At 36.9% G+C, this 57671-nt stretch carries 37 protein-coding genes and 4 pseudogenes (1 of these 41 running past the window's edge); 16 read left to right on the forward strand and 25 right to left on the reverse strand.

Annotated features, from left to right (window positions below; all coding sequences use genetic code 11):
- From D5R40_RS02730 to D5R40_RS02745, 4 genes are all read right to left on the reverse strand, one after another.
- The coding region (locus tag D5R40_RS02730; RefSeq protein WP_124154196.1) for an AMP-binding protein at nt 1-1136 on the reverse strand (1136 nt) is incomplete at its 3' end.
- Nucleotides 1137-1318: 182 nt separating this feature from the next.
- Complete coding sequence (locus D5R40_RS02735) at nt 1319-2056, reverse strand: HEAT repeat domain-containing protein (protein ID WP_124143113.1); 738 nt, start codon at nt 2054-2056, stop codon at nt 1319-1321.
- Between the two features lie 720 nt (nt 2057-2776).
- Nucleotides 2777-3994, reverse strand: coding sequence for an acetate kinase (locus D5R40_RS02740; RefSeq protein WP_124154197.1), 1218 nt, complete (start codon nt 3992-3994; stop codon nt 2777-2779).
- 790 nt (nt 3995-4784) lie between these two features.
- Nucleotides 4785-5339 carry a histidine phosphatase family protein gene (locus D5R40_RS02745; RefSeq protein WP_240038762.1) on the reverse strand — a complete coding sequence of 185 codons (555 nt, stop codon included), beginning with the start codon at nt 5337-5339 and terminating at the stop codon, nt 4785-4787.
- A gap of 580 nt (nt 5340-5919) precedes the next feature.
- Here D5R40_RS02745 and malQ point away from each other — a divergent pair.
- On the forward strand, nt 5920-7425 hold the full coding sequence (gene malQ, locus D5R40_RS02750) for a 4-alpha-glucanotransferase (protein WP_124143111.1): 1506 nt from the start codon (nt 5920-5922) through the stop codon (nt 7423-7425).
- An 84-nt stretch (nt 7426-7509) separates the two neighbouring features.
- Here the strand turns inward: malQ and D5R40_RS02755 are convergent, their stop codons facing one another.
- The 3 genes from D5R40_RS02755 to D5R40_RS37295 form a co-directional block, all read right to left on the reverse strand.
- A complete protein-coding gene (locus D5R40_RS02755; RefSeq protein WP_339379656.1) occupies nt 7510-8223 on the reverse strand; it encodes an RNA-guided endonuclease InsQ/TnpB family protein in 714 nt (237 codons plus the stop codon).
- Nucleotides 8217-8543: a helix-turn-helix domain-containing protein gene (locus D5R40_RS41825; RefSeq protein ID WP_339379657.1), complete on the reverse strand. Its 327-nt coding sequence runs from the start codon at nt 8541-8543 to the stop codon at nt 8217-8219. The genes D5R40_RS02755 and D5R40_RS41825 overlap by 7 nt, the downstream gene beginning before the upstream one ends.
- 382 nt (nt 8544-8925) lie before the next feature.
- Nucleotides 8926-9087 (reverse strand): hypothetical protein, encoded by a 162-nt coding sequence (locus tag D5R40_RS37295; RefSeq protein WP_205127590.1) that lies wholly within the window; start codon nt 9085-9087, stop codon nt 8926-8928.
- 838 nt (nt 9088-9925) lie between these two features.
- Here D5R40_RS37295 and D5R40_RS02760 point away from each other — a divergent pair.
- The 4 genes from D5R40_RS02760 to D5R40_RS34430 all read left to right on the forward strand — a co-directional run bounded on the left by D5R40_RS02760 (nt 9926) and on the right by D5R40_RS34430 (nt 14218).
- Nucleotides 9926-11476, forward strand: a complete 1551-nt coding sequence (locus tag D5R40_RS02760; protein WP_161564910.1) for a trypsin-like serine protease — start codon at nt 9926-9928, stop codon at nt 11474-11476.
- 789 nt (nt 11477-12265) lie between these two features.
- Nucleotides 12266-12517, forward strand: coding sequence for a hypothetical protein (locus D5R40_RS02765; protein ID WP_124154199.1), 252 nt, complete (start codon nt 12266-12268; stop codon nt 12515-12517).
- A gap of 99 nt (nt 12518-12616) precedes the next feature.
- Nucleotides 12617-13162, forward strand: coding sequence for a trypsin-like serine protease (locus tag D5R40_RS02770; protein ID WP_282433600.1), 546 nt, complete (start codon nt 12617-12619; stop codon nt 13160-13162).
- Between the two features lie 438 nt (nt 13163-13600).
- Entirely contained in the window at nt 13601-14218 is a 618-nt protein-coding gene (locus D5R40_RS34430) for a PEP-CTERM sorting domain-containing protein (protein WP_161564911.1), read from the forward strand.
- Between the two features lie 456 nt (nt 14219-14674).
- On the opposite strand, the gene D5R40_RS02780 is transcribed toward D5R40_RS34430, so the two are convergent.
- From D5R40_RS02780 to D5R40_RS02790, 3 genes are all read right to left on the reverse strand, one after another.
- On the reverse strand, nt 14675-15844 hold the full coding sequence (locus D5R40_RS02780; protein WP_124143109.1) for a transaldolase: 1170 nt from the start codon (nt 15842-15844) through the stop codon (nt 14675-14677).
- 1441 nt (nt 15845-17285) lie between these two features.
- Complete coding sequence (locus D5R40_RS02785; protein WP_124143108.1) at nt 17286-17657, reverse strand: cyclic nucleotide-binding domain-containing protein; 372 nt, start codon at nt 17655-17657, stop codon at nt 17286-17288.
- 196 nt (nt 17658-17853) lie between these two features.
- The gene (locus D5R40_RS02790) at nt 17854-19488 is read right to left on the reverse strand and encodes an alpha-D-glucose phosphate-specific phosphoglucomutase (RefSeq protein ID WP_124143107.1); all 1635 of its coding nucleotides are present in this window, start codon (nt 19486-19488) and stop codon (nt 17854-17856) included.
- Nucleotides 19489-19899: 411 nt separating this feature from the next.
- On the opposite strand from D5R40_RS02790, the gene D5R40_RS02795 reads away from it, so the two are divergent.
- The 4 genes from D5R40_RS02795 to D5R40_RS02810 all read left to right on the forward strand — a co-directional run bounded on the left by D5R40_RS02795 (nt 19900) and on the right by D5R40_RS02810 (nt 28055).
- Nucleotides 19900-22749, forward strand: a complete 2850-nt coding sequence (locus D5R40_RS02795; RefSeq protein ID WP_124154202.1) for a DUF4347 domain-containing protein — start codon at nt 19900-19902, stop codon at nt 22747-22749.
- A 259-nt stretch (nt 22750-23008) separates the two neighbouring features.
- Nucleotides 23009-25735: a DUF4347 domain-containing protein gene (locus tag D5R40_RS02800; protein WP_124154203.1), complete on the forward strand. Its 2727-nt coding sequence runs from the start codon at nt 23009-23011 to the stop codon at nt 25733-25735.
- Nucleotides 25736-26676: 941 nt separating this feature from the next.
- Nucleotides 26677-27744, forward strand: coding sequence for an aldo/keto reductase (locus tag D5R40_RS02805; protein ID WP_124143103.1), 1068 nt, complete (start codon nt 26677-26679; stop codon nt 27742-27744).
- A 161-nt stretch (nt 27745-27905) separates the two neighbouring features.
- The gene (locus tag D5R40_RS02810) at nt 27906-28055 is read left to right on the forward strand and encodes a zinc ribbon domain-containing protein (RefSeq protein WP_375339360.1); all 150 of its coding nucleotides are present in this window, start codon (nt 27906-27908) and stop codon (nt 28053-28055) included.
- Nucleotides 28056-28832: 777 nt separating this feature from the next.
- Here D5R40_RS02810 and D5R40_RS02815 read toward each other — a convergent pair.
- Both D5R40_RS02815 and D5R40_RS02820 read right to left on the reverse strand, forming a co-directional pair.
- Nucleotides 28833-29291, reverse strand: a complete 459-nt coding sequence (locus D5R40_RS02815) for a hypothetical protein (protein ID WP_205127591.1) — start codon at nt 29289-29291, stop codon at nt 28833-28835.
- 154 nt (nt 29292-29445) lie between these two features.
- Complete coding sequence (locus D5R40_RS02820) at nt 29446-30453, reverse strand: PEP-CTERM sorting domain-containing protein (protein ID WP_161564912.1); 1008 nt, start codon at nt 30451-30453, stop codon at nt 29446-29448.
- A gap of 1207 nt (nt 30454-31660) precedes the next feature.
- Here D5R40_RS02820 and D5R40_RS02830 point away from each other — a divergent pair.
- Together D5R40_RS02830 and D5R40_RS02835 are read left to right on the forward strand one after the other, a co-directional pair.
- Nucleotides 31661-32350, forward strand: a complete 690-nt coding sequence (locus D5R40_RS02830) for a hypothetical protein (protein ID WP_124143101.1) — start codon at nt 31661-31663, stop codon at nt 32348-32350.
- Nucleotides 32351-32804: 454 nt separating this feature from the next.
- Entirely contained in the window at nt 32805-33788 is a 984-nt protein-coding gene (locus D5R40_RS02835) for an aldo/keto reductase (RefSeq protein ID WP_124143100.1), read from the forward strand.
- A 510-nt stretch (nt 33789-34298) separates the two neighbouring features.
- Here D5R40_RS02835 and D5R40_RS41830 read toward each other — a convergent pair.
- The 6 genes and pseudogenes from D5R40_RS41830 to D5R40_RS02865 all read right to left on the reverse strand — a co-directional run.
- Nucleotides 34299-34415: pseudogene (locus D5R40_RS41830) on the reverse strand (hypothetical protein); the annotation flags it as partial.
- Nucleotides 34416-34919: 504 nt separating this feature from the next.
- Nucleotides 34920-35708 (reverse strand): DUF3598 family protein, encoded by a 789-nt coding sequence (locus D5R40_RS02845; RefSeq protein ID WP_124154205.1) that lies wholly within the window; start codon nt 35706-35708, stop codon nt 34920-34922.
- Nucleotides 35709-36118: 410 nt separating this feature from the next.
- Complete coding sequence (locus tag D5R40_RS02850) at nt 36119-36604, reverse strand: DUF2752 domain-containing protein (RefSeq protein ID WP_124143098.1); 486 nt, start codon at nt 36602-36604, stop codon at nt 36119-36121.
- 130 nt (nt 36605-36734) lie between these two features.
- Nucleotides 36735-36929, reverse strand: coding sequence for a hypothetical protein (locus D5R40_RS02855; RefSeq protein ID WP_124143097.1), 195 nt, complete (start codon nt 36927-36929; stop codon nt 36735-36737).
- Between the two features lie 284 nt (nt 36930-37213).
- Nucleotides 37214-37669 carry a DUF5684 domain-containing protein gene (locus D5R40_RS02860; protein ID WP_205127215.1) on the reverse strand — a complete coding sequence of 152 codons (456 nt, stop codon included), beginning with the start codon at nt 37667-37669 and terminating at the stop codon, nt 37214-37216.
- A 426-nt stretch (nt 37670-38095) separates the two neighbouring features.
- Nucleotides 38096-38986, reverse strand: a complete 891-nt coding sequence (locus D5R40_RS02865) for an alpha/beta hydrolase (RefSeq protein WP_124154206.1) — start codon at nt 38984-38986, stop codon at nt 38096-38098.
- Between the two features lie 1245 nt (nt 38987-40231).
- Here D5R40_RS02865 and D5R40_RS02870 point away from each other — a divergent pair.
- From D5R40_RS02870 to D5R40_RS34435, 3 genes and pseudogenes are all read left to right on the forward strand, one after another.
- The gene (locus D5R40_RS02870) at nt 40232-41611 is read left to right on the forward strand and encodes an aminopeptidase P family protein (protein ID WP_124143095.1); all 1380 of its coding nucleotides are present in this window, start codon (nt 40232-40234) and stop codon (nt 41609-41611) included.
- Nucleotides 41612-41818: 207 nt separating this feature from the next.
- Nucleotides 41819-43621, forward strand: a pseudogene (locus D5R40_RS02875) (nSTAND1 domain-containing NTPase); the annotation flags it as partial.
- 267 nt (nt 43622-43888) lie between these two features.
- Complete coding sequence (locus tag D5R40_RS34435; protein WP_339379658.1) at nt 43889-45508, forward strand: WD40 domain-containing protein; 1620 nt, start codon at nt 43889-43891, stop codon at nt 45506-45508.
- A gap of 612 nt (nt 45509-46120) precedes the next feature.
- Here the strand turns inward: D5R40_RS34435 and D5R40_RS02885 are convergent.
- The 5 genes and pseudogenes from D5R40_RS02885 to D5R40_RS02900 all read right to left on the reverse strand — a co-directional run bounded on the left by D5R40_RS02885 (nt 46121) and on the right by D5R40_RS02900 (nt 50852).
- Nucleotides 46121-47443, reverse strand: a complete 1323-nt coding sequence (locus D5R40_RS02885; protein WP_124143093.1) for a pentapeptide repeat-containing protein — start codon at nt 47441-47443, stop codon at nt 46121-46123.
- 517 nt (nt 47444-47960) lie between these two features.
- Complete coding sequence (locus tag D5R40_RS02890) at nt 47961-48782, reverse strand: pentapeptide repeat-containing protein (protein ID WP_240038761.1); 822 nt, start codon at nt 48780-48782, stop codon at nt 47961-47963.
- 730 nt (nt 48783-49512) lie between these two features.
- Nucleotides 49513-50355: a pentapeptide repeat-containing protein gene (locus tag D5R40_RS02895; RefSeq protein WP_124154207.1), complete on the reverse strand. Its 843-nt coding sequence runs from the start codon at nt 50353-50355 to the stop codon at nt 49513-49515.
- Nucleotides 50356-50376: 21 nt separating this feature from the next.
- Nucleotides 50377-50571 (reverse strand): annotated as a pseudogene (locus D5R40_RS42360) (tetratricopeptide repeat protein); the annotation flags it as partial.
- Between the two features lie 71 nt (nt 50572-50642).
- Nucleotides 50643-50852: a tetratricopeptide repeat protein gene (locus D5R40_RS02900; RefSeq protein WP_124154208.1), complete on the reverse strand. Its 210-nt coding sequence runs from the start codon at nt 50850-50852 to the stop codon at nt 50643-50645.
- 1975 nt (nt 50853-52827) lie between these two features.
- On the opposite strand from D5R40_RS02900, the pseudogene D5R40_RS39005 reads away from it, so the two are divergent.
- Nucleotides 52828-53451 (forward strand): annotated as a pseudogene (locus D5R40_RS39005) (IS1 family transposase); the annotation flags it as partial.
- A gap of 417 nt (nt 53452-53868) precedes the next feature.
- Here the strand turns inward: D5R40_RS39005 and D5R40_RS02910 are convergent.
- Together D5R40_RS02910 and D5R40_RS02915 are read right to left on the reverse strand one after the other, a co-directional pair.
- Entirely contained in the window at nt 53869-55272 is a 1404-nt protein-coding gene (locus tag D5R40_RS02910) for a hypothetical protein (protein ID WP_124143090.1), read from the reverse strand.
- A 698-nt stretch (nt 55273-55970) separates the two neighbouring features.
- Nucleotides 55971-56726 (reverse strand): WecB/TagA/CpsF family glycosyltransferase, encoded by a 756-nt coding sequence (locus tag D5R40_RS02915; protein ID WP_124143089.1) that lies wholly within the window; start codon nt 56724-56726, stop codon nt 55971-55973.
- A gap of 231 nt (nt 56727-56957) precedes the next feature.
- On the opposite strand from D5R40_RS02915, the gene D5R40_RS02920 reads away from it, so the two are divergent.
- Nucleotides 56958-57671, forward strand: the 5' portion of a protein-coding gene (locus D5R40_RS02920) for a serine/threonine protein kinase (protein WP_124143088.1). Its footprint extends 681 nt past the window's final position; 714 of the gene's 1395 nt are visible here — the first part of the coding sequence; its start codon is at nt 56958-56960; its stop codon lies beyond the right edge, outside the window.

Raw genomic sequence — 57671 nt, forward strand, 5'->3', positions numbered from 1 at the left:
TCCCCATCAGCAGGTACATCCTGCATATCTTTGTCTACTACCCGCATTTGAGCAGAATAAATACAAGCAACTCCCTGTCTAGCTTTCAAACGAGCGCGTTCGGCAAGTGATAACTCATTCCATGGTGCTTGCCATTCGCAGATAGAATGAGGGCCATAAGTTTCAGTTAAACCGTAACCATGAATCAATTCAATTCCCAACTCTTCCATTTTCTGAATCAGAGTTGGAGAAGGTGGTGCACCTCCAGTAACAACTGTAACGGTATGGGAAAGTTGTAATTTATTGATTACTTGATGTTCCTTGGTAAGCATTATTAATATTGTGGGAGAAGCACAGAAGTTAGTCACTCCCTCATCCATGATTAATGAAATTACTGTACTGGGGTAAAATTTTCGGAGACAAACATGAGTACCACCGACAGCAATTACTCCCCAAGGAAAACACCAACCATTACAGTGAAACATGGGTAAAGTCCACAAATAGACACTGCGGTTATTCATGCCTAATTCTAATGCCATACCCAAAGCATTGAGGTAAGCTCCACGGTGAGTATATACCACTCCTTTGGGTTGACCACTGGTGCCACTGGTGTAGCTGATGGAAATTGCTTCGTTTTCGTCTGAAAGTGAGGAAGGTAGAGGGTCTGATGTACCTGTAGTTAAAAAAGTTTCATAATCTGTTCCTGGTAATTTTTCTCCTTTTGCTTCTATTTGACTGTCTACTATATTAATTATTTCTTCTACACTTTCCAACTCATCCCGCACCGATGCTACCAGGTGAGATAATTCTGTATCGACAAATACCAGACGCGCTCCACAATTATTCAGGATATAGCAAATATCTTTAGCAGCTAATCGAATATTGATAGCGACTAAAACTCCTCCTGCTAGAGGAACGCCAAAATGTGCTTCTAACATTGGTGGAATATTCGGGCAAAGGAAAGCTATGCGATCGCCTTTTTCTAACCCTCTGTTTTTTAAGGCGCTTGCCAATTGATTAACTCTGGTGGCAAACTGCGCATAAGTCCATCTAGAGGAGCGGTAAACTATGGCATCTTTGTCAGCAAATGCTCCCACACTGCGTTCTAGAAAACTTTGGGGAGTGAGAAATTGATAAGAAACTTTATGCTTTGACATTAAGGATACTCCTTCGTACTATTGAATAAGTAACACTTCAGTTATTAGTAATTGAAAAAGTCCCAATAACTTTTTTGCTAATTTGAACCTGCGTTAATGTTAATTATTCTGATGTTTAATTCTCCCCCACTCCCCCACTCCCTTACTCAAGATAATCGTTGAAAAGTTTTTGAGAAACGATATTATAATCCTTCCATTGCTAAATCTTCAATAACTTGCAGACCCCTGGGGTCTCCTACTCGTAACAAAGATGATTTAGCATCTTCCCGCACTCCCATATCTTGCTCCTCTTCTAATGCTTCAATTAAGGCATCAATGCCACCTGCATAGACCACATTAGAAGGTAATTCTCGACATAATTGACCAATGGCCCATGCACAATTACTTCTAACTGCTGGCATTGAGTCTCGTCGCAAACCTTCAATTAATGGTGGTATTGCCCCTACTACCACTTCATAACTTACTTTGGCCATCTGACCAAGGGAACTTGCTGCCCATAGACGCACCGCAGAAATATCTGTTCTGAGGACATCAACTAAAGGCTCCAAAGCACGGCGATCGCGACAATTTCCCAAGGCCCAAACCACTCCTTTACGGACATAGCCGTTAAAGTCCTTATTCAATTGTGTAATTAGAGGTTCTACTGCATCTGGGCTAGGATTACGGCCCAAAGCATAAGCAGCACTAACTCGTATTAATGGACAATCATCTTCTAATAATTTAATTAATGGAATAATAGCCCGTTTTTCTTGGAGTTCACAGAAAGCTCGCGCTGCAATCATCCTTTGGGAGGGTTCTGAAGAAGTTAGCAATGGCAACATTTCCTCCGGATCTGGTTTTGGGGGTTCTTCTCCTAAATGATCTAAAGGACTTTCTGCCATTGGCTGAATATTGAGTTGATTGAGGTCTTCATTGTCCATAACTGTAATTTTACCCAAGAATCCTAGTTTCAGGAGAATCTCCGTGCCTGACCGCCGGAGAGTATGTCAATGTACTAATGTACTTTAATTTAGTGACATCGCTATATAGAATAATATATTAATCAGAGTTGACTGTAGATTGAGATAGACAAGTTAATAAATTTCATAATTCTGTGCCACTTCACATAAAATTGGTATTATGTCTAACACCTAATACCAAGCGTGATAAATGTTTGTTACAAATGGTAGGGACGTTGCATGCAACGTCCCTACGAAAGAAGGAAGAGGGAAGACCGAAGTTGGGGTAAATATTGAAAAAAAGGGAAAAAAGATAGAGATAACTATCTCAAATGAACTGGAGCAGCTATTTTTAAGCATATCCGATCAATATCTACCTTTTTGTAGCATTCTTTTTTCACGCTTGGTATAAGACCTACCACCGCGCCACCTAATTCTGTATAGTGGCATGACACAGCTAAAACTGTGGATTAGATTTTTTCCTATAATTCTGTTTATGGCAAGGTTTGACCATTTTTTTCTAATACACCATTTAAGGTGTGTCACGCCAGTAACCTCACATATAAAAGTCGAAGGAAAGGTTAGGACATATCAAAAGCTTAAAACTCAGACAACGGAAGATTTTTCCTTCTTCCTTCTTCCCTCTTCCTTCTGCTATAAAATTGGTATAACTATTTATCAAATTTTTAGTCCAAATATTACCTAAGCTTGATTCATTTTCTGCCAACATTCACAAGCGATCGCCCAATCTTCTTCTGTGTGTACTACCAATATTCGTACTGTTGAATCTGAAGTAGAAATATCGGTATCTATCCCTGGTTTAATATTTTTTTCCTTATCTATTTTTAATCCTAAAAATTCAAAATTTTCACAAGTTTTTTCTCTGACAATTACTGAACGTTCTCCTATTCCAGCAGTAAATACTAAAACGTCCATACCACCAAGAGAAGCGAGCATTTTTCCAATACAACAATGAAGTTGATGAATATAAATATCGAATGCTAATTGGGCACGTTCATCTCCTTCTTGCATCGCTGTGGTTATATAACGCATATCTCCAGATTTTCCAGATATTCCTTTTAACCCTGATTCTTTGTTGAGAATTGTATTGAGTTTTTCCGTATCTAGACCATGTTCTCGCATTAAGTAAATGAGGATTGCCGGGTCAATTGAGCCACTACGAGTTCCCATCATTAATCCTTCTAATGGAGTAAATCCCATGGTAGTATTAATACTAATTCCATTACGAACTGCTGCTAAAGAAGCTCCATTACCTAAATGACAAGTAATTATCCGCAAAGATTCTAGTGGTTTTCCTAATATTTTTGCTGTTTTTTGAACACAATATTTATGACTTGTTCCATGAAATCCATAGCGCCGAATTCCTTTTTCAAACCATTCATAAGGGATGGGATAAACAGCAGCTTTTTTTGGCATTTTACTATGAAATGCTGTATCGAATACTGCTATTTGAGCCACATTTCCTAATGTTTTTTCAATGGCTTCAATTCCTTCTAAATGATTGGGATTATGAGTAGGTGCTAAAGGAATAAGATTTTTGATTGTTGCCTTGACTTTATCTGTAATAAATGTTGCTTCTGAATAATCTGAACCGCCATGAACTACTCGATGACCAACTACATCTATATCGGATAGTTTATCTATAACTTTAGTTTCTCCTTGCCTAAGAGTTTCTAACATTTTAGCAATGCTTTCTAGGCGTTTTTCTGGGTTAAGTTTTATCTTCTTTTCTATTCCATTTGCTGCAATTTCCATCAGACCATAATCATCATTAGCAGTCCAGTCAATTGCTGCTTCCCAAATTGGTTTTGGTGGATTTTCTGGTAACTTTTCCCCAGTAATTTCATACAAGCAACTTTTTTGAGAACTGGAGCCTGCGTTTAAAACTAAAATTTTCATAGTTAATAATTATATCATGTTCGGTTGAATAGTTATTCTTTGAAAGAAGGAAGTCAGAAGGCAGAAGGCAAAAGGAAAAAAAAGGTTCAAAGGGATAAAGTTTTTTATCACTAATTATCCGGGCATGATATTTTTTTTTTATTATACTTTTTAGTAATAATATATAAGTAACAATATTAACTGGCAAAAGTCAATTAGTTGATCTATATTTTTCCTGGAAAACTTAGAATTAGTTAGAATTAAAAAAGTTGATTTTCACCTATTCTCTATATTTAAATAAATACCTACTTTTTTATAGCAGAAGTAAGAGGGAATTTAGTTATATGAAATACAAAAAATTGTGCAAATATACGAATCTGCCAACCTCCCCATCTGACCATCTCCCCATCAATTTGTGGTAGGAAACATTAACGTATTTCATATTATCTACCAGAGAAGGAAAAATTTAGCGTTTTCTGAGTTTTTAGCTTTTAGTATGTCCTAATTTTTGCTTCGACTGCTACACCAAGAAACACAAAAGAAAGAGAGTAAAAAATCAACTTAAAATTCGATTCTCAAGGATACTCAATTATAGGAAAATTTTGTTTGATGTATAGATCTAGTGAAAAGGTATTCAACTATTCAAAAAACCTAGTTATCTCCTAATTATAAATATCCAATCATCAAAAATAAAATCAATTATCGTACATAAATCATCAATTATTTCCCCTCCTGGGAGGGGTTAGGGGTGAGTTCCCTACTCCCTACTCCCTACTCCCTCTTTTCTGGATATGTCTATTACCAAATTATCTTAAGTACCCTGTAAAGACCGTAATTTTTCGTCAAGATAACAACGGTCTGATAAACAATGTAGCAATGGACCATGATCACCCATTTCTAAAATACTTACTCCACCAACCAACATCGCAATGCGATCGCGATACCTGCCAATATCAATTCCTAATAAATCACAAAGCATAATTCTAATGGTTGCTTTATGAGACACAACTAATACATTACCTGTTTCATGGTTGTCTTGAATTTCTTGAATTACTTGAGAAGAGCGACGAGCAATATCTATACCTTTTTCTCCACCAGTAGGTCCATTCCAACCAGGATCTGTTAACCAACGAACATATTCATCATGGTAGTCGCGATTAACTGTTTCTGGAGTTTCTCCTTCCCATTTTCCGTAAGCAATTTCTTTCAAACCATCCCGTATTTGCATTTCTAATCCTACTGTATTACACAAAGGTTTTGCAGTAGCAATTGTTCTTTTCTTCGGGCTAACATAGGCGGCAGTCCAATTTAATGAGCTATGAGTTTTAGCAAATTGTTCTGCCATTTCTAACCATTCTGGAGTCAATTATGGGTCTAAAATACCACAGTAACCGCCAGTTTTACTGTATGTAGTCTCTCCATGTCGGATAAAATACAACTTCAAACTCATAGACCATATTCCTAATAATTTTTCTTTGATATACTAGCACTTTTACTAATTAAAGATTAAAAGTCAAAAGTTAGATAAATTAAGTAGTTAAAACCTGGTTAAAAACAGGTTAATTTTCGATAAAAATAATTGATTTTTTTTAAAAGGTTAATTGAAAATACTCTAAATATAAATATTCTATTTCTTAATTGAATGAAGTACAAAGTTGAAAATTTTAGGCAACAAAAAATCTGGGAGTATAATGTACCTCTGTGAAAATTAGAAGTCATATCTTGAATAGTTAAAATAATTAATAACCCTTATTAGAATTCTAAACGAATTATAAAATCTATAAATTTAGCCCAATAGATGGTAATTTAAAATTTCGTATCTGGTAATATCTTACAAAGCAGAAAGTCAAAGAAATTATAGTGTAGAAACTATTAATTTATCTAACTTTTGACTTTTGACTTTTAACTTTTGACTTTTAACTTTTGACTTTTGACTTATAAATACTATGACTTTTGAACGTGCAAGTGGCATCATACTACACCCTACAAGTTTACCCAGTAGATTCGGCATCGGGGATTTAGGCAAATCAGCTTATGAGTTTATTGATTTTCTGGCCAGAAGTGGACAAAAAATCTGGCAAGTATTACCTCTAGGCCCAACAGGTTATGAACATTCGCCCTATACCATGAATTTCAGCGCCTTTGCGGGAAATCCTCTGTTAATTAGTCTGGATATATTGGCAGAGAAAGGACTATTAAATCCTGATGAACTCACACCTCTACCATCAGAAAGTGACCCAGCATACGCTAGAGTCAACTTTGCAGAAGTTATTCCCCACAAAACTAAATATTTCCAGCAAGCTTACGATCGCTTCAAACAAGCTATCCCTCCAGAATACGAAATTTTTTCCCAACAACAATCATATTGGCTGGATGACTATGCTCTATTTATGGCTTTGCATGAGGCCAATCCAGATAAAACATGGAATCAATGGGAACCAGGTTTAGCTCGTCGAGAACCAGGTGCAGTAAAAATAGCAACAAGTCTATTACACGATAGTATTGAATATCATAAGTTCTTGCAATTTCAGTTTTTTGAACAATGGACAAAAGTCCGCAGATACTGCCACGGGAAAAATATCAAAATTATTGGTGACGTTTCGATTTATGTCTGTCATCATAGCGCAGAGGTTTGGAGTCACCCAGAAAACTTTGACCTTAACCCAGAAACTTTAGAACCCGCATGGAAAGCAGGAGTACCACCAGACTATTTTAGTGCAACGGGGCAGTTATGGGGAAATCCTGTCTATAACTGGGAAAACTTAATCAATACTAACTTTACTTGGTGGATCGAAAGATTTAGGGCAACTCTACAATATGTGGATGTTGTGCGCGTCGATCATTTCCGTGGTTTTGAAGCTTTCTGGCGAGTACCCGCAGGGGAAGATAATGCTATTAATGGCGAATGGGTAAAAGCACCAGGGTACAAATTATTTTCCAAATTACAGGAAGCTCTAGGAACTCTACCGATCTTGGCAGAAGACTTAGGAATTATTACTCCAGAAGTAGAAGCAATGCGCGATCGCTTTGAATTCCCGGGAATGCGAATATTATTGTTTGCTTTTGGTGGTGAGGCAGATCATCCCTACTTACCTCATAGTTATATTAACAACTGCATAGTCTATACGGGTACTCACGATAACGATACTACTGTCGGTTGGTGGTTACAAGCTCCTCAGGAAGTAAGACAGCACGTTGCTAAATATTTGGGTTATGCTAGTGATAGCGACATCCATGAAATCAGTTGGTCGCTCATGCGTTTAGCTTCTGCTTCCGTTGCTGATATGGCAATATTCCCTCTCCAAGATGTTCTTTCCTTAGATAACGGCGCTCGCATGAATGACCCTAGTGTTACTCCTGGTAACTGGCGCTGGCGCTATACCACTTCAGAGCTTTTGAGTCAAGAATTGAGCGATCGCTTACTACAAATTACTCAACTTTACAACCGATAATTAATGGAGAAGATAGTATAATATGTTACATCTTTTTTACTAACTAGATTTGACATCCTCCCCGGCCTAAAGGCACAGGGATTCCTACCGAGCCGTAGCTCCTCGGCAGGTTGACATCTCACAGGCTGCTGCTACTTTGGCAGTAGTCTTATGCTTGCCTCCATGTCCGTTTAATGTCTCGGATTGCCCACCCGCGACTAATATATTTATGGCTGCATTTTCGTCTCTATCATGTTTAGCTCCACAATTTAGACATTCCCACTCACGAATTGATAAATCTAATTTTCCACCTTTAAATCCACAACAACAGCAAGTTTGGGATGTGGGTTCCCAACGGCTAATCACTCTAAAATCACGACCGTATTTTTCTACTTTTCCTTCTAAAAATGTCCTAAATTGCCTCCAACCTAAATCAGAAATAGCTCTAGATAATTTCCGATTCTTAACCATTCCTGAAATATTCAAATCCTCTAAAACAATTGTTTGGTTTTCACAAATTATTTCAGTAGATAATTTATGTAGAAAATCTCTTCTTGTATCTTTCAGTTTGGCATGTTTGCGTAGCATTCCGTAGGAAAATTTAGCTATTTTTAGCCTAGCTTTTTCATATCGTTTAGAACCCCTAGTTTTTTTAGATAATGATTTACTTAGTTTTCGGTACTTCTTAATTCGTTTCTTTAGTGGTTTTGGTGCATCAATTTTTTGACCATTACTCAAAGTTGCAAAAGTTTTAATTCCTAAATCTATTCCAACTGAATTATCAGTTTTAGGTAGTACTTCTGGTAAAATTTCTACCACAAAACTACAGGTCTACCTTTTCTCTTACCTTGAGTTGATTTAAAAAAGTTTTGATAAGCCTGATTTAAATCGTTCAAAGATTGCTGTAGTGGTATAGCAGAAACCTCTGATAACCACTCTCTATCTTCAGTTTTTTTAGCTTGAGTAATAAACTGTTTTTGTAGCTGTGAGTTAATAGGTTTCTTCTCTCCAGATTTGTACTTTTCCTGACAGCAAGCTAGACTATCATTCCAGACAACACGGACACAACCAAATAGTTTTGCTAATCGGTGTTTTTGTCCCAATGTTGGATATATACGGTACTTAAATCTTGCTTTCATAAAATGACTTTTGAACTAACAATATGATCACATAACCTGTGGCAAAAATAAACTAAAAAGTCGCCCTTCTAGGGCGAGGCTTTAAACCCAATTTTTCGGTAAAAACAGAAAAAAAGATTATTATCTTTTCCCTTATTGGTTGAATACATTACCTGACAGAGAAGATCAATGGGGTTAGTGGGGTGAGAATTCCCATCGACCCTAATTCTCATTTCTACTGACTATTGACTACTAACTATTGACTACTGATTACTGACTACTAATTCAAAAATTTTTTGTCAGCAAAAAGTATGGGCGTTGGTGAAAAGAGGTATGATATGATGTCCGCACAAGAGGGTGATAGAACTCAGTGATCTTTACGCCACCAAAAAACTTTCTCCTTCTACTCGGGGTTTCTGATTCTTTCTTCTCTCCTGAGGAAGTCCGACTGACGTCCCCTCCTGGGAGGAGCAGGGGTGGGTTGACTCCTAAAGAATTTAAGATGAATATCATACAGGTGCTTTACCAACGCCAAAGTATGGTTTTTTTCTGCTTGATTAATCATCAATATTAACAGGCACGTTTCAGCATCATAGAAAATGGCGTTGGTAATTGGTAAGATGATTTTCTACTAGTGCAGGATGGCAGAAATAACTAACCAGTTACAAAATCCTAAAAGCCTTACCAATCAATACTTTTAACTGTCTTGAGTGTGTCTTACATTCTGAGGTCCCCTCAGAATTACACACTCGATGCATGACTTTTGACTTTTGACTTCCGCGTAGCGGCACTAGGGGTGATACCCATCACTTACTTTGGTAAAATATTTAGAGGTATCAGAAACAGACTACTGTTAAAGTTTTATCTCTTGATTTACCAACGCCTAGAAAATAGACTGCTCCTCCGTAGATACACAGAGAGTGCTACTTAACTACCTATGCAAGTTACAGCAGTTTTAATTTAGATAAAGCAAAGAGACCTTAGAGGTAGATTCCAGAAGGCATAGAGGAGAAATCATTTGCTTCACTCAAGTGAAAAGCACTATAAACTTATATGAAGTTTTGATGAAGCTATAATGAAACTTTGATGAAGAAATTTGATTTTTGTTCCTCTGTATATTCTCTATTTTATTAAAAACAAATCTTCAGGTTTTTATACATTTTAAGAATAATATAAAATCCATTACCCTACTTTGTTAGAATTGCTATACTATTAAGAAAAAGTCAATTGGGTTAGACAAACTTAGTCTGAGCTCGATGTCATTCATCATCTAGAGGAATTAGGCAATGGGTCTTCATTTATCAAAAAATAACAAACTAAAAGCAAAATTCAATCATTCCATACTCAAATCTTTTAAAATAAAAAAAACTAGCAAAATAGGGCTTAGTTGCATACTTGGTTTAGTGGCCAGCCAGAGCATTCAAACATCAGTACGAAGTATAGTAATAAATGATACTGCGGGGTCTGATACTGCTATAGAGATAGGTTCTCCTTTTACTGCTATCACTGACATTTTATTTTTCGATGAAGAAGATGGTTTTGTTAGTGAGTGTACTGGTTCGCTGATTGCAGAAAAGTATATACTCACAGCCCAACATTGTTTCAATCCTTTTGAATTTGGAGAGATTTTTCCTGAAGATGTGAGCGTTCGATTTAGCGATGAAAAGAACGACACCTTAACAAATATTGCAGTCAGTGACATCTCTTTTCTAGATGACACCTTCAGAGACTTAGATGGTACAGATATTGCTGTACTTGAACTTGAAGTGGCTGCTCCAGAAGACATCAAGCCTTTAAAATTATTTGGCTCCGATCCCCAACACCTGATTACAACCGATCCAAACGATCCAGCAATTATGGTTGGTTTTGGTTATATTGGTTTAGGCGATGAAGGGAGTAATTTTAATGAAGATAGTATGCGGTGGGGTGCTGAAAACTCTATCGATCTTGTTGGTAGTGTTTTCGATCCAGTTTTTGATGCTATCTTTGAATCAAACATTATTAACACTGATTATGATGATGGAACTGAAGAAAATAACAGTATTGGTAGTACAGATCCTTTAGACAATGAAGGAACTACTGCTGTTGGCGATAGTGGTGGCCCACTGCTAGTCAGAAATCCAGAAAATGATGAATACTTAATTGCCGGAGTGGTTACTGGTGGTTCCTCTGACTTCAGTACATTTGGAGATGTATCCTGGTGGACAGGAGTTACAGAACACCGTGAATTTATAGAATCATTTGGTGCTGAGTTTGTTGGTGATTTTGTCCCTGTTGTTCTCGAACCTACAGATGATATTCAGAATAGTAGTTTTGAAAAAGGTTTGACTGGTTGGAGTAGAAGAGGTTCTGCTGGTGTCACAAATAGCACTTTTCCTGTATCAACGTCACAGGGAGATTCTCAAGCATTAATAGTTAATGATGAATTTCTAGGGATTGCTAGTACTAATGAAATAGAAGAACTATTAGAGTTAGATCCAGGAGATTTGGATGCCGTATCAGGTAGTTTGATCGTTGCAGGTTCTGCTATCAAGCAAACTTTCCAAGCAAAAGCAGGAGATGTCCTAACTTTTGATTTCAACTTTTTGACAGATGATTTGACAGATGAATGGACACCTGATGATTTCTTAAACGATTTTTCTTTTGTCTCCCTTGCCAGTGATGTATTCAATAATCCTTTCATAGACTTATTAGCTGATACTTTCTCTGACTTCGTTGATTCTGATACTGCCTTCTTCAGCGAAACTGGGTATCAAAGTTATTCTTATGTGATTCCTGAAACTGGAACTTATACTCTAGGATTTGGAGTTGCAGATGCAGAAGAGATTGGAGGTTTGTCTGGACTTTTAGTTGATAATGTGAAACTGGCATCCACACCAGAACCCACTACAACAATAGGATTATTTGGTACTGTTTTTGCAACATTTTCTTTGCTCAAGCGTAAAAGAAAGTAATATGGTGTCCGGCAAGAGGAGAAGACGACAGTTTTTGAAGCGCTATGAAACGGACATGATATAATATGATGGCAATTAGCTATTAGTTTGTTACTTCCTCTGAAAATATCTCAGCTTTCAAGGTTAGTTAATCTACTTAACTTTTAGATACAAGTGCTATATTTCCAAATATTGGAACTAATATTAATCCCTACTCTTAAGATTAGTTGGAGTGGGGATAATTTTTATCAATTAGGGAACAGGGAATGAAGTCAGGAGTCAGGGGTCAGGGGTCAGAATAAATAGCGTCAATACCAATTTTTAGGTCATATCAAATCCGGTAGTATTGGTGTAATTAGATAATAAGAGTGTGGGGAGATGGGGATATGGGGAGATGGGGAGATAGGGAGATATAAAAAGATTTAGCAATAACTGAAGATGGAACATTTTTTTATACCGAATTAAGCGGATTTGATATAACAGCTAAAACCTAGTTCAATCAGAATCAAACCTAACCTCAAAAACTACACTCTGCAAGTTAAATTTATAAAGTTTTGATGAAGTTTTGATGAAGTTTTGATGAAGTTTTGATGAAGAATTTTTAATATTTTTCTCCTCTATATTTGCTGAAGCTCCTGTCCTTAGTATATTTACAGAATTTACACTAATATAATTTATCTTACTTAAGTAGTATTGTCATAGTGTAAGAAAATTGCTATCTTTCTTTATCAGAATAAATTACTAGGGTCAGACATATCTGCGTGTCATTCCCGTTGAAATAAAACTCAAAGAAATTAAAGGGACCAGGGAATGAGCATATACTTTTCTAACAATTTCAAACAACAAAAAATATTTAACCCTTCCATACTCAAATCTTGCAAAAATATTCAGATTAGCCAAATAGCTCTGCGTTGTGTACTTGGTCTAATAGCAAGTCAAAGTTTTCAATCACCCGTAAAAGGCATAGTAATAAATGATACAGCAGGAGCTAGTACTGCTATAGAACTAGGTGCTCCTTTGACGGCTGTAACTGACATTTTATCATTTTCTTTGTGGGTTTAATACCCCACCGTCTACACGGTGTTCAAAATTACTTGGGGTTAGAATCCCCATGTAATTTTCCTCCTGTCTCCTGTCTCCTGTCTCCTGTCTCCTTCTTCAATCAGAAATTCTGAAACAGGTGAATTTGTAAGTGGTTGTAGTGGTTCACTAATTGCAGATAATTATGTACTTACTGCCCAACATTGTTTTGATCCTATATTTGGAGAGGCTTTTCCTGAAGATGTGAGTGTTGGATTTTACGATGAAAACAACTCTTTCTTGACAGATATTTCAGTCAGTGAAATTTTATTCTTGGATGGAGATGAAAATTTCAATGCATTTTTAGATGGTACAGATCTTGCCATACTTGAACTTGCCGAAGCTGCTCCAACATCAATTACTCCTTTAAAATTATTTGGTTTCAACCCTGAGAACCTGATTGGAAGTGAGGCAACTATAGCTGGTTTTGGTTTCAATGGTTTAGGTAGTGTTGGCCATGAATTTACTGCAGATGGACTGCGTTGGGGTGCTGAAAATGTGATCGATCTAGTTGGTAGTATTTTTGATCCATTTTTTGATGCCGTCTTTACATCTAACATTATCAACCTTGACTTTGATGATGGAACTGATGATAATAACACCTTATCATTTTCTTTGTGGGTTTAATACCCCACCGTCTACACGGTGTTCAAAATTACTTGGGGTTAGAATCCCCATGTAATTTTCCTCCTGTCTCCTGTCTCCTGTCTCCTGTCTCCTTCTTCAATCAGTGTCGATAGTAGTTCTTCACCTCTAACAAATGAGGGAACTACTGCTCCTGCTGATAGTGGTAGTCCGCTTCTAGTAGAAGTAGATGATGAGTTATTAATTGCTGGTGTTCTTTCTGGTGGTTCTACTGAAACCAGCCAATTTGGTGATATATCTTGGTTTACTGGAATTACAGAACACCGCCTATTTATAGAAGAGAATGGTGGTCAATTTGTTGGTGATTTTATACCTCTACCACCCCCTCCTATTGAACCTCAACCTCCTGTATTTGGAATTAAGAATGGTGGTTTTGAAAATGGTTTAAATGACTGGAGTATACTTGGTGCTGCTACTATTGTGGATAGTGATTTTGGTATACCACCCTCAGATGGAGAGTCTAATGCGTTCATTTTGAACGATATAGTTGCTGTAGGTAATGATGAGATTGAAGAATTCTTAGGGTTGTCTGTTGGCAGTCTGGAAGATTTATCAGGTAGCATACCTTTTGAAGGTTCTGCTATCAAGCAAACTTTTTTGGCAAATGCTGGAGATGTTCTAACATTTGATTTCAACTTTTTGACAGATGAATGTACTCTATTGGATGTACAAAATGGTGTCTGTGAGCCTGAAGATATTTTTAATGACTTTTCTTTTGTCTCTCTTTCAGGTGATGAATTAGATAATTCTTTCTTAAAGATATTAGCTGATACTTCCTCTGATGTTGTTACTTCTGAAACTTTCTTCTTTGACGAAACAGGATATCAAAGTTTTTCTTATGAGATTTCTGAGACTGGAACTTATACTCTCGGGTTTGGAGTTGCAGATGCAGATAATGCTTTCGGTGATTCTGGACTTTTAGTTGATAATGTCCAGCTTACTGCCAGTGCTTCTACACCAGAACCTACTGCAACATTAGGATTATTTGCTACTGCTTTTGGAGTATTTTCTTTCCGAAAGAAGCGTCAAATAAAGTAATTCGGTTTGCAAATACCAGTTATAATTAGGCTCGTAGTTGGGCTTTAGCCCTAATTAATATAAGTATTTGACTTGCTCAAGCCCAACTACAAAGAAAAACTTGATTATAACTAATTCAGGACTTACGCATGAGGTAGGAAAAAATGGCATTAGAGATTGCTTCCCTGTCAGTCGCAATGACGAAAATAGGTTGTACTGCGTAAGTCCTATAATTATCAGAACTTGATATAAGTCCTACAGGACTTACGCAAAATGTAGAATTATACGCTATCTGTAGGGGTGATTAGCGTTTGCGAAGCATTCCGTAGGAAATCACCCCTACTAGATGTGGTGGTTATGCGTAAGTCCTGTCCTAATAATGTTACCGCCTTGCTCCCAATTAAATCAAGAAATGGGAGCAGGATACTCCCACTGGCCAACAATTAAATTGGCTAATTGCTAACTGCTATCTGAGGACTAAACCTTCGCCAATTGGAATACAGCTCCTAAACCAGATGCCATTTCCTCTGGAGAAATTTTACCATCCTGATTGATATCTAGAGCATCAAATACAGCATCAGTTCCTGCCCATTCTTCACGAGTGATGAAACCATCACCATCTAAGTCATAGATATGGAAAATATCTTCTGCTGCATGAGTGACTCCCTCTAGGCGAGTCAAGCGTTCTGCCAACAGATTTTCCAATGATTCTAATGCTTTAGAGAAACCTTTAATGCCTTCATCCAATTTTTGAGATGCCATCCGATTTTCAGCGTGCATCTTGTCAAAGGTTTCTTTGTCTAAGGCAATTTTTTCGGCATCAGACTCAGCTGCTTTCTCAACAGAAAGTTTCGTTGGTAGTTCCCCTGTAGTTGATTCTAGCTCACCCAACAAACCAGGTGAAATAGTCAACAAGTCGCAACCTGCTAATTCTGTGATTTCACCAATGTTGCGGAAACTAGCTCCCATGACTTCAGTCTTGTAACCAAATTTCTTGTAGTAGTTGTAGACTTGAGTCACAGATAATACACCGGGGTCTTCCGCAGGAGGATAAGAGTCTCGCCCAGTTTCTTTTTTGTACCAGTCTAAAATTCTACCTACAAAGGGAGAAATCAGAGTTGCGCCAGCTTCAGCACAAGCGATCGCCTGGTGCAGACCAAAGAGTAGGGTTAAGTTGCAGTGAATACCCTCTTTTTCTAATACTTCTGCTGCTTTGATACCTTCCCAGGTAGAAGCGATTTTAATCAATATGCGATCGCGAGAAACTCCTGCTGCTTCATATTGAGCGATTAAATCTCGTCCTTGAGCTATAGTTGATTCTGTATCGTAGGATAGTCGTGCGTCAACTTCTGTAGATACTCGCCCTGGAATAATCTGTAAAATCTTAAGTCCAAAAGCAACTGCCAGTCTCTTAAATGCTAAATTTGCCACATCAGAAGGAGTAGCATCTGTCCCCAACTCTTCCCTTGCCTTTTTCAAAGTTTCATCCACAATTTCCTGATACTGTGGCATCTGAGCTGCAGCAGTAATTAATGAGGGATTAGTAGTAGCATCCCGTGGTTGAAATTTTTCGATTGCTTGAATATCGCCTGTATCCGCAACAACGATGGTTACTTCTCGTAGTTGTTCGAGTAAATTCTTAGCCATTTATTTCTCCCTTTGAGAATAAGTTACTTACTTATGGTTTAGTCGATAATTTCCTAGCATTCAATATACTTTGAGATATTAGGACAAAGCTGTTTGCACTAATTTTCTACTGTATTTCCATACAAATCTTCATCCAATTCCATTTCTGATACCATACTTTGAGCATTAACTAATCTATCTGCAGCTGAAAAAACGTCATTTAGAGCACCAAAAAAAAGACATTTTTTTAGTAACTATTTTCATTTATTGAGTTACTTCTCTTTCTTCTTCAGTATTATCTGAAGTTCCTAGTTTACCTAATAATTTATCCCTACATTACTTCATAATAAGCTTGAGAACTTCCTCAAGTATTCATGCAGTTTAGTTACAAATTTGGAGACTGAGTAATCACCAATTTATTGTGGTTTTTTCTTGCTCATTAGGAGTATTTTTAGTTAATTACAACCTCAGTATTATATCAGAACAAATTTTTAATTCATTATGGAATGGATGAAATTATCGGCACGTTAGTTTTGTGTTTGACTTTATGGATAACTTACCAAATTAACTTCTGGATTTCTGTGCCTTAACATACACTATCAATTTGTCAAATATATTATTGTTATACCAAATTCAAAAAAGGTCGCTACAGTATTAATCTTAAGTGTGCATCTCAATTTTGAATAAAGCCAACAATTTATCATTTTTAGGCAACAGCTCATCTGGCAACAGGCAACAGGGAATATATAGGAAAAAAGTATTTTTGCAAATATGAGATGCACCCAATCTCAAGACCTCTAACAACAGAATAAAGCACTGTAACAGTATTTTTTGAAAATGGTATTAAGAGCATATAGTTAAACTGAAAAAGCTCGTCACCAATTTTTTTTTACACTTATCAAGTTGATAATAAATAGCTGATGTTATGTTCCCCCTCCGGGGGAGCTACGAATTGCGGATAATCAGTTATAATAAAACTTAAGGACTGATAGTACCGACAGTACCAAAGAAATACTGAAATTATCAATACCCCATCTCCAATATTTCCTGTGTATTCCTCTTTTCTTCCCCTCCTGGGAGGGGGAGGGGCGAGGGGTGGGTTGACTCCTGACTCCTGACTCCTCACAACAGTTATTTATAAGTATTAGATATCTGGTAAAAATCAAAAATAAAATCAATTCTTATCCTTGAAGAAGGAGACAGGAGACAGGAGACAGGAGACAGGAGGAAAATTACATGGGGATAGTCAACGACCTGCCGCTCCGCGTCTACGCTCCCCCAAGTAATGCGTGAACACCCCCGTTGACGGTGGGGTATTAAACCCACAAAAAAAATGATAAATTATCAATTATTCCCCTCCTGGGAGGGGGAGGGGCGAGGGGTGGGTTCCCTGTTCCCTGTTCCCTGTTCCCTGTTCCCTCTTTTCTGGAGATGTCTATTCAACCGAACATGATATTAATAACTAGATAGAATGCTTAAAGCGACGAAGACGATCGGAATAACTCCGAATTACAGACAGGGCAAATAAAGGTGTTTCTTGAACTACAAATAAAAAGCGTTCTTGGTCAAGATAAGCTAATTTACATTCTGTTTTAGCAATAGCAGTAGAAGCTCGAATATGTTCTTCGTGAACTAGCGCTCCTTCACCAAAAACATCACCTTTTTTAATCGTTTCCACAACTTGACCATTAACAAATAATTCGACTACTCCTTCAATAATTCCATACATTACATCAGCTTTTTGCCCATCTTCAAAAATTACATCTCCTGGTGCAAAAGTTTTTTGATCTAGATGTTTGTGAAATAACTCTACAGTTTTTGCTGGTTCTAACATAACTATGTATCTCCGTATGTAAATTATCTTGAAAACTAACAAAAACAGGACTTACGCATGAGGTACGAAAAACTAGGACTAGAGATTGCTTTTCGTTCCGGACTGCTGCGCAAACCCTGTCGGTCGCTTCGGACAAAAATACGTTGCAGGTGCGTAAATCCTAATTAAATCAACCTCTTGCCTCCTACCTAAAAAATTAGGTAATTACAGTGGGTTTTTCCCTACCTGTAAGATTTTTAATTTGAGCAATTTCGTCTGCTATACCAATCAAAGCAGATAATGCTGCTTGAGTATCTTCATCATGTTTGCTAGCATCTGGTTCATAACTTTCCACATATAACCGCAGAGTTGCACCTTGAGTACCTGTACCTGAAAGTCGGAACACAATGCGAGAACCATCAGTGAAACCAATACGAATACCCTGCTTTGCACTTACACTACCATCTACTGGGTCAGTATAGCTAAAATCATCAGCATATTTCACCTCATATTGACCATATTTCTTTCCTGGAAGAGAAGATAATAGGGAACGCAAATTTCCCATCAAAGTATTAGCTTTATCTGTTTCTACCCCTTCATAGTCATGGCGAGAATAATAATTGCGACCGTAAATTTTCCAGTGTTCCTTCACAATATCTTCTACAGACTCTTGCCGTGCTGCTAAAATATTCAACCAGAACAAAACTGCCCAAAGTCCGTCTTTTTCCCGCACATGATTAGACCCTGTACCAAAACTCTCCTCACCACAAAGAGTAGCTTTGTCCGCATCTAACAAATTACCAAAAAACTTCCAACCAGTTGGAGTTTCATAACAGTTAATACCCATTTTCTCTGCAACTCGATCTGGTGCTGCTGAAGTTGGCATTGAACGGGCAATACCAGCCAAACCAGAACTATATCCAGGAACCAATTTAGCATTAGCCGCCAATACTGCCAAACTATCGCTAGGAGTCACAAAGAAATTTTTACCTAAAATCATATTGCGATCGCCATCCCCATCAGAAGCAGCACCAAAGTCAGGAGCATTATCTCCGAACATGACCTCTACCAAGTCGTGAGCATATACCAAATTCGGGTCTGGATGTCCTCCACCAAAATCTTCTAGAGGTATACCATTTTGCACCGTACCTGCGGGAGCACCTAACCGTTGCTCAAAAATATCTTTAGCATAACCTCCAGTCACAGCGTGTAATGAGTCCATACACATCCGAAACTTACCAGACTTGAGTAGTTCTGATATTTTGCCAAAATCAAACAATGATTCCATCAACTCAGCATAGTCTGCCACAGAGTCAATAACTTCTACAGTCATTTCCCCTAACTGATGACTGCTCAATTGGTCTAAATTAATATCCGCAGCTTCCATTATTTTGTAGCTATCTATAACTTTACTGCGTTCATAAATGGCACTTGTCACTTTTTCCGGTGCAGGACCACCATTACTAATATTGTACTTAACACCAAAGTCCTCTTCAGGTCCACCTGGGTTATGACTAGCAGAAAGGATTATACCACCAAAGGCTTGATTTTTACGAATAATACAGGAAGCAGCAGGAGTAGAAAGAATACCACCCTGACCCACTAACATTCGACCCACCCCATTAGCAGCAGCCATTTTCAAAATTATTTGGATCGCCTGACGGTTGTAATAGCGACCATCACCACCAAGCACAAATGTTTGACCTTGAATGTTTTCTAGACTATCAAAGATAGACTGAATAAAGTTTTCTAGATAGCGGGGTTGTTTAAAGGTTGGCACTTTTTTGCGGAGTCCTGAAGTGCCTGGTTTTTGGTCACTAAAAGGTTGTGTTGCAACTGTCTGTATGTTCATAGTTTATCGTAATTTAACAACTTTCTACATTAGAGGAATTCCTGCCTAAGTCTGATATAGCAGTCGAAGGAAAGGCCGCGGACATATCAAAAATTTAAAACTCAGACAACGCAAGATTCTTCCCTCTTTCCTAAATAACTAATCGCCTTCTTCCTTCTTCCTTCTGCTATAATCTCTGATTTTTTTGTCAATTAATGCTTAAGTTGATATCAACTCTCATTGCATCATGGCCATTAATATTTTCATAATTCATCGTTTGACTGTTTCTGTTTTCACTTTTACACCAAATATGGCGCATTTGAATAATTAATTTTTTGGTGTTGAGCAAATGTGCTTATAGTTAACATCAGGTTAATAAAATAGAGAATTTTTGAGCTAGAAAAATCTAAACTTTTAATAAAGAAAAAGTAGATGGCAATGGACAATCTGTTATTGATTGAATTAATTAATACTCCTTTAAAATCCTCCACAATTATGAATTTAACTAAACTTTTATTCATCGACTCTAAGGTAGAAAATTACCGTCATTTAATTTCAGAGATTGACCTTGATACAAGAGTATTTATCCTACAACCCAATGGAAATGGTATAAACCAAATAGCCGAAAACTTAGGTAAATACCATCAGGTAGAGACAATTCATATTATTTCTCATGGTGCAAAAGGTAGTTTGTACTTGGGAAATAGTCTCCTGAATTTAGACAATATTCATCAATATGCTGAGAGTATTCAACAGTGGGGCAAATGTTTGTCTGGTGGTGGAGAAATATTGATTTATGGTTGTCAGGTAGGAAGTGGTAAAGAAGGTAAAGAATTTATCAGACAACTACATCAACTCACAGGAGCAAATATTGCTGCTTCCGAAACACTGACTGGAAATGTTAACAGAGGTGGTAACTGGAATTTAGAACTAATATTTGGTCAACTCAAGTCAGCATTGGCATTTACCCCAGAAGTGAGGGCGAGTTATGCAGGGGTGTTGGCAAATATTGTGGTAGATACTACTGATGATGTAGTAGATGATAGTGATGGTGTGACTTCTCTGCGGGAAGCAATTATTGAAGCTAATAGTACCCCGGAAGATGACACAATTCAACTGACTGCGGGAGAAAGATATAATCTAACTATCTCAGGAAGTGACGAAGATGCTGCTGCTACAGGAGATTTAGATATTATTGCTGGAGGTGGAGAAATAACAGTTATTTCAGAGGGAGAAGAACAAGCTGTTATTGATGCTGGGGGTATCGAAGGATTAGGTAACCGGGTGTTTCATGTTTTGGAAGATGCTGCCCTAGAGTTGGAAAATGTAGAAATCACTGGTGGGTTTGTAACTGGTAATTCAGGTGGTGGTATTTATAACTCAGGTACAGTTAGTATCAACAACAGCACTATTAGTGGAAATTTAGAAAATTTCTTGATTGATGGTGGTGGAGGTATCCACAACGCAGGTACAGCTAATATCAGCAACAGCACTATTAGTGATAACTCAGCATTTTATGGTGGAGGAATCTACAACACAGGTACAGCTACTATTAGCGACAGCGCTATTAGTGGAAATTTTAGCAATACTTCTGGTGGAGGCATTTTAAACCGCTATGGCATCGTCAGTATCAGTAACAGTAACATTAGTGGTAATTCAGCAGACTTTGACGGTGCAGGAATCTACTCGTTAGGTACAGCTACTATTAGCGACAGCACTATTAGTGGTAATTCAAATGGTGGAATCAATAACTCAGGTACAGCTATTATTAGCGACAGCACTATTAGTGGTAATTTAATGGGTGGAATTAACAACTCAGGCGCAGCTACTATTAGCGACAGCACTATTAGTGGTAATTCAAATGGTGGAATCAATAACTCAGGTACAGCTATTATTAGCGACAGCACTATTAGCAGCAATTCAACAGGAATCAACAACTCAGGTACAGCTAATATCAGCAACAGCACTATCAGTAATAACTCAAATCCTCGTGGTGGTGGTATCAGAAACTCTAATGGTACGATTAATATCACCGACAGCACTATTAGTGGTAATTCAACATTATTTTATGGTGGAGGTATTTACAACTTAGGTGCTACAGCTATTATCAACAACAGCACTATTAGTGGCAATTCAGCATCCTACGGTGGTGGAGGCGGTATCGGCAACCTTGGTGTAGCTAGCATTAGCAACAGTACCATTACTGGTAATGAAGCTCCTTCAGGCTTAGGGAGTGGTATTCTCCAAAAAGCAGCATATCTTTATAATGAGACTAACTACTCCTTCTTCACCTTTGACGCCAATGCCACTGTAACCTCTAGCATTATCTCTGGTAATGTTAACAGTGACGTTGACTCTGTAGAAAATAGCAACACCCTTACCAGTGAAGACCATAATCTAATTGGCACTGGTAACGCCATTGATAACTTCAATGGTGACAACGACCAAACAGGTGTCACAGACCCTCTACTTGCAGACCTAGCAGACAATGGTGGGCCCACATTCACCCATTTACCTCTCCCCAATAGTCCCGCCATTGATGCAGGTAGTAACCCCAATAACCTTGATACTGACCAACGAGGGGAACCACGATTTGTAGGCAGTGCAGTTGATATTGGTGCAGTGGAATTGCAAACCTCACAAATTACTGGTACTCCTCAAAGCGATCGCCTCAATGGTACAAATGAAAACAACACCATTAGAGGTCTGGCAGGTAATGACACTATTAACGGTCGTGGTGGTGATGACCAAATTATTGGTGGTCGAGGTAACGATCGCCTCTTTGGCAAAGACGGTAACGATACCCTCCAAGGTCGTCTAGGTAGCGATCGCCTCTTTGGTGGTAATGGTGACGATTCTCTCGTTGGTGGTCAAGGACGCGATCGCTTTAATGGTGGTACAGGTAACGACACCCTGACTGGTGGAGCAAGTATTGACCGTTTTATTTTCAATACCAATCAAGAATTTACCCCAGAAGATGTGGGAGTAGATACCATCACTGATTTTGTGCCAGAAAAAGATATAATTCTGCTGGACAAAAATACATTTACTGCTATTACCAGTGACTCAGGAACAGGTTTTAGTGTCAATGCTGAATTTGATATAGTTACCAGTGATGCAGAGGCAGAAACTTCAGAAGCATTTATTGTTTATAACAGCAACAACGGCAAATTGTTCTACAATGCTAACGGTACAGAAGCAGAATTTGGCAGTGGGGGTGAATTTGCTAATCTAACTAATATTGCATCTATTAGTGAGAATGATTTCTTCCTGAGAGGATAAAATGGTTGTAGTGCATTGTAATGGTCGTCCATTCTCTGGCAATGTTTGTTAGGAGAACAGTGGGAGTATCTTGCTCCCGTGCCAGGCATTCCTTTTTCCTGTATACCATTACTATGCAAGACTACTGATAAAATTAATCACTATGTGTAATTCTAAAAATATAAAATTTTCACAAAGCAGGAATTTGTTGCGCTCGCATCAGTGTTAGTGTTAGAATATTTATAATTTTTTTCTGGTACTTGAAAAACCCTATAAAATTATGAATCAAACCAAACTATTATTCATCGACTCCAAGGTAGAAAATTACAATCGCCTCATCTCACAGGTTGACCATCAGACAAAAACAGTTATCCTACAACCCAATCAAAATGGTATAGACCAAATATCTAAAGGTCTGGGTGAATGTTGTGATGTGGATACTGTTCATATTATTTCTCATGGCGCAAAAGGTAGTTTGTACTTGGGAAATAGTCTCCTGAATTTAGACAATATTCATCAATATGCTGAGAGTATTCAACAGTGGGGCAAATGTTTGTCTGGTGGTGGAGAAATATTGATTTATGGTTGTCAGGTAGGAAGTGGTAAAGAAGGTAAAGAATTTATCAGACAACTACATCAACTCACAGGAGCAAATATTGCTGCTTCCGAAACACTGACTGGAAATGTTAACAGAGGTGGTAACTGGAATTTAGAACTAATATTTGGTCAACTCAAGTCAGCATTGGCATTTACCCCAGAAGTGAGGGCGAGTTATGCAGGGGTGTTGGCAAATATTGTGGTAGATACTACTGATGATGTAGTAGATGATAGTGATGGTGTGACTTCTCTGCGGGAAGCAATTATTGAAGCTAATAGTACCCCGGAAGATGACACAATTCAACTGACTGCGGGAGAAAGATATAATCTAACTATCTCAGGAAGTGACGAAGATGCTGCTGCCACAGGAGATTTAGATATTGTTGCTGGTGGTGGAGAAATAACAGTTATTTCACAGGGAGATGAAAAAGCTGTTATTGATGCGGGGGGTATAGAAGGATTAGGCGATCGGGTGTTTCATGTTTTGTCAGATGCTGCCCTACAGTTGGAAAATGTAGAAATTACTGGTGGTTTTGCCAATGATTCTCCAGGAGGAGGTGCTCTCAATAACTACTCCGGTACAGTTAATATTAGCAATAGCACTATTAGTGGTAATTCAGCAGATATACTTGGTGGTGGTATCAACAATTTTTTTGGTACGCTCAATATCAGCAACAGTACGATCACTGGTAATTCTGTGGATGGTAATGGTGGTGGTATTGATAACTCTTTTGCTACACTCAATATCAGTAACAGTACGATCACTGGTAATTCGGGAACTAATGGTGGTGGTATCTTTAACCTAGCATCCACAGTTACTATCACTAATAGTACGATTAGTGATAATTCTGTGGATGGTAATGGTGGTGGTATCGACAACTTAGGTACAGCAAATATAACTAATAGCACTATTAGTGGCAACTCAGCAAATAGTGGTGGTGGGTTCCGAAACTCAGGTACAGCAAATATTAGCAATAGCAATATTAGTGGCAACTCAGCATATCTAAATGATGGAGGTGGTATCGACAACTTAGGTACAGCTAGTCTTACCAACAGTAATATTAGTGAAAATTCTGCTTATAACGGTGGTGGAATCAATAACTTAGGTACAGCTACTATCAACAACAGCACTCTTAGTGGCAATGTTACATTTTTAGCAGGTGGTGGCATCAGAAACTCAGGCACAACAAATGTCAGTAATAGCACTTTTAGTACCAATTCAGCTAATAGTGGTGGTGGTATCTATAACACAGGTACAACTAATGTTATCAACAGCACTTTTACCGAAGGCATATCTAACTATGGTGGTGGTATCTACAATGCTGGCACGACTAGCATCAGTAATAGTACAATTACTGCTAATGGGGGTCAACAAAATCAAGGAAGTGGCATTCTCACTAAAGCTCTTGATGAATTAGGATTTAACCCCACTACTATTGTAACTTCTACCATTGTCTCTGGTAATTTCAGCACTGATTTTGATTCTATAGGAACTAATAATACTATTATCAGTGGTGGCAATAATCTTATTGGTATAGGTAATGCTATCAATATCTTCAACGGTGACAATGACCAAACAGGTGTCACTGACCCTCTACTTGGAAACCTAGTTGACAACGGTGGCCAAACCTTAACCTTACCTTTACCCAATAGTCCTGCCATTGATGCAGGTAGTAATCCCAACTCACTTACCACCGATCAACGAGGTGAACCACGTTTTGTAGGCGAGGGGGTTGATATTGGTGCAGTAGAATTGCAAAACTCACCACAAATTACTGGTACTCCTAAAAGTGATATTCTCAATGGTACAAATGAAAACGATACTATTACAGGTCTAGCAGGTAATGACACCATAAATGGTCGTGGTGGTGATGACCAAATTATTGGTAGTCGAGGTAATGACTTCCTCTATGGAAAAGAGGGCAACGATACCCTACAAGGTCGTCTCGGTAGCGATCACCTCTTTGGTGGTAATGGTGACGACTCTCTCGTTGGTGGTCAAGGACGCGATCGCTTTAATGGTGGTGCGGGTAATGACACTCTCATTGGTGGAGCAAGTATTGACCATTTTATTTTCAATACAAATGATGAATTTGACTCAGACGATATTGGAATAGATGACATTACTGACTTTGTTCCAGGACAAGATATTATTCTCCTAGACAAAAGTACATTTACAGCTATTACCAGTGACTCAGGAACAGGTTTTAGTGTCAATGCTGAATTTGATATAGTTACCAGTGATGCAGAGGCAGAAACTTCAGAAGCATTTATTGTTTATAACAGCAACAACGGCAAATTGTTCTACAATGCTAACGGTACAGAAGCAGAATTTGGCAGTGGGGGTGAATTTGCTAATCTAACTAATATTGCATCTATTAGTAAAGATGATTTCTTGCTCAGAGGGTAATATCATGTTTGGTTGAATACTTACACTTTGGAGGAAGGAAGGCAGAAGGCAACCCACCCCTCGCCCCTCCCCCTCCCAGGAGGGGAAGGCAGAAGGGAAAGAAAGCTTCAAGGCCAGAAGTTTTTTTATAACTGATTATCCGCAATTCGTAGCTCCCCCGGAGGGGGAACATGATATATAGCAATGAGCGCTGGTATATTTACAAATTGCAGGAGTGGCCAAATAGCTAAAAATCTTATATTATTCCTTCGGAATGCTGCGCAAACGGCAATTTATTCCCCCAGATGAGCTGTTGCCAGATGAGCTGTTGCCTGCGCACAGGGCTATAAGCTAGTATAGACAAATTGATATCATATGGTATCGTTTGTGTAAAAACTTAGGAAATATCTACTTTCAAGTAAAAATTACGTCCATTGTGTTTAACTAGACCTTTGGTTTATGATGATGATGAAGCAGAATAATCAAGCAATATTATAGCGGTTTTCACAAAGGTAGACTACAGACAAAATATAAGTATGTTTTAATTTTAATAAGTTACAGACCTGACAGCTGTATTCTATATTAATGAAAACCGCTATAATTACCTCCTCTAGGTAGGTGATTAGCAAAAATAGCTGGTAGTCCTGCATGGTAATGGTGAGGATATATATTTTTTAATTTCTCCAACACTCCCGGTGCTTCCTTTACCATTACTATGCATCACCACCAAATAACTAATATCATGTCCGGATAATTAGTGATCAGAAAACTCTCTCCTTCAACTCCAGTTCTTCTTCTTCCTTCTTCTTTCTTCCCTCCTGACTCCTGAGGACTGACTCCTGAGGACTCCGTAGTTATTTATTTATCACTGTTCAACCGGACATGATATAACTATAAACTATCATAGATATTGTTTCATTAACTAATTTCACTCAGTTAATTATTTAGGAGTAGATGACAAGATGCAGTACAAATTATTAGGAAAAAGTGGACTCAGAGTATCCGAACTATGCTTGGGCACAATGACCTTTGGCGAAGACTGGGGTTGGGGTTCTTCTAAAGAAGAAAGCCAAAGAATTTATCAAGTCTTCCGTGAAGCAGGCGGTAATTTTATTGATACTGCCAACATTTACACCAACGGTACAAGTGAGAAATTTCTCGGTGAGTTTATTGCCTCGGAAAGAAATGCTGTTGTTTTAGCCACTAAATATACCAATGGTTTTGGCGATAATAATCCAAATGGTGGCGGAAACCAACGCAAAAATATGGTGCAGTCGGTAGAAGCTAGTCTCAAACGTCTTAATACTGACTATATCGATGTTTTATGGTTGCACGCTTGGGATTTTATGACTCCACCGGAAGAAGTAATGCGGGCATTTGACGATTTGGTTAGAGCAGGAAAAGTATTATATATTGGTATTTCCGATGCTCCTGCTTGGGTTGTTTCTCAATGCAATACCTTGGCTGAATTACGGGGTTGGACACAATTTATCGGTTTACAAATTGAGTATAGTCTGATTCAACGCACTCCAGAAAGGGAAATTTTGCCGATGGCGAAGACTTTGGATATTGGAGTAACTGCGTGGTCGCCTCTAGCTAGTGGTTGGTTGACTGGCAAATATACCAAAGCTAATACAGTAGAAGAAGAGCGCAGACTAGACAATGAAATGATGAAAGATTTTGTGAATCAGAGCGATCGTAATTTGAGTATTGCAAAAGAAGTAGATAAAGTTGCAGAAGAAATAGGAAAGAGTTCGTCACAAGTTGCTTTAAATTGGTTATTAAATAAGGGTGTAATTCCTATTATTGGAGCTAGAAAAGTTTCTCACATTGAAGATAATATTCAATGTGTGGATGTGAAATTATCAGCAGATCAAATTCAGCAACTTGAGAAAGTAAGTCAAATTGAACTTGGTTTTCCTCACGACTTCTTTAACGCAGATATGCCCAGAAACTTTGTTTACAATGGTACATTTGACAAAATTGACAATCATCGTTATTCACAATTAATGGATATCTCCAGAAAATAGGGAACAGCGAACAGGGAACAGGGAACATAGAACCCATTTGGGATTTATTTAAAAATATAGGGGGAGTGTGGGGAGTGTGGAGAGTGCGGGTAGAGTGGAGAGCATTGACTTAATCAAAGAATAACGATATAATACGTTACATTCGCCTACTATTAGACAGAATGTGTTCACACAGACATGAAATCCATGATATGCCATTAAATCTAAGGACTTATGATTGCCCTGACTGTGGGTTGTCAATAGATAGAGATTTAAACGCAAGTATAAATTTAAGAAATGCGGTCAGCTCGACCGTGAATGCCTGTGGATGAGTAACCGCCGACGGCCTCACAAGAAGCAGGAAGTAAACATCAAGTTGTCACTTTATGTGACGCTTTGTGTCAGTTTTATAGAGCAGTACAGGATATGCTCTGACCCTACGCTACATTAGACTTGTCGCTTAATAGAGGAAAAAATCGCTCCAACCTAGACAGAGCAATCATTGCAAGGCTTTTTGCTTCCCAATAGCTATAATCCTTATAGAACAAGGTTTTTGGTTTTTTTTAAGTTATAAAGCGACAAGTCTATTAATCACGCACTAACGCATCCTCCTTTCGGATTACACTTACTCCCCATGCTGAAAACTTAGGCAACGCCAGATTTTTCCTTGATATTTCTTAGGAGTCAACCTACCCGCGCGCCCAACCCACCCCCGCCCCTCCCAGGAGGGGAACCAGGAGAGGAACTCAGGAAGACAGAGTCACACGGGAATAGCTTTAATACCATTTTTCAGATCGCAAATCATTCTTTTCTCTTGGTGCGCTACCAGGTGCGACTGGCGTCGTCGCGGGGTCGCACCGCTCTCTTGGTCGATGGTGGGATGGCGTTAGCGACTGCTTTGTCAAAGGACATATCCTGCACGTGTCTTTTTATTCTTCTTACTATTCGTAACATTCTTTTTTCACACTTGGTATAACAGTAAAAAGATTCAGGAATTACGCAGAAACCCGGTTTATGAACGAATTTTGTAGTTTTAACAATAATCAAGGCAATAAACCTGGTTTCTTGGTTGGTTTCCGTAAGTATTGTAACTGATAACTGATAAATGACTACAGAGAGTGCATGCTGGCAACATTCAAACCACTTACCAACCCGCCAATATCAAAGAACATCATTGCCATCAATGCTAAAAAGTTCCGGTAAGAACAGGACGATTTTTTTGCTCTAAAATTGAGTCGCCATATTTCCACAAAACCCAGGTACAGGCAGCACCTAAAGGATAGGGTAAACAGAACACTGAATTCGTGATCTTCCATAAATAGGTAATGCACTAAAAGCGTATTTTCCAGCAACCAAGCTCTTGCACCGTTGGCAGGATAACGATAGCGCATATATACCCAATTTCCGGAAGTAATGGCGAAAAATGACAAGCAGGTTGACCAAAAGGTAAGGGTACGCATTTGAGGGAGAATTTTCCGAACTCCTCGTAATAGGGGAAATGCTAGATGTCCTGCATAAGAGATCAGAACTGTTGCTAATAGGGTGGCAAAACCATGTATTGCTCCCATATAACAAGGAAAGAGTTGGTTAGGACAGAGATTGATGATGAACCTGAGACAGAGAAAAGCTTTTACCACTGTTCCCTGTTCCCTGTTCCCTGTTCCCTGCTATATAACGTTGCCACGGACTCGGACTCAACTTGAGAAATACCGATGTCTTGTATTATTGCGATATACGCAATAGTACAGAACGAACGCCCAAACTACCCAATAGAAATAGACCAAAAATTGAACCTGGTTCGGGAACTTTTTCTGTTTCCTGCCCCAAAGTGTCACCATCAGCTTCGGAGTCAGTGACAATAGTAACCGCATAACCAGGACGAGAACCAGCATCATTAATAGATAAGTAACCAGGAATATTTTTGTCAAAGGCAGCGTGGGCAGATTGACGCCAGTTACTCAAACCTGCGGTTGTTAAACCTTCATTTACTGGAAAGTCCGAGGTCTCTGTGGGAATAACCACATTTTCTTCCCAGAAATATGAAACATAACCTTCCAATTCATCTTTCAAAAAAGAGCGATCGTTTAGCCACCACTTTCGACTTCTAGGGTCTCGAGAGTCCCCACCATCTGGCAAAACAACAATACCCATGCCTTCTCCACTACCTGCCCAGTTAACGGCATTGACTAAGAAACCGAGAGGACCGTTAGGACGAGGACCAGGAGTGCCACTATAGTGATTGTCAGCGTCCTGACCGCTCAGGAAAGTACGGTTTCCCCTGGCTGTAGATATTGCGCTTTTGTTATTCAAAATCCCAGTGGGGTCAAAATTTAATATTGATTCACTCCAAGCAGTTCCGATCGCTAAAACATCATAATTAGAAAAGTTGGGTGTGGAGTCTTGGGGATTCCAGAAAGTGAGATTCCAATCTAAACTGCCATCTCCTTCTGGGTCAAATGTTGGTGCTAGAGCAGCTAACTCCGAGATTTTGGCATTGTAAGCATCGGTCTGACCATACCACAGAACATTGAGAGATGCAGCATTAGCGACGGAGGCCGAAAACAGACCGAAAGTAGTAGCAATACCTAAGATTGCTTGATTGATTAAACGATGTTTTTGATTACTCATAATTATCTCCATTGGTAGATTAGATGTAGGTGCGAACGGCTGTTTGCCGTAGATTAAATGTAGAAACACTTCTGTAAAAATGCGGTTACTCTTGTTATTCACAACCGATACAATTCTAGAACGGGGTAAATATAGCGAAGTTGTCATAGAGGGCAATTTAGATATTATTGCAGCTTTCAGCCGTTGGGAGAGTGATGGTACACTTGACACGCAAAAGCTAGTAAAACAACCACCATATATGCTTTTTAGCGATTCACAGGATCACTAGAATGTCTAATATTGTGTAATATTTCATTGGATGTAATCGTGAAAAGAGCAGTTCCTGAGATGCTTACAGAGTAAGGCTTTCATTCCTAGATTGCCCCTCATAGCAGCTTCGCTATATTTGACCCTTTTAAGATAAGATCTCCATCTTGAATTTCAACGTCTTCAAAAAATTCAGCCATTTTAGTTAGAACTCCGATTATTTTCTAGAAACTTGTATTTCTGATGTCTTGGCAGTTATGCAGTTTAGGAAAGATTTTACGCCATTTGAGGCTTGCTATTTACCGATTTACCCCGGATTATTGAGCGGTTATATTATTTCTCGGCGTAGATCAAAGGTTCGTGCGACCAGGGCTAATTAAAGCTTGAAAGCATTGATTTGTATAGCTTTTAGCTATCTTGCTTTTTTATTGTCTGAAAGTTATTTCAGACAATAACGGAACGGAATCACAAGAGCTTCAGAGTTTTTCTGACTCGCTGCACTAAATAACGCCCACCTTCTATTTACGCCTAAACGATGGATTGTTGAACGCAATGCATGGGTGGCTAAATAGATTTAGGCGCGCTATGTAAGGATTATGAAGTCTATTCAGATGTAAGTGAAGCAATGATTTATGGCTCATTAATCCAACTCATGGTCAAGCGACTAGCTAATTTAAGATTTACTTTATGAATCAGCTCTGAGACTTTAAGTAAAAAACTGCAACAGAACTTAAGTCTGTAACGAAATTTGTCTCCCTGCACTGCTGAACCCAACTAATGGTACTATAGCTAATGATCTGAACTTAATAGACATCTCCTAAAATTAAAAATAAAATCAATTCTTATCCATAAATTGTCAATTATCAAAATAATTGGGTCGCGCAACGCCGCCTTAAGAGGCGAAATATTTTTGGATAGTTGCTCAAATCCCCGTTACAAAAATAACTTCTAACTTCTGACTTCTGACTTCGTTAATTCTCCCTGTTCCCTGCTCCCTGTTCCCTGTTACCTCTTTTCTGGAGATGTATAATATAAATATGTTGTATCTTATAAGGAGAAAAGCATGATGATAAGTAAGGATATTATGGAGCAAGTTACTCAAAGCTACAAGGTAATGCTGGCTTATCACCAGCAGGTTGGAAGCTTGTTTAAGGTTCTAGATAACCGATTCGCATCTGAGCATAACGCCAAAAAATTCTTACCTATATCCCTAAATAAGCTGTTCTCAGTTTGTGATGACGAGTATATGTTCTTAGATAACTATACTTTATTAAATCGCAAAGAACCTTACGATTCAGGACTACCATTTTGGTTGGGTCGCTTTTATGTTAATGCAGATTATTTAGTAGACGATACTCCTATCGATGATTATCCAGCAAAGCAAGTGCAGTATATAGCCTTTGTTTGGGTTTGGGTAGGATGTGACGATCCTAATGTAGTTGATGTGGACGAACCCGAATGTTGGATTGCTATTATTGAGCCAAAACCTACTCATCCTGAAACTCGGATTTATGATGTTGCGGAAATGATTTGGAAATGGATACGTATTGAAACAACAGCGGAAGAAGAATCAGACGGATGGATTGTAGGTCGTTTTTCTCCTAATGATTTCGGGTCTGAACTAAATGGTTTTTGGCACGTCAAGCGTTTCCCTCTAAAGGATATTTCGAGTATATATCACATCTACAAGCTCATCATTAATCCATTAACTGAAAAGCTAGCTCAGTTAGAAGGAGGCAAGAGCATCAGATGATATCCGGCAAATAGTTTGTAATATGTCAGATCAAGTCTGGTAGCATTTGTGTAATTTAGATAAGGAGTCAGGAGTCAACCCACCCCTAACCCCTCCCAGGAGGGGAAGGACCGAGTCAGGAGGGAAGAAAAATTTAGAAAGATTTGCCCTATGGCGCTCAGATTTTTATACCGAATTAAGCAGAGTTGAGATCATTGGGAGTGGAAAGAATTGAAACAATGCAGTCACTAAACTTGGGAATTGCTTTCGGTTTGTCATGCTTCGCCAACGATTTATCAACGCAATAACGGTTATTTACAAGCACATGATATCAATTTAAAAATGTTAGGACTTACGCAGCACAAAGTATTTCCGTCATTGCCAACGATAGGGAATCAATCTGAAATCCCAGTTTTTCCTACTTTATGCGTAAGTCCTGAATGTATCAAGTAATGCTCAATCAGGAGAATTAGTAATGAAAAAGCGTCAGTTAGGAAAGACCAATATTGAAATTAGTGAAGTTGGTCTAGGTACTTGGCAACTTTCAGGGGATGTGTGGGGAAAAAAAACGGAAGCAGAATATATCCAGGCAATTGAGGCAGCAATAGATGCAGATATTAATTACTTAGATACGGCTTTAGACTACGGAAATGGTTATTGTGAACAGGTAATCGGTAAAGCTTTACAGGGAAATTCTTCGGTAGTAATTTCTAGTAAAATTCCGCCTCAATGCGATGACTGGTCTCCAAAACCTCAAAGTAAGATTCAGGATTATTTTTCCTCTGATTGGATCGTAAAATGTTGCGACACTACCCTCAAAAATTTACGGCGGGAGTGCATTGATATTTTATTTTTGCATACTTGGAATCTGGCCTGGGGTCATTGTACGGAATGGTATGAAGCGATGCTAAAGCTAAAAGAACTGGGTAAAATTAGAGCCATTGGTATATCGGTTGGCGATCGCCGTGCTGGTGAAGCTAATAGTCATATTGAAGCAGGGCGGATTGATGTTGTTCAGGTGGTTTATAATATTTTGGAGCAAGAACCTGAATATACATTGTTTCCGATGGCTCAAAAACATCAGGTCGGGATTATAGCACGCTGTCCATTTAGTTCTGGTGCATTAGTTAGTGGCTGGACACACTCTCAAAAGTTTCCACAAGGGGATTGGCGTGGATTATGGACTCCTGATGATTGGGTAGCAAGACAGGTAGAAATGGTTGATTTGATTAAACCAATTGTCAAAGATATTAATTTATCTATGTCAGAGATAGGGTTAAAATATATCCTGAACAATCAAACTGTTACTTCTGTGATTCCGGGTTCCTCAAGTACCGAGCATATTCGTAGGAATGCTTCTGTAGCTAGATTACCTAATCTTTCGGAAGATATATTGCATAAATTGCAGCAACTTTGGTTGGATGGGAAAATACAAGGAACTTATAATGGCGGAGCTTAATAATCTACATTAAAATTTAGTATAAAAGAAACAGTCAGAAGTCAGGAGGGAAGAAAGGAGGAAAGAAGAAAAGTCAAAGATAATTTCAGTATTTCTTCGGTACTGTCAGTTCTTGAATTTTATTTATAACTGACCCGTCCGAACATAGTATAATGCCTAATATCAATTCTATAAATGTTTGCTACAAATAGCTAGGGTATTTCTTAGGAGTCAACCCACCCCTCGCCCCTCCCCCTCCTGGGAGGGGAAGTCAGTCGGACTGAGTCACACGGGAATGGCTTCAATACCAGTTTTGAGCTAGTAAATTCTCTTTTTCTCTTGATGCGCTACCAGGTGCGACTGTCGTAGTCGCGGGGTCGCACCGCTTTATCAAAGGGACATTTCCTGTAAAGTATGCACGACCGCGTCAGCGGAACGGAGTTCTATCGCACTTATTATTCGTAACATTCTTTTTTCAAATTAGTATAAGACCTTGGTTATTCAAGGTAGCAATATTTTTTGAAAATAGTATTACTTCTTTACCACTACCGGAATTTTTACCCAAAAACAACTCCCTACACCAACTTTACTGGTTACTTCAATTTTGCCTCCGTGAACCTGAATCAAGGTTTGAGCGATCGCCATGTCTAACTCTGTTCCTTGTTAGAAAGAGGTTTGTTATGGAATACATTTATTACCATTAACACAAACCTGCTTTCTATACAATTTTATACAATAACACTGGATTTGATATTACCGAAAAATTGTGGGTATGCGCCTCCCCTTTTAAGGGGTTAACGAAGTCATAAGTTATTTTTTTAACGGGGATTTAAGCCTCGCTCCAAAAATATTTCGCTTTAAAAGGCGGGGTTGCGCGACCCAATTATTTTGAGAAAAAAAGAGAATATTTCTGATGTCAAGCCTCCTGATTGCAGAGGTACTGATAACTAATAACTGATAACTATTGAAGAAGGAGACAGGAGACAGGAGACAGGAGACAGGAGGAAAATTACATGGGGATAGTCAACGAAGGGCCGCTCCGCGTCTACGCTCCCCCAAGTAATTTTGAACACCCCCGTTGACGGTGGGGTATTAAACCCACAAAGAAAATGATAACTAATAACTGAAATGACCTACCACTATTTTTTTAGTTTAATTTTTCTGGTCAAATACTTCAGAAATTAACTGAATAAATTTGCCATCTTTATCGTATTTAATAATCATTCGTTTATACTTATTTTCAATTACCATCTTACCTACTACCAGTTCAAATTCTTCTCCTATTTTTACCTTTTCAGGAACATTTATAACTATACCATCAGGCAGAAAAAATGTTTGATTTTTACCTGCAGTTGGATCTAACTCAAGTTTTGTCATTTCTGCTTCTTGAGAAATTTGTAAATCGGGAGTCATAGACTGTTTTTGCCCCACCCAATTTCCCGATATATTTTTTAATTCTGCTCCTGGTTTTTGTTCAGGATAACTATTAAGATGTTCGCGAATTTGTGTAAACCCTGTTAACTCACCATTCTCTCCATAAATAGGAACAACGCTAGTCCGAAAATTTTGATGTTCAAAAAATAATTCACAACCAAAACGATGTCCTATTTTTAATTGTGGACACATCCAAGTTTTGGCTTCTTTACTGAAAGATAATGTCCTCATTGATTCAAATGCCGGATGAATCATTCCATCTGGTTGATTAGCAATTTCTTTCTCAATTTGCCATTGTTTTTCTTCCGTACTACCATCAGCATAAGTGTAATTATTTTGCTGATTAATTACTGTTTTATCCTGATTTGCTGAGAATTTTCTGATACTTTGAAAAGAGTTTATAACTTCTAATTCTGGAGAATATCTAGTCCAAATACCATGCCAAGCTATTCCTTCTGGGGTATGATTTCCGAATAGGTTAGTCCAATTTTGTTCTTGTAGATTCATAGTTAATTAGTTTTTTTGTTTGGCTAGATAAATTATATCAAATAGCAAATTATTTCCTACAGAAAAACCAATTTTCAAATATGGCAGTAAAAAAAGGGGAGGCTTGAGACCACGATTTTTCGGTAAAGTTTTTTAACCAGCTAAATTATTTGTAGAATTCTTTTTTATATTTCATATTAGGCGTTGCATAAATGCCCTTGGGATTTTAATAATTTTGTGCAATGAGCATCTTGCCCATTCCCACGGGTAATTTAAAAGTAAAAATTTAAAAGTCAACAGTATTGATTGGTAAAGCTTTTAGGATTTTTTAACTGGTTAATTATTTCTGCCATCCTGCTCTAGAGAAATATAATAGGGGAAAAAGGTGGAAATTTCCCTCCAGATTTACCATTTCCCCACACTCCCCGTTCTTAAATAATAACCCCAAATAACCAATTTCCCAGGGTGGAATGAATCAAAAAATTATAAATTTCTCCAGTTTTCCACAACTGTTGTAATCGTGTTCCATGATAGCCAAATAAAACTAGAAAACAAAAAATTTGAAAATGATTATTTTGAATTAAAGGTACATAAAATATTCGGATTTTTCGATTATTTATTAATTCCAAAACAATATGTAAAATCGCAATTATAAACGCAGCAAAAAATACAGGCCCAAATAAATGATAAGCGATCGCCTGACTAAAATCTCCTCGTGCAACTGCCGTTAGGGAGCGGGTTAACCCCCATCCAGGGCAAGGAATACCTATAAAACGTAACAGTGGACATCCTATAAATGGTATCTTCAGCCCAAAATTCAAAAAGTAGCTGCCAATAATAGGAAAAAGAGCGATCGCTAGATAAACATATCGCTGATATCGCTCTTTATCAGATAAAAATTCAGAAAACTTTTGCATTTCAACTTATTTATCAAAATAATTGGGTTGCGCAACCCTACCTTTTAAGGCCAAATATTTTTGGAGAGTTCCTCACATCCTCTATTTCCCGTCCTGAGAGGGTTTAGGGGTAGGGTAACTTCTGACTTCGTTAACGACTACGCAATATATCCCAACCAAAACAACTGAGATAAATTACAATTGTCGCTACTTGTTGAAACATAACTAACTCTACTGTTTTGAGCAAAAAATTAGTTTCTGATTGAGAATAAGCAGCCATCGATCCCCCTGCAAGAATAGCAATAAGAATCAAAAAAATTACTTTTCTGTATTTAAGTTTTAGCATTGTTCAAATTACTCCTGTAGTTAATTAATATGTAAGCATTCAGCATTCAGCATTCAGCTATTTATGAGAGTAGACAGTCAAAGCAATTGAAAAATTGAGAGAGAATTAAAAGTTACTGCCAATGTATGCTCCTTCAACCTGAGAAGTAATTATTCATTATTTGCTATTTGCGTAGTATCCCGCAGGGAAGTGCTGACTACTAAGAGCTGAATACTTACATTAGTATTACCGAATAATTAATAATTAATTATTAATTGTTGAATACTTCCTTTGTTGAAAAAACTTTAGGTAAATGCTACATATCCAAAGACAAAGAAAGCTGCAAAAGGAATGATACATATCAACAGTAACCAGGGAGATTTATCCAACTTCTTAAAGATTCTTACCCAAGCCATAATTGATTTAATTGCAGCAATGATATTAAGACATGGAATATAAGATAAAATTGTCCATAGTACAGGTTTTTCCTCATCAGCAGCTTTGAAAGTAATGTATGTACCTAAAATAGGAACCCAAGCAAACCAAGCATCTTCAACATTTAATTTTTGATAAATCTTATAACAGAAAAACGCCGTTATTAAGTATCCTACAATAGAAGCTAAGTTTATCGCAGTCATAATACCATCAACCACAGCTGGGTCTATTTCTGGTGGTGGAGTTATTGTTTCCTGTGCAAAAAAAATTGGTAATATCATACCAACTGCTGAATTAACTACTGGAAATTCACTCAGATATAACATTTGTTTTGATTGATTAAGGTTAACAACACTGCCTCAGTTTTTTCTGGTTTTTCCAGCCATTTTGGCAGTTAATTAGGTGGTGGTCAAAATTAATAGTAAAGAAATATTAATTGGGAATTGGGAATTGCTATACCGTTTCACGGAAGTCAGAAGTTAGAAGTAAAAGAAGTCAGAAGTTAGAAGTAAAAGTTGATAGACTTATAGCGTTTTTCATGAACAATAGAATACAGAGATTTTGGCTTAAAGGCAGAAGGTAGAAGCTTTGTACTACCTTTGTGAAAACCGCTATAAAGTATTGACTCTACAATAATTTCAACCTATTATTCCATATCATCAGTTGCTGACTATTTGTAACATCCTAAAAGTGAATTTGTATAAAAACCCTTAATTTGGCCCCTACCATGACTATTTACGACCACCTAATTCTTAATCACCTAATAAATCATTTTTTATGAAAAAATTCTCAATATGTTTATAAACTTTCATATTTTGACTATAACTAAATCCTCCATGTCCACCCCCTGAAATAGTTAATAACTGATTCGGTACATTAGCTTGATTAAGTGCTTCGTGGAATTTCACAGCATGATTATATGGGACACTTAAGTCGGCATCACCGTGAACAGTAAAAATTGGTGGAAGTTCAGAATGTACATAATTAATAGGGGAAATACTCTCAGCAATTTCTAAGCGATCGCTCTGGTTGCCCATCCACTCCAGAGCATAATCTCGAATATTCGGCCCCTCAAGTAAATCTTTGACATTCGTAATGCCATACCAATTAACTACCGCAGCTACCTTCAATTCTTCATCAGCAGAAGTAGGTAACATAGCAGTTGTCATGGCTAAATGACCTCCGGCAGAAAAACCACTGACAATGATTTTTTCCGGATCGAAATTGTACTTCTGGGAATTTTTTATCGTCCAACCTAAAGCAGACTGACAGTCTGTTACTGCTGCGGGTGCTAATGACTGTGCTGCCAAACGATACCCCACATTCACAATGGAAAAACCCATTTTCAGATATGGCAATAAAAAAAATAATTCCACTTCTTTTGGGCGGTCTACCCAACCACCACCGTGAATAAAAATAACTACTGGGTGGGGTTTGGTGGTGAGGGACTGATAAATGTCTAATTTTAAATCGTAGTTATTGACAGTCAAATATGTAATCTGTTTATGAATACGATAGTTGTTGAAAAATGCCACAATTTCAGCAGCGGGATTTGATAATATTTTCCAAGTAATTATTGGTAAAAAGTTATAGCCAAGAAATACTGCTTGATATGATGCTTTAGATAGATAATTATTTAACATTTCTGAAAAAGAGGGAGTAGGGAGTAGGGAGTAGGGGGGAAATAATTGATAATTTATGTAAGCATTTCCTAGGTGATGCTGCGCAAACAGCCGTCAGCTATCAGCTATTGTTTTTGCTCTTGCTTTAAACCCTATATTAAGGGATATTATTAAGCCAGAATCTAGTCATAACTAAATTTTACAAAAGCAGGTTACTTTGACCTTAAAGTCTATATTTATTTAAACATTTTCGTAAGCATTCAGCTATCAGCTTCATTCCCTATTTATTCTTGCTTTTTAACCTGCTATAATAGTCAATTTTAAAAAAATTAAAATTATCTATCATTTGCGATACCAATCATCAAAAATAATACTGCAAAAAGGAAACTAGAAAATTTTGCCGAGAGTTGACTTATCTCTAATCTCTTAATTTATCCTTCCTTCTTTATTCTTGCTTTTTAACCAGGGATAATAGTAAGATAGGTATTTTTTCAAATTATCTTTCATTTGTGATACCAATTATCAAAAATCATAGGGCAAAAAGGAAACTAGAAAACTTTGCCGAGAATTAATTTCTCTCTCATCCTAGAAACTATTTATTTACATCATTGTTGACTTTCTCTTAATTTATTCTTCCTTCTTCCTTTTTTAGCTAGTACAATAATAAATTAGATATTTTTTCAAATTATCTTTCATTTGTGATACCAATCATCAAAAATCATAGGGCAAAAAGGAAACTAGAAAATTTTGCTGAGAATTGATTTCTCTCTCATCCTAGAAACTATTTATTTATCAGGACTTACGCAAATACACTACACAAGGGTTATTGGTGCCTTACGCTAGCGCTAACACACCCTACCAATAGCGTTCATGTGTAAGTCCTATTTATATCATTGTTGACTTTCTCTTAATTTATTCTTCCTTCTTCCTTTTTTAGCTGGTACAATAGTAAAATAGGTATTTTTTCAAATTATCTTTCATTTGTGATACCAATTATCAAAAATCATAGGGCAAAAAGGAAACTAGAAAATTTTGATTTATATCCTTCTTATTTCTTCCTTCTTCCTTCTTTCTTATGATTTATTCTTCCTTCTTCCTTTTTAAGCTGCTACAATAACAAATGATAGATATTTTTTCAAATTATCTATCATTTGTGATACCAATCATCAAAAATAATACTGCAAAAAGGAAATTAGAAACTATTTATTTATATCATTGCTTCCTTCTTTCTTCTTCCTTATTCCTGACTTTATATAAATAACTCTCATGCATATTCCTAACTTACATACTTCTCTAGCAACAACACTTCGTAACCGACGACAAAAATTAGCAAAATTAATCAATTTTCCCGTCATACTTTGGTCAGGAAGTCGTAGTCCCCGCAACTTTCCAGCTAATACTTTTCCCTTCCGTCCTAGCAGTCATTTTCTCTATTTTGCTGGACTACCTATTGAAGATGCTGCTATACATTTAGATGGAGAAAAATTAGAACTATTTATGGATAATGCACCACCGAGTAGTCTACTTTGGCATGGAGAAATGCCTAGACGCGATCACCTAGCTGAAATTATTGGTGCTGATGCTGCTTTTCCTATGCAAGAATTGAAATCTCGCGCCACAAATGCTGCGACTATTTATGTGCAAAATTATCCTACTCAAACCACACAATTTAAAACTCTGAATAGAGATATTTCTGCACCTAATAACCCCAAAGAAATTGACTTAGAGTTAACAAAAGCGATTATCTCTTTAAGACTTAGCCATGATGCCACAGCTTTAACAGAAATAAAACAAGCAGTAGCAGTAACTGTAGAAGCTCATAAAGCTGGAATGGCAGCCACCAAAAATTCTAAATTCGAGTCTAATATCCGAGCCGCAATGGAGAGTATTATTATCTCCCATAATATGACTTGTGCTTACTCCAGTATTGTGACTGTACATGGAGAAGTTTTGCACAATGAACAATATCATCACCCCCTACAAACAGGAGATTTACTATTAGCAGATGTGGGAGCAGAAACAAATTTAGGTTGGGCGAGTGATGTGACTCGAACTTGGCCTGTTTCTGGTAAATTTTCTCCCACCCAACGAGATATTTATGATGTAGTTTTAGCTGCTCATGATACTTGCATTGCTCAAATAAAACCTGGTATTGAATATTTAGATATTCATCTATTAGCAGCTCAAGTTATTGCGGAAGGATTAGTAAATTTAGGAATTTTAAAAGGTGAAGCAGAAGACTTAGTAGAAATGGATGCTCATGCCTTATTTTTTCCTCATGGAATCGGTCATTTATTAGGTTTAGATGTTCACGATATGGAAGATTTAGGAGATTTAGCTGGATATGAAATAGGTCGGGAGCGTAGTAGTCGTTTTGGTTTAGGTTTTCTACGATTAAATCGTCCATTAATTCCCGGAATGTTAGTCACAATTGAACCTGGTTTTTATCAAGTACCAGGCATTTTAAATGACAAAGAAATGCGTCAAAAATATCAAGATATTGTGAATTGGGAAAAGCTAGAAAAATTTGATGATGTTCGAGGTATTAGAATTGAGGATGATGTTTTAGTAACTCCAAATGGTGCTGAAGTTTTGACTCAAGAATTGCCTAGTGATATTGATTCAATTGAAAACTTAGTCGAATAATTTTTTAGGTCAATAAATCAATTCAATATCAGCATTTTTAATTTTGGATAAAAATTGTCACAGAAAAAGTTCACTATTTATTCTGTTAGTGGGATTGGTAGAGAATATAACTTACATCTAAAATATTAAAAATCAATATCAATACTAAGAGAAATTAATACATAGACGCACAAACTTTTTTTGAATTTTGTATAACTGACAACTAAAATGACCAATAACCCAAATGCCAAAACCATCCTTATCCTAGCAGCTAATCCTAAAAATACTGCCCCCCTAAGATTAGACCAAGAAATACGAGAAATAGACGAAGGGTTACGCCGAGCTAATAAACGAGACCAATTTCAATTACAACAAAAATTGGCTGTCCGTGCCCGTGACTTTTATCGAGCTATTTTAGATTATCGACCTCATATAATCCACTTTTGCGGACATGGTACGGGACAAGATGGTATTGTTTTGGAAGATGAAATGGGAAAAATGGTGCTGGTTCAGACAAATGCTCTGGCTAGTATGTTTAAATTGTTTGCGAAAAAAAATGTCGAATGTGTACTTTTAAATGCCTGTTATTCGGAAGTACAAGCGGAGGCAATTAGTCAATATGTTAATTATGTTATTGGCATGAATAAGGCTGTAGGAGATAATGCTGCGGTGGCTTTTGCTGTGGCTTTTTATGATGCTCTTGCTGCTGATTATGAGGTGGAGGAAGCTTATGAATTAGGTTGCTCACAAATGATGAGTTACCTAGAACATCAAACTCCAATTTTAAAGAAAAAAGATTTAACTGATACTTCTATAAATGATGAGAATTTAATTACTGATGATCATATAATTCCCCCTAATCCTTATCAAGGTTTATCGGCATTTAAAGAGGAAGATGCCGACTTCTTTTTTGGGCAAGAAAAGTTTGTGAATAAGTTAGTTGAAGTAACTCATAAACAACCTTTAATTGCTGTAGTTGGACCTAGTGGTAGTGGTAAATCTTCTTTGGTATATGCGGGATTAGTTCCTCAATTGAGAACAGAAAAAAAATGGTTGATTGAATCATTTCTTCCGGGAAAAGAACCGTTTTTATCTTTGGCTTTTGTGTTGGTTGGACAATTGGAACCGGAAGCGGGTGAAACGCAAAAATTGCGGGAGGCGACGGGATTAGCAAGTGATATGCAGGAAGGTAAAATCACTTTTTCACAGGTAGTTAATCGCATTTTAGAACGTAATCCAGGTCAACAATTATTGTTAATTGTTGACCAATTTGAAGAATTATATACCCTTTGTCGGGAGAAAGAAAAACAGGAACGTTTTGCTGAAGCATTGTTAACAGCTATTAGAGAAGAAAATGTTAAACTGGTTTTAACATTACGGGCGGATTTTTATGGATATGTGCTTTCTTATCGTCCGTTTCGAGATGCTTTGCAGGAATATACGCCACAGTTACTTAGTTCGATGAAACGGGAATAATTACAACAAGCAATTGAATTACCTTCTCAAAAATCAGAGGTACAATTAGAGGCAAAATTAACAGAAATAATTTTGGATGATGTGGGAGAAGAACCCGGAAATTTACCATTATTAGAATTTGCTTTGACTCGGTTGTGGTCAAAACAGGAAAACCGAGTATTAACTCATCATGCTTATGAGGAAATAGGAGGGGTAAAAAAAGCGATCGCTAATCATGCAGAACAAATTTTTCAACAATTAAAAGAGACAGAGAAAAAACAGGCAGAGCGAATATTTGTACAATTAGTACGTCCGGGGGAAGGTACAGAAGATACGAGGCGTGTTGCTACCCGTGGGGAAGTGGGAGAAGATAATTGGAATTTAGTCAGTTATTTGGCGGGGTATCAAGCGAGGTTGGTGGTAACGGGGAGGAATGAACAGGAAAATACGGTGGAGGTAGTGCATGAAGCCTTAATTCGAGAGTGGGGAACTTTGCGGGATTGGATAAATGCTAGCAGGGAGTTTAGAACATGGCAGGAACGTCTGCGGGCGACAATGAGTTATTGGCAAGAGAATAACCGAGACCAAGGAGCTTTATTGCGGGGAGTGGCACTCGCTCAAGCACAGGAACAACTGACACAACGTCAGGAGGAACTTTCCCCAGACGAAGTAGAATTTATTCAGTTAAGTCAGCAACTGCAAGAGCAGGAACAAAAAAGAAAACAACGGCAACGTCAACGGATATTTGCAGGGTTGGTTACATTTTCTGTGATAATTTCTCTACTTGCTGTGTGGTCAGAAATGCAACGACGGCAAGCTGTCCGCAGCGAACGCAAAGCTGAGATGAGAGAGTTAAAAACTCGCATAATTTCAGGAGAGAGAACTTTAGATCTCCAGTTAGCAGCGCTGAAACTAGAGCAACAAGCAAATGGCAGCACAGAAAACATACAAACCACCGATATTCTGCAACAAACTGTTAACTGGGAAGGATATAAAGAAATCAATAGCTTAGAAGGACATGAAAATTATGTCATAGGTGTAGCATTTAGCCCCAAGGGAGATTTAATTGCTTCTACAAGTTGGGATAACACGGTAAAACTGTGGAAACCAGATGGCACTTTGATACATACTCTCACCGGACATGAAAATTATGTCATAGGTGTAGCATTTAGCCCCAAGGGAGATTTAATTGCTTCTACAAGTTGGGATAACACGGTAAAACTGTGGAAACCAGATGGCACTTTGATACATACTCTCACCGGACATGAAAATTATGTCATAGGTGTAGCATTTAGCCCCAAGGGAGATTTAATTGCTTCTACAAGTAATGACAACACAGTGAAACTGTGGCGCTTTAACCAAGATGACTTGACAGCTCATGCTTGCCAGTGGATGAGTGACTACCTGAAAAACAATCCCAATGTCACGGAAGAAGAGCGTCGTCTCTGTGGAGTAGAAGCTTCGGTAACGGCTTTGTTTTTCCAGGGTGAAAAGTTAGCAGCAGAGGGAAAAGTTGACTCAGCTATTTCTGCTTTCCAAAAGGCTGTTAAACTTGGCTCTAATTTTCCCTTTAATGCAGCAATAGCAAAGGAGTTAGCACAGGAGAATAAAGTAAAAGAAGCGGAGAAGTTATTGAGGGCGTTTATCAAACTGGATGACAATATTGATTTGTTGCCAAAAACGGAAGTTAAAGACCAAAACCCAGTATTAGTAGTGCGTCAGTTTCAAGCAGAAGGGAAAGTAAAAAAGGCAGTGCAATTGATCAAAGACCGGAAAATTGAGGAAGCAATAAATAAGTTTAAGGAAGCTCAAAAGTTGCAGTCTGATATTGACCTGAATTCAGACACGGAGGAAATAGAAATAGATGCAGAAGCAGTGGCGAAAAAATTAGCTGCTCCGGGTAAAGTAGAAGAGGGAAAATATTTAGCCAAAGATGGAAAAATTGAACAGGCAATTTCTTTGTTTAAGGAAGCTCAAAAGTTGCAGTCTGATATTGACCTGAATTCAGACACAGAGGAAATAGAGAAAAATCCAGAAACAGTGGCGAAAAATTTCGCTGCTCTTAGTAAATTAGAAGTGGGAAAAACATTAGCAAAACATGGAGAAATAGACGAAGCAATTAATCTTTACAAAGAAGCAAAAAAATTAGATTCAGAGTTAGAAATAACTGCTGATGATTGGAGTTACATTTGTCATCGTGGTAGCTTATATAATCGAGCCAAAGATGTAATGTTTGCTTGTGAAAAAGCAGTTAAAATCGCGCCGGAAAATGGAGGTTTTATAGGTAGTCGTGGTTTGGCACGGGCATTAACAGGAGATTTTCCTGGAGCTATTAAAGACTTTGAGGCGTATATTAAATGGACGGAAGATGATGAGTTCAAAGCACGACTACAAGGCTGGGTTGATGCTTTAAAAAAAGGGGAAAATCCTTTTACAGAAGAGGTGTTGGAGGAGTTGAAGTAGAAGTCAGAAGTTTTGATGAAGTTGTAAGTTTTTTTAATAATCAACAAATTTCAATGCTTGTACTTTCCATCTATGTAAACCGGATTTGGTATCAGGAGGAATTACAGAGGATGTAGTCCGAACATGGGGTAGGGGCGGGTTCATCTGATAATCTGTAATATCATGTCCGGATAATTAGGGTTTGCTGAAAAAGTCTTATGGGTAAGGGTAGGAGACAGGAGACAGGAGACAGGAGACAGGAGAAATGGGAATGAGCGAGGAGGTAAGAGGAAGAATAATCCCTTGATTATTCTGCGCAACTATGAGCCTAAAATGCGCTCTTTTTTGAACCATTACGACCATTAAGCTTGGACTTTTTTTTACTAAAAAATGCGCTCAACCTTAAGCATTGACATATAAAGACTTTAGCCTGTTTGGGGTAAAAAAAAGTGCAAGCTTTTCAGTCTAAAACGCTCAAAAAGTTAGTATTTTAGGCGCATAGTTGGGCAGAACAATCTTGGGAAAATTCTTACTCCTACCTCCTCGCTCATTCCCATTTCTCCTGTCTCCTGTCTCCTGTCTCCTGACTCCTACCTCAACAAAAAGACTTTTTCAGCAAACCCTAATTATACTTTAATATTTATCCTGAAAAATAGCTCCACGTTTAACTAACTCTTGCTTCATTTCTTCATTAATTCCTAAATTTTCACCAAATATAGCACCTTCTAATTCTGCACCTTCTAGGTTAATTTCTCTTAAATCAGCTTTCAATAATTTAGTATTTTTCAAGTTAGCATCCATCAGATTTGCCATTTTCAATTTTGCATTTGATAATTCTGCATCACACAGTTGTGCTTTTAGCAATTTAGCTTCATTTAATGAAGCACCTTTTAAGATAGCATTAAATAATAAAGTGTTGCTTAAGTTAGCACCTTGCAGATTAGAATTAGACAAATTGGCTTTGATCAAATTAACATCTGTCAGATTAGCATTAGTTAATTTACTATTGGAGAGATTAGTATTGCTGAGGTTAGCATATCTGAAGTTAGCATATCTGAGGTTAGCATCTGCTAAATTAGCATTTCCCATATTAGCGCCTTTCAGGTTTGCATATTCAAGGTCAACACTATTTAAAGTTCTACCATAAGCGCCATGATTCACAATATCCCAAACAAGATACCACTTATCATCTAATTCCGTTGCATAATTAATTTTTACTCCCCTGAAATTAACATGATTTAAGTTAGCATTTATCAACTTTGCATAATTAAGATTAGTATCACTTAAATTAGCACCTTCTAGATTAGCACCTTCTAGATTAGCACCTTCTAGATTAGCTCGATTCAATTGAACTCTAAGAAGGTTAATTTTAGATAAATTAGCACCTTTTAAATTAGAATCTTTAAGGTTAACATCTGTTAAATTAGCATAACTAAAATTAGCACCTTCTAGATTAGCTTCGCTGATGTTTGCTTCATCAAGTTGAGCATAACTAAAATTAGCATCTGTGAGATTAGTATTTCTGAGATTAGTACGAATTAAATTAGCATTAGTAAAATTGGCTTTAATTAATTGTGCATCTGTAATCTCACTACGCCAAAGATTAGCATTCTCTAGGTTAGCATTCCCTAGGTTAGCATCTCTCAAACTTATCCCTCTAAGGTCTGCGCTCTTTAAATTAACATTATTAAGGTTGGCAAACCACATTATTGCCCCACTCAGATTAGCATGACTTAGATCGCTATTACTAAAATTAGTTCTTTTGAGGTTGGCACAAATTAGATAAGCGTCCCTGAGAATAGCTTCAGTGAAATTAATATCATTTAGATCGCAAAGACTCAGGTCAGCACACTCAAGACTTATACCAGTAAAATTGTTAGTCAATTTTTGATTGCTAGTTTGAGCACTATCATTAATTAGTTTCTGCAGTTGATCAAGTGATTTTTGATTTGCCATATAGAGTTACTCTTTCACACTAATAGGATGTTATTTAAAAGCCATCGCTAGAGTTAATTTAGTCAAGTATAATTCTGAATAATTACACTTTGACTAATAGAATTATAATCTAGTAAACTTTCTCATGGTTAGTTTTTACCATTTCATCTGAACTCTCAAAAATTACTAAAAAATCATCAGCTAGGATAAACAGAAGAATCTCAGAAAGAATACAAAATCAATCAGATTAATAATTATTAATTAAATGATTTGGCGTTGGTGATTTGAGGTATGATATCTTTTCCTAATAAGAGCCATATAGAACTCCGTTCCGCGCTCCATGATTATGCTGATGCAACACTTCCCATTAACATTTCCGGTAGCATTTTGACAGGAAAGTTGTGCGCCAGCAAACAAAAAACTTTCTTCTTCTACTCCTGTTTCTTCTTCTTTCTTCCTTCCTGACTCCTGACTCCTAAATAATTAAGATTAATATCATACACGCGCTTCAGCAACGCCGATGATTTTTTCTCTGATTCTAATTATCCTCAAAAAACGCTCCACGACTAATTAAATCTTGCTTCATTTCATCAGATAAACCAGAATCATGCCATAACCTAGCATTCTCTACTTTTGTATTCTGAAAATTAGCTCCTTTTAAATTTGTTAATGCTAATCCAGCTTGACTTAGATCGGCATCAGTTAAATTAGTATTACTCAAATCTGCATCACTTAAATTGGCATTACTCAAATTAGCTTCACTCAAATTTGCCCCACTCAAATTTGCCCCACTCAAATTAGCTAAAGCTAGACTAACACGGCGCAAATTTGCCTCAGTTAAATCGGCATTACTTAACAATGCTCCACTCAAATCTGCTCCACCTAAATTCACTTTTCCAAGATTAGCTTCACTCAAATCTGCATCACTTAAATCTGCACCCCGTAGATAAGCTCCATACAAATTTGCACCACTCAAATCAACGCCACATAAATTAACTCCTAATAACTTAGCTCCTGCAAAATCTAAAGCAGGATTTATATCAGCGATACTTGCTAACTCCAGTAAATTTTCTGTATTAGCTTCAACCACTTTCTTTATTATTATTCTAAACTCTGAAAAATCACAACCTGCAGTCGTTGCAGACAATATCAAAGTTTGTAATTCCTCTGAAGATTTGTATTGCAATGACTCAGAAGTTAAGTTAGAGTCAAATTTTTGCGATCGCAACCAAAGCACCAATTTTCTTTCTAGCACAGCGAGTTGATTGGGGCTAATATTATGAGGCCATAATCCTTCAATTGCAGTCATAGAATCAACAATTTTCTCAGCTATATTTTTAATTGTTATAGCAGTTTTCACTACCGGAAAATCAGTTTAGAGTCAGGAGTCATAACTCAGGAGTCAGGAGTCATAACTCAGGAGTCAGGAGTAGGGAAGTAGGGGGGACTTGGAGTGGAAAAAACTGTGAGCAGGAAAGAAACCGAAGTACATCCTCTTTCTTTTAATTGGAGCTGAGGCGATCATAGCTGACATTATTACAGTGCTTTTGCTGATTGATAAACCACATCGTCATAACTAAAACCCTATAGGGGCGTTTTGCTCCGCAACATATAAAGCGGAAACTCTACGTCAGCGAATGGCCATTTGCTAGCGCACAACTACGTTAACGCCCCTACTTGTGGTATACCGAAATGAAAACCGCTACAGGTAATTTGTTCCCAGTTCAATAGACTTGTCGCTTTATAACTTAAAAAATACCTAAAAACCTTGTTCTGTAAGGATTGTAGCTATTGGAAGGCAATAATGCTTGGAATTATTGCTCTGTCTAGCTTAGAGTGATTTTTTCCCTTTATTTAGCGACAACTCTAATCAATACAATTACGGTTGAAGGACTGCCGATAAATAATAATAATTAATAATTAACAATTACCTCTCCTTCAAAGAAGGACATTGACTAATATCATTTCTCATCCATAAAAAATGCGATATTTAGTAACTATTCCATCACCCCATCTCCATCAATACTTCTGCTCAATTACTTAGCTTTGAACCATCTTACTTATACCTAAAATCAGCAACGCTTATTTTTCTATTCTGAAATCTCAAATAATGCCCCTTGTTTCAACCATTCCTGCCTTTGATGTTCAGAAATACCTATATTTTGAGCAAATATTGTCTTCTCTAAAATTGCATCTTTTAAATCTGTCCGTTTTAAATTAGCTCCATATAAATTGGCCCCACTTAAATTAACTCCACTGAGGTCAGCATTTTGTAAAGAAGCATTACTTAAATCTACATTGACTAATTTAGCACTGGGCAGATAAGCACTACTCAAGTCAGCACCACTGAGGTTAGCATTGCTTAAATCGGCACGAGGTAATTTTGTCCGCAAATCTGCATCTTTGAGATAAGCTTCTACAAGTTTAGCATCTCGTAAATTAGCATTACAGAGATTAGCTTTACTTAAATTGGCACCATTAAGATTAGCTCCACTTAAGTCCGCAAGGGTTAAGTTAGCGCCACTGAGATTGGTCTTTTGTAAATTTGCCCCAACAAAATTAGCATATTGGAGGTCTATCCTACTTAGATCGCTACCTGCAAAATCTGCCGTAAAATTTAGAGCTACAGTTTGAGCAATTTCTGTAAAGTTATTGCCCAGTTGCTTTGATAATAATTCTTTGGCGATCGCTATCTGTTGTTGCCTACATTCTTCTGCCTTTCCATCATCCTTCATTGATTGGTATACTAACCGGAGATTAAACAAAGCATCCCCTTGGCTAATATAATTATCTATTTTTTTCGCAAAAGCTAACTGCTGTTGATAACATTCTTTGGCCTGGGCAAATTCTCCCAAACCATGATAAGCTATCCCTAAACTGGAGTAGGCTTGTTCGCAACCAAATTCGTCTTGCATTTCTTGAGCGATCGTCAAACGTTTTTGTTGATATGCAACTGCTTGTGAATAATTTTCTAGAGCATAATAAGCATTTCCTAAATTACCTAAGGCTTTTCCTTCTCCTTCTCGGTCTTGAATTTCTCTGGCAATATTTAAGTGTTGTTGATAATATTCTATGGCTAAGTGATAATCTAATAATGTGTTATAAGCAACACCTATATTTCCTAAAGCTGCAGCTTGTTTACGGCGAATATTCTATGGCTAAGTGATAATCTAATAATGTGTTATAAGCAACACCTATATTTCCTAAAGCTGCAGCTTGTTTACGGCGAATATTCTATGGCTAAGTGATAATCTAATAATGTGTTATAAGCAACACCTATATTTCCTAAAGCTGCAGCTTGTTTACGGCGGTCGGAAATTTCTTGGTAGATAGCTAATGCCTCTTGCCAAGATTCCAAAGCTGCTTCAAATTTATGATTTTGATATTGATATATCCCTTGTTTGAGCAGTTTGTCTCCTATTTCAGTCATATTTTTACAGTTTTTTTTACAGTTCCTTAAAAATACTATATTACCCTAGTTTAATGTCTTTTTTAATTCTACAATATAGCACGCTAAATAGTTGACTATACTAAGTGTCTAAACAAAATTAATTACATACTTTGTACCAAAATAATCAAGCAGTTTTTTGAGATAATTAAGTAAATTTTGCCTGCTCTGAGGCACATCAAATTCAATCCATTGATATTTAATAAATTTCCAGATAATCTCAGTTAAGTTTGGCTGAGGCGAGTCAGTAGGTAACCCAAAAATCTGGAAATTTATTGACCGAAAAATTATGGTCAATAGCCTCCCTTTTTAAGGAAAAAACAGTCCTTAGTGGAGCTTCCCGTAGGGCGGGATGGCTCCAAAACCTGTGACATATAAAATCGACCAAGATAAAGAGAGTATTCCAGATTTTAAGCCTCCTTATTGCAAGAGGTACTGTTAACTTATAACTGTTAACTGATAACTGAAATTACTCCCATTTCTCTTGCTTTTTCATGAAATTATTACTTTTTTTGAATTGAGGTTTTATCCATAATGATTACTGTAGGTTTAGACAAATTGTAACTATAGTCATTTCAGTTTAGATTGAGACAAGGGTTTATTGCAGCAGAAGGGTTTCAGCCGAAAAAGTGTTTCATTATTATTTGAAATGACTATAAATTTATCTCCAAACTCTATGACTATTTGACTGTCGAACGTGCCTCGATTAATTTCATAATATAATTCATTTTTACTATTCATTAACTCTAAAACATTAATTCTTTTACTTTGACAACTTTTAGCAGTTATTGTTATATGAAATACTCAAATTTTTGCTACAAATACCCACGGCTGTTTCAAGGATTCATAAGTCAGGAGTCAGGAGTCAGTAGGAATAGCGTATATATCATTTATTAGAGTTATTAGAGTCCAACTCTGTTTTTAGTCAAATCGACATTTCTGGGTAAAGTTTTTTAACCAAATAAATTATTAGTAGCATTCTTTTTTATATTTCATATTATTCCTTTTTCCTGTCAAGTATCAGGAATATATGGCATCACAGAGAACCCACTTTTATCTCAATATCTCAAGTCAATTTCTCCTTTTTCATCTTGGTCTTTCAGTTCTAATAGTTAGGCATATTTACTTCTAATTCTCAACTATCAGGGGTTTTGCTCCCTCCTATTTATCACTCTTTTTCAGAACATATTCAATTGGCAGAATAATTATTTTGATCGCTTATTTGATCACATCTATTCCTCATTGTTGATAAATTTTGATCGCCACTTTTCTGAGTTTTTTTGCCTTGATTTGACTCACTGTTTTACTTGGTATTTTTGTGCCTCACTTAATTTCGGTTTCCGACCTCTTCCTATTTGATTATATAACCCTAAAAAACCAGGATTTGCCATATTTTCAACTAATTATAAATAGTTATGCTGCTAACTACAAAGATTTTTATTAATTCTGGGATAGAAAATACCCAATCGCTCAATACTATAAATTAACTTCTCTTTCTCAATTGTGGGAATTGGCTGGAGGAACTTACTGTGAGAACATAGATTGATGATCGACCTTATAAAGGTAAATGTTTTTTCTACTACTGCCTTCTGGAGCTGCTATAATTACTCAACTTAATTAACCATAATTTATGTTGTATATTATAGTCATTTCCGCTTAATTAACGACCGTAAATTTCTGAGGTGCTAGGTAGTAGGTGGAAATGTTCAAGAATTGGTAGTCCTGTATATGTAGTGATATGTTAATATCAGCCATCAATTTCTGACATTAATCTCTGAAATATTGAACTTCGGCCTAGTTGAAAATCAAAATTTTATTTGGTAGGCGATTGCTAACACAAAGCTCCGCTAACGCTGAATATAACCAACCACTAAATTATGAATAAATCCACCCTAAATATCATACCAAAAATCATCCTAATATACAGTTCAACAATTTTTCATTCACATCTAATCCCATGCAAAATAATCATTTAATTTGTCCAAGCTGTGGTAGTAGCCATATTATTAAAAACGGGACAATTAATCATAAAAAACAGAAAGATCAATGTCAAACCTGTAAAAGGCAATTTGTCCCCAATAACTCCAAAGTATACATCAACAATCACTCCCATTGAATTGATTGATAAATTATTACTAGAAAAAATCAGTTTGGCTGGCATTATTCCGATAACAGGTGTATCTGAAAAATGGATGCAAAACTATGTCAATCGTAAGTATGCTGAAGTTTCACAGTCTGTTCAATGTACTAAAAAAAAACCGGGAGACTGACCATTGAGTGTGATGAAATGTGGTGATTTGTTGGGAATAAAAACAACAAACAGTGGTGATGGCTAGCAATTGATATAGGAACTAAAGAAATTGTGGGTTTCTTTTAAGGAGAAAGACCAGAAAAAGGTGCAAGTAGATTGTGGAATTCATTGCCTGGTATCTATGGGCAATGTGCAGTTTATTATACAGATTTTTGGTCAGCTTATGATCTGATTTTTTCTGATTGTAGGCATAAATCAGTAGGAAAGGAAACTGGTTTAACTGCTCATATAGAAATATTAAATAATACTTGACTTCAAAGAATTTCTCGTTGAGTCAGGAAAACTTTATCTTTCTCTAAAAAATTAGAAAATCATTTGGGAGCTACGCGCGTATTTCATTCATGATGATCATCAAGCGATCGCTTCACCATAATTTGATCACTATATATACAGGACTACCCAAGAATTAATTATTAATAATTAATTCTTGAAAAGAAGAGGATTGACTAATCATGAAAATTTTTATTTATTATCCCCTTAAAAGGGGAGGCTTTAAACCACAATTTTTCGATAAAATTGATAATTTATGGATAATAATTGATTTTATTTTAAATTTTTGAAGAGGTCTATTATATCAAGCCTGATTAATTAGCCAAGGGTAAAAATGTGATCTCTGATAAATTTCTTCCTGTGCCCTGTTCCCTGTTCCCTAAAATTTTTATTGTGGAAATTCAAAGATACATAATATTATTGGCATTGTTTCTGTTTATTCCAGTGAGTACAATTGCCTTTTTTGACTCCACTAATTGCCTGTTTACGACTCTCAAACAATTCTAAAATTCCATCAATAATTATTTTTACTAAATCTTGGTTACAGCCATCAATAAAATCTTCAGGAGAAATACTTTTTTGAAATAATTCTTTAGTTCTTTCCCTTTGTTTTTTTACTTCTTCAAATCCTATATATATAACTATAAATGTACTCAATGGTGAGTTTCTCATATCATAAGCGGCATTTTGACATCGCCCGTCTGCCAACAAAGTTAATACTTCACGTTCCAGACTATTTTTAGGCTGATAAGGATTATTAATATCTGGTAAAAAACTCTCCAAATGAGCCGGATTAAATCCTTGAGTTGGCAATTCTCCAATCATTGTAGAAAGAGGTATATTCAAGCCCAATCGCATAGATAATGCTTCAATAAAACCTAGAGTAAAAATTTTACTTCCTAGATAAATTTTAGCAATTTCAAGATTTTTCTTTGCCTGATTAACCCAAATTATGTAAGTTTTTTCATTGGGTTCTCCATCAAATCTGCGAAAAATTAAATCGGGATTTAAAGATTTAATAAAACCTTCAGTTTTTTCTAAAGCAATTCGGTACTCAGAAATAGTGTATGAATTACCATTGATGAGATTGTGGTTAGTTTCTGGTAATAAATTCCAGGTATTATCTAGAAAAATTGAACTAGGTGAACCAAAGCCAATAACATCTCGATTAGATAGTCTAACTGATTTTTTAATTGTTTGATATAGTTCAGCATCAGTTAAATTAATATTCCACTTAATATTAGTTTCTTTAAGTCTTTGATAAAGACGTTCAGTAGCAGTTAAGCCATTTTCTGAAATAGGTTGAAATGGAATACTAGCTTCAATACAAGCAGCGATTTTAAATAGATGTTTAGTTGTCAAAAATTTTTCCATTGCTTTGGTCGCAACAACAGCGCTCATAAATTCATTTTGCCCACCAAAAGGTAATAAAATCTGACCAGCAAAAAAACCAAAAATAGATGCTATTATTTCAAAAATTTTATCTTTCGGCAATTCATTTGTTTCCCGAATTTTTAATTTTCCTTGTACCTCTTTAATATAAGGAGTAATGTAATAGCTGAGATTAAAATTAACACTATGATCTATTTGTAGATAGACTACATCATGGAATAAAGCAGCTAATACTTCTATTGCATCCTGTGAACCTCCCACTTCAAAGATATGATTTGGAGTATGAAAATAACGCCAAGGACTCATCATTGGTTGCACAACTAACTCGGCAATTTCAGCAAGTTTTTCTGATTGAACTTCTACCTGTAATTTCCCAGTTGCCCATTTCAATTTTTCTAAGCATCGTTGATATTCATATTCAAAATTCATAATTTTTTGATTCCTTATTTATGAATAAAATGTTGTACTTTACTAAGTTTTCCTTTCTCAGATATATCGCTAGATTTTTTTGATGTGGCTGTTCTATAACAATTTTTTTTAGCTCTCGGAAATAGCGTTATTGATACTAATTCGTCAAAACTATATGACATAAGTTGTACAGTTTATTTGATTTTTTTGCCTACCTTTCCCTATCTCAATTTTTTATAGTGCTTTGCAGATAACTTTACCAATTTTATATGAGACTGCATAGAATTAGGTTTAGGTGTTAGGTGTTAGGTTTGATACCAATTTTATGTGAGGCTGCACAGAATTATGAAATTTATTAACAAGTCTTTCTCGATCTACACTCAATTCTGATTAAAATATTATTCTATGCAACTTCTTATGAATTGGGTATTAATTCTTAAAAACTTGACCAATAAAAATATTTAAAGCTTCAGAATAGGCAAAAATAACAACTAATTTTAATACCAAATACTCTCATCTCTATTTAGCTATTCCCTATTCCTCACTTTCTAAAATTGAGAAATATGTACTTCATAAAAGTGATAAATTCCACAAAATTTAAATCAAACTTTCTTGCTCCCGATCAAAATTATTCCTAGAAGTCAAAATTAATAGTTGACTTTTCACTACAAATTAGGTTAAATTATCAACTATAAACATTACAATTGGCTTAATCCTTACTAAAATTTCACCTCCATTAAAGTCTTCCAAGCAAAATGTGGTAAAGCCAACATTCGTCGCCAGCGCCAAGGTTCTTGATAAAGTCTATACAACCACTCCAAAGAATTGTTACAAAACCAATCAGGCGCTCTTTCCTTCACCCCAGCCCATATATCCAAACTACCACCAATACCAATCCAGACTGCGTGAGGACAAATATGTTTATGTTCTGCAATCCACAACTCCTGGCGAGGTACTCCCAAACCTACAAATATTAGTTTTGGCTGTAACTGCTCTAAAGTACTTAGCAATTCTGTTTCTTCTGCCGGAGATAAATAACCATGCTGACAAGCAAACGCTAACTCTGACACTTTTTGTTGCCAAATGTCTGCCGCTTTCATAGCTACCCCTGGTTTTCCTCCATAGAAAAATACCAAGTTGTCTGGATTCTGTCTTGGTACTTGCCACAAAATACTCTCTGCTAATTCAATACCAGGACAACGCTGTACAGATTTACCCTTAAGCCTTAAGTATAGAACAACACCTGCCCCATCAGGAACTACCAATTCAGCTCGACGGATTATCTCAGCCAAGACGTGATTTTTCTCTCCCTGCATAACCATTTCAGCATTTAGTGTCACTACATGAGTTCCCAGTCCCTTCTCTAATCGAGAAAGTAAATAACCAGAGTAGTCATCAATACAATGTATTGGTAAACCTAGGACAAAATTTTTTGCAGGTAGACCAAGTGCGGACTCAGAATTTTTTTCACTCATATTTATTTTGATTTTATTGATTTATTTTTTTGTTTTACTATCCTCAATACCTACTGATTTAGATTAGTTGATTCCGCTCTTTCAGGCTAGTGCTTAACGACTTTCTTTCACCCTGATGCCATATCAAGATTTTCCAATTTTAGAAACTTAATCTATAATCAATCGAACAGAATCAACTACAAAAATATTGTTGTATTCTGACAAGTAACGCTTTTGTGAAAATTAGTGTTTATGAATCTTAAACCAGGAGTTGTCCTTCAAAAAGGAAAATATACTATTGATAGTATCTTAGGCCAAGGAGGCTTTAGTATAACCTACCGAGCTATTCATCATCAACACAATCAAATTGTTGTCCTGAAAACCCTGAATGAAAGTCTACGCCATCATCAAGATTTTGCTAAATTTAAACATCAATTTATAGATGAGGTTCATCTTCTGACAAACTCTAGACATCCTAACATCGTTAGAGTGTGGGACTTTTTTGAGGAAGAGCAGTTCTTCTTCATGGTAATGGACTATATTCCTGGTCAAAATTTGGCTGATTTAATACAGTCTGGCCATAAACTTCATCCCAACGAAGCTATTGATTATGTACATCAAATTGCTTCAGCTTTATCAGTAGTTCACAAAAATGGTTTTTTACATCGGGATATACAGCCTAAAAATATTATTAGGCAACAGGGAACTAATACAGTAATACTCACTGATTTTGGTATTACCTGTGACTTAACTGCTGGAATTAGGCAAACTTATACTAATTTATTTTCTGTGGGATATGCAGCACCTGAACAGTGCGATCTAGAACAAAAGTTAACTCCCGCAGCAGATATTTATGCTTTGACTGCTACATTATACTATTTACTTACTGGTAAAGCTCCTACTCCTGCAGCTTTAAGGCTCAGTGATGAAGCTATTCCTCAAACACTTATAGTGTCTACAACTGAG

This window comes from Okeania hirsuta, assembly GCF_003838195.1.
GTDB lineage: Bacteria > Cyanobacteriota > Cyanobacteriia > Cyanobacteriales > Microcoleaceae > Okeania > Okeania hirsuta.

Coding starts and splice junctions, on each gene's coding strand:
- D5R40_RS02735 (WP_124143113.1), bottom strand. CDS start 2,056: ATGGACAATGAAGACCTCAATCAACTCAATATTCAGCCAATGGCAGAA.
- D5R40_RS02740 (WP_124154197.1), bottom strand. CDS start 3,994: ATGAAAATTTTAGTTTTAAACGCAGGCTCCAGTTCTCAAAAAAGTTGC.
- malQ (WP_124143111.1), top strand. CDS start 5,920: ATGACTTTTGAACGTGCAAGTGGCATCATACTACACCCTACAAGTTTA.
- D5R40_RS41825 (WP_339379657.1), bottom strand. CDS start 8,543: ATGAAAGCAAGATTTAAGTACCGTATATATCCAACATTGGGACAAAAA.
- D5R40_RS37295 (WP_205127590.1), bottom strand. CDS start 9,087: ATGATTAATCAAGCAGAAAAAAACCATACTTTGGCGTTGGTAAAGCAC.
- D5R40_RS02765 (WP_124154199.1), top strand. CDS start 12,266: ATGAGCATATACTTTTCTAACAATTTCAAACAACAAAAAATATTTAAC.
- D5R40_RS02780 (WP_124143109.1), bottom strand. CDS start 15,844: ATGGCTAAGAATTTACTCGAACAACTACGAGAAGTAACCATCGTTGTT.
- D5R40_RS02785 (WP_124143108.1), bottom strand. CDS start 17,657: ATGTTAGAACCAGCAAAAACTGTAGAGTTATTTCACAAACATCTAGAT.
- D5R40_RS02790 (WP_124143107.1), bottom strand. CDS start 19,488: ATGAACATACAGACAGTTGCAACACAACCTTTTAGTGACCAAAAACCA.
- D5R40_RS02795 (WP_124154202.1), top strand. CDS start 19,900: ATGGCAATGGACAATCTGTTATTGATTGAATTAATTAATACTCCTTTA.
- D5R40_RS02800 (WP_124154203.1), top strand. CDS start 23,009: ATGAATCAAACCAAACTATTATTCATCGACTCCAAGGTAGAAAATTAC.
- D5R40_RS02805 (WP_124143103.1), top strand. CDS start 26,677: ATGCAGTACAAATTATTAGGAAAAAGTGGACTCAGAGTATCCGAACTA.
- D5R40_RS02810 (WP_375339360.1), top strand. CDS start 27,906: ATGTGTTCACACAGACATGAAATCCATGATATGCCATTAAATCTAAGG.
- D5R40_RS02815 (WP_205127591.1), bottom strand. CDS start 29,291: ATGGGAGCAATACATGGTTTTGCCACCCTATTAGCAACAGTTCTGATC.
- D5R40_RS02830 (WP_124143101.1), top strand. CDS start 31,661: ATGATGATAAGTAAGGATATTATGGAGCAAGTTACTCAAAGCTACAAG.
- D5R40_RS02835 (WP_124143100.1), top strand. CDS start 32,805: ATGAAAAAGCGTCAGTTAGGAAAGACCAATATTGAAATTAGTGAAGTT.
- D5R40_RS02845 (WP_124154205.1), bottom strand. CDS start 35,708: ATGAATCTACAAGAACAAAATTGGACTAACCTATTCGGAAATCATACC.
- D5R40_RS02850 (WP_124143098.1), bottom strand. CDS start 36,604: ATGCAAAAGTTTTCTGAATTTTTATCTGATAAAGAGCGATATCAGCGA.
- D5R40_RS02855 (WP_124143097.1), bottom strand. CDS start 36,929: ATGCTAAAACTTAAATACAGAAAAGTAATTTTTTTGATTCTTATTGCT.
- D5R40_RS02860 (WP_205127215.1), bottom strand. CDS start 37,669: ATGTTATATCTGAGTGAATTTCCAGTAGTTAATTCAGCAGTTGGTATG.
- D5R40_RS02865 (WP_124154206.1), bottom strand. CDS start 38,986: ATGTTAAATAATTATCTATCTAAAGCATCATATCAAGCAGTATTTCTT.
- D5R40_RS02870 (WP_124143095.1), top strand. CDS start 40,232: ATGCATATTCCTAACTTACATACTTCTCTAGCAACAACACTTCGTAAC.
- D5R40_RS34435 (WP_339379658.1), top strand. CDS start 43,889: ATGAGAGAGTTAAAAACTCGCATAATTTCAGGAGAGAGAACTTTAGAT.
- D5R40_RS02885 (WP_124143093.1), bottom strand. CDS start 47,443: ATGGCAAATCAAAAATCACTTGATCAACTGCAGAAACTAATTAATGAT.
- D5R40_RS02900 (WP_124154208.1), bottom strand. CDS start 50,852: ATGACTGAAATAGGAGACAAACTGCTCAAACAAGGGATATATCAATAT.
- D5R40_RS02910 (WP_124143090.1), bottom strand. CDS start 55,272: ATGAATTTTGAATATGAATATCAACGATGCTTAGAAAAATTGAAATGG.
- D5R40_RS02915 (WP_124143089.1), bottom strand. CDS start 56,726: ATGAGTGAAAAAAATTCTGAGTCCGCACTTGGTCTACCTGCAAAAAAT.